The sequence below is a fragment of the Candidatus Polarisedimenticolia bacterium genome, assembly GCA_035764505.1.
Taxonomy (GTDB): domain Bacteria; phylum Acidobacteriota; class Polarisedimenticolia; order Gp22-AA2; family AA152; genus AA152.
Window position 1 is genome coordinate 1 of sequence record DASTZC010000215.1, and the last position, 57,671, is coordinate 57,671.

At 66.4% G+C, this 57,671-nt stretch carries 31 protein-coding genes and 1 tRNA gene (1 of these 32 running past the window's edge); 20 read left to right on the forward strand and 12 right to left on the reverse strand.

Annotated features, from left to right (window positions below):
* The 4 genes from VFW45_14120 to VFW45_14135 form a co-directional block, all read right to left on the reverse strand.
* On the reverse strand, window positions 1-683 hold a 683-nt coding region (locus VFW45_14120), incomplete at its 3' end, for a biotin/lipoyl-binding protein (GenBank protein HEU5181921.1).
* A gap of 72 nt (window positions 684-755) precedes the next feature.
* The gene (locus VFW45_14125) at window positions 756-1,475 is read right to left on the reverse strand and encodes a YIP1 family protein (GenBank protein HEU5181922.1); all 720 of its coding nucleotides are present in this window, start codon (window positions 1,473-1,475) and stop codon (window positions 756-758) included.
* 137 nt (window positions 1,476-1,612) lie between these two features.
* Window positions 1,613-3,664 (reverse strand): Rne/Rng family ribonuclease, encoded by a 2,052-nt coding sequence (locus VFW45_14130; protein HEU5181923.1) that lies wholly within the window; start codon window positions 3,662-3,664, stop codon window positions 1,613-1,615.
* Between the two features lie 256 nt (window positions 3,665-3,920).
* Window positions 3,921-5,096 (reverse strand): M24 family metallopeptidase, encoded by a 1,176-nt coding sequence (locus VFW45_14135; protein HEU5181924.1) that lies wholly within the window; start codon window positions 5,094-5,096, stop codon window positions 3,921-3,923.
* A gap of 148 nt (window positions 5,097-5,244) precedes the next feature.
* On the opposite strand from VFW45_14135, the gene dusB reads away from it, so the two are divergent.
* Both dusB and VFW45_14145 read left to right on the forward strand, forming a co-directional pair.
* On the forward strand, window positions 5,245-6,240 hold the full coding sequence (dusB, locus tag VFW45_14140) for a tRNA dihydrouridine synthase DusB (protein ID HEU5181925.1): 996 nt from the start codon (window positions 5,245-5,247) through the stop codon (window positions 6,238-6,240).
* A gap of 63 nt (window positions 6,241-6,303) precedes the next feature.
* Window positions 6,304-7,086: a TerC family protein gene (locus VFW45_14145; protein ID HEU5181926.1), complete on the forward strand. Its 783-nt coding sequence runs from the start codon at window positions 6,304-6,306 to the stop codon at window positions 7,084-7,086.
* Window positions 7,087-7,128: 42 nt separating this feature from the next.
* Here the strand turns inward: VFW45_14145 and VFW45_14150 are convergent, their stop codons facing one another.
* The gene (locus VFW45_14150) at window positions 7,129-7,704 is read right to left on the reverse strand and encodes a glutathione S-transferase family protein (GenBank protein HEU5181927.1); all 576 of its coding nucleotides are present in this window, start codon (window positions 7,702-7,704) and stop codon (window positions 7,129-7,131) included.
* 166 nt (window positions 7,705-7,870) lie between these two features.
* On the opposite strand from VFW45_14150, the gene VFW45_14155 reads away from it, so the two are divergent.
* Window positions 7,871-8,530 (forward strand): sigma-70 family RNA polymerase sigma factor, encoded by a 660-nt coding sequence (locus VFW45_14155; GenBank protein HEU5181928.1) that lies wholly within the window; start codon window positions 7,871-7,873, stop codon window positions 8,528-8,530.
* A gap of 16 nt (window positions 8,531-8,546) precedes the next feature.
* Here the strand turns inward: VFW45_14155 and VFW45_14160 are convergent, their stop codons facing one another.
* Window positions 8,547-9,173: an alpha/beta fold hydrolase gene (locus VFW45_14160; GenBank protein ID HEU5181929.1), complete on the reverse strand. Its 627-nt coding sequence runs from the start codon at window positions 9,171-9,173 to the stop codon at window positions 8,547-8,549.
* A gap of 1 nt (window position 9,174) precedes the next feature.
* A complete protein-coding gene (gene mutY, locus VFW45_14165; GenBank protein HEU5181930.1) occupies window positions 9,175-10,305 on the reverse strand; it encodes an A/G-specific adenine glycosylase in 1,131 nt (376 codons plus the stop codon).
* On the opposite strand from mutY, the gene VFW45_14170 reads away from it, so the two are divergent.
* From VFW45_14170 to VFW45_14235, 14 genes are all read left to right on the forward strand, one after another.
* Window positions 10,304-11,233, forward strand: a complete 930-nt coding sequence (locus VFW45_14170) for an NAD-dependent epimerase/dehydratase family protein (protein HEU5181931.1) — start codon at window positions 10,304-10,306, stop codon at window positions 11,231-11,233. The two genes, mutY and VFW45_14170, sit on opposite strands and share 2 nt — an antisense overlap.
* A gap of 203 nt (window positions 11,234-11,436) precedes the next feature.
* Window positions 11,437-12,225, forward strand: coding sequence for an enoyl-CoA hydratase/isomerase family protein (locus tag VFW45_14175; GenBank protein HEU5181932.1), 789 nt, complete (start codon window positions 11,437-11,439; stop codon window positions 12,223-12,225).
* 238 nt (window positions 12,226-12,463) lie between these two features.
* Window positions 12,464-13,498, forward strand: a complete 1,035-nt coding sequence (locus VFW45_14180) for a zinc-binding dehydrogenase (protein ID HEU5181933.1) — start codon at window positions 12,464-12,466, stop codon at window positions 13,496-13,498.
* Between the two features lie 26 nt (window positions 13,499-13,524).
* Window positions 13,525-14,301 (forward strand): enoyl-CoA hydratase-related protein, encoded by a 777-nt coding sequence (locus tag VFW45_14185; protein HEU5181934.1) that lies wholly within the window; start codon window positions 13,525-13,527, stop codon window positions 14,299-14,301.
* 40 nt (window positions 14,302-14,341) lie between these two features.
* Window positions 14,342-15,520, forward strand: a complete 1,179-nt coding sequence (locus VFW45_14190; protein HEU5181935.1) for a glycosyltransferase family 39 protein — start codon at window positions 14,342-14,344, stop codon at window positions 15,518-15,520.
* A gap of 126 nt (window positions 15,521-15,646) precedes the next feature.
* On the forward strand, window positions 15,647-17,062 hold the full coding sequence (lpdA, locus tag VFW45_14195) for a dihydrolipoyl dehydrogenase (protein HEU5181936.1): 1,416 nt from the start codon (window positions 15,647-15,649) through the stop codon (window positions 17,060-17,062).
* Window positions 17,062-18,162, forward strand: a complete 1,101-nt coding sequence (locus VFW45_14200) for a thiamine pyrophosphate-dependent dehydrogenase E1 component subunit alpha (protein ID HEU5181937.1) — start codon at window positions 17,062-17,064, stop codon at window positions 18,160-18,162. The genes lpdA and VFW45_14200 overlap by 1 nt, the downstream gene beginning before the upstream one ends.
* On the forward strand, window positions 18,162-19,145 hold the full coding sequence (locus tag VFW45_14205) for an alpha-ketoacid dehydrogenase subunit beta (GenBank protein HEU5181938.1): 984 nt from the start codon (window positions 18,162-18,164) through the stop codon (window positions 19,143-19,145). Before VFW45_14200 ends, VFW45_14205 begins: the two co-directional genes overlap by 1 nt.
* 151 nt (window positions 19,146-19,296) lie before the next feature.
* Window positions 19,297-20,730 (forward strand): dihydrolipoamide acetyltransferase family protein, encoded by a 1,434-nt coding sequence (locus tag VFW45_14210; GenBank protein HEU5181939.1) that lies wholly within the window; start codon window positions 19,297-19,299, stop codon window positions 20,728-20,730.
* A 4-nt stretch (window positions 20,731-20,734) separates the two neighbouring features.
* Entirely contained in the window at window positions 20,735-21,451 is a 717-nt protein-coding gene (gene lipB, locus VFW45_14215) for a lipoyl(octanoyl) transferase LipB (GenBank protein HEU5181940.1), read from the forward strand.
* Window positions 21,438-22,388 carry a lipoyl synthase gene (lipA, locus tag VFW45_14220; GenBank protein ID HEU5181941.1) on the forward strand — a complete coding sequence of 317 codons (951 nt, stop codon included), beginning with the start codon at window positions 21,438-21,440 and terminating at the stop codon, window positions 22,386-22,388. The genes lipB and lipA overlap by 14 nt, the downstream gene beginning before the upstream one ends.
* Complete coding sequence (locus VFW45_14225) at window positions 22,385-23,125, forward strand: high frequency lysogenization protein HflD (GenBank protein ID HEU5181942.1); 741 nt, start codon at window positions 22,385-22,387, stop codon at window positions 23,123-23,125. The genes lipA and VFW45_14225 overlap by 4 nt, the downstream gene beginning before the upstream one ends.
* Window positions 23,126-23,150: 25 nt before the next feature.
* Window positions 23,151-24,365: an MqnA/MqnD/SBP family protein gene (locus tag VFW45_14230; protein ID HEU5181943.1), complete on the forward strand. Its 1,215-nt coding sequence runs from the start codon at window positions 23,151-23,153 to the stop codon at window positions 24,363-24,365.
* Window positions 24,366-24,369: 4 nt separating this feature from the next.
* A complete protein-coding gene (locus VFW45_14235) occupies window positions 24,370-25,398 on the forward strand; it encodes a glycine cleavage T C-terminal barrel domain-containing protein (GenBank protein ID HEU5181944.1) in 1,029 nt (342 codons plus the stop codon).
* A gap of 118 nt (window positions 25,399-25,516) precedes the next feature.
* On the opposite strand, the gene VFW45_14240 is transcribed toward VFW45_14235, so the two are convergent.
* On the reverse strand, window positions 25,517-26,308 hold the full coding sequence (locus tag VFW45_14240; protein ID HEU5181945.1) for a cobalamin-binding protein: 792 nt from the start codon (window positions 26,306-26,308) through the stop codon (window positions 25,517-25,519).
* Between the two features lie 472 nt (window positions 26,309-26,780).
* On the opposite strand from VFW45_14240, the gene VFW45_14245 reads away from it, so the two are divergent.
* Window positions 26,781-36,116, forward strand: a complete 9,336-nt coding sequence (locus VFW45_14245) for a thrombospondin type 3 repeat-containing protein (protein ID HEU5181946.1) — start codon at window positions 26,781-26,783, stop codon at window positions 36,114-36,116.
* A gap of 67 nt (window positions 36,117-36,183) precedes the next feature.
* On the opposite strand, the gene VFW45_14250 is transcribed toward VFW45_14245, so the two are convergent.
* A complete protein-coding gene (locus VFW45_14250) occupies window positions 36,184-36,984 on the reverse strand; it encodes a hypothetical protein (protein ID HEU5181947.1) in 801 nt (266 codons plus the stop codon).
* 383 nt (window positions 36,985-37,367) lie between these two features.
* On the opposite strand from VFW45_14250, the gene VFW45_14255 reads away from it, so the two are divergent.
* A tRNA-Thr gene (locus tag VFW45_14255) sits at window positions 37,368-37,442 on the forward strand.
* A 391-nt stretch (window positions 37,443-37,833) separates the two neighbouring features.
* Window positions 37,834-41,511 carry a kelch repeat-containing protein gene (locus VFW45_14260; protein HEU5181948.1) on the forward strand — a complete coding sequence of 1,226 codons (3,678 nt, stop codon included), beginning with the start codon at window positions 37,834-37,836 and terminating at the stop codon, window positions 41,509-41,511.
* 151 nt (window positions 41,512-41,662) lie between these two features.
* On the opposite strand, the gene VFW45_14265 is transcribed toward VFW45_14260, so the two are convergent.
* The 3 genes from VFW45_14265 to VFW45_14275 all read right to left on the reverse strand — a co-directional run.
* Window positions 41,663-45,262, reverse strand: coding sequence for a TonB-dependent receptor (locus VFW45_14265; GenBank protein ID HEU5181949.1), 3,600 nt, complete (start codon window positions 45,260-45,262; stop codon window positions 41,663-41,665).
* Window positions 45,263-45,514: 252 nt separating this feature from the next.
* The gene (locus tag VFW45_14270) at window positions 45,515-47,206 is read right to left on the reverse strand and encodes an amidase family protein (GenBank protein ID HEU5181950.1); all 1,692 of its coding nucleotides are present in this window, start codon (window positions 47,204-47,206) and stop codon (window positions 45,515-45,517) included.
* Window positions 47,207-47,355: 149 nt separating this feature from the next.
* On the reverse strand, window positions 47,356-57,671 hold the 3' portion of the coding sequence (locus tag VFW45_14275) for a choice-of-anchor D domain-containing protein (GenBank protein HEU5181951.1). It continues 421 nt past the right edge of the window; the window shows 10,316 of its 10,737 coding nt (coding positions 422-10,737); the start codon falls outside the window, past its right edge; its stop codon occupies window positions 47,356-47,358.

The window sequence follows — 57,671 nt, forward strand, 5'->3', positions numbered from 1 at the left end:
TCGGCCTCGATTTCGGAGAGGTCGGCGATGGTCATCAGCACCGTGCCGGGGTTGTTCATCGTGCCGGTGACGACGTTTTCCCCTTCCTCGATATTCATCACGGTGATCAAGCCGGCGAGCGGGGCGTTGAAGGTCACCTGGCTGAGCATATGGCTGGCGCTGCGCAGGTTGGCTTGCAGACCGACGATGTTCTTCTGAGCCGCGTCTTCGCGCGCCGTCTCGACCTGAACGCTGGTGCGCGCCCGGTCGATGTCCTGGTCGGTGGCGAGGTCGTGCTTCTTCAGCTCGACGAGGCGCGACAGGTCGACTTTCGCCTGCTCCAGGCCGGCCTTAGCCTGCGCCGCGGAGGCCTGTCCCGAGGCGATCGAGGCGCGCAAGGCCTGCACCTGCTCCGCCAGGGGGGCCGGGTCGATCTGCAGGAGGAACTGCCCCGCCTGCACCATGTCACCCTCCGCCACAGAGAGCTTGGTCACCTTGCCGATGGTGCTGGCGCTGATGTTGACCTGCTTTTTAGGCTTGATCTTGCCGGAAGCGGTCACCACGGACTTGATGCGTCGCGTGGCGATCTTCTCGGTCTGGACGGTGACTTTCTTCTTGCGATCGTACTTGAGGTTCACCAGGACCAGCGCGCCGACGACGGCAACGCCCACGACCGCGATGAGGATCTTCTTGCCTCGGGACATGTGCTGCTTACCCCCCTCAACACCTTCCTGCCGCGCCGACCCGAGAACGGGCACGGGCGTGGGACCGGAGCTTCACGAAAAAGCCTGGCGTATCCCGGCGACGATCAGAGCGATGACGGTCAACGCCGAGTACAGCGAAATGGCGGCTTTGCGCGTCCCGACACGGCCGATCATGCCGACGCCGATGGCAAGAACGGCCAGCTGCCAGAGCACGAACAGATCGAAAGCCTGCAGGAAGTGATAGACGAAGGAATCCTCCTCGAGGAACGGAGCAAACGCCGCCAGGGACGTCTCGGGCTTGACTCCCCTGAACAACACGATGCCGGTCGCCACTGCTCCCTGTAGAAGGCCGATGAATCCCACGTGCACCCAGGCCGCCAGGGTCTGCTTGTAGGTGATCTCGCCGCCCAGCAGGATGCTGATCAGCAGATACACGATGCCCGCAGCTGCGAACGTGATGATGGGACCGATGATCACGGTCGAGATTGGCACTATCTTCCCCATCATGGCGATCTGGCGATCGACCTGCTCGGGGGAGAGCTGCGCCGCCCTGGGGCTTTTCTGGAATTCCTGCCGCGTCATCTCCTTGCCCGCGTCGCTATTGAAGATGATCCCCTGAATCAGGGCGGCAAACACGCAGACAACGATCAGCGGAGCGACCCAGACGGGCTTGCGGGCGAGGAACTCGAAGACCTTCGCAGGCGCCACGAAGATGTTGATGATGCGCTGGACAAAGCTCATCGATGCGGGAGCTTCGGTCGCGGACAGGGTTCCCCCCACGGCCTCGGACATTGGATTTTCCCCCCCGACGGTCCCCAGGCGGGCGAGGGGAAGAGCCCTCTCCGCCTTCGGACGTCTCTATTTGGAAGATTTACGCAGATGCCTGCTCCCGTGTTTCAGCCGCCGACCGACTGTCACGGACTTTGAGCCTACCCTTCCTCGCCGGAAGGGGCCTCGCCCCCGGAACCACGGGGCCGCTGCGCCCGCTTGCGCCACCAGAGCCTGCGGCCCCCCCGCTTCGCCGGGGCGGGCGACTCTTCGGAAGCGTCCTGGACGGGAGCCGCCTGGGCCGACGCCGGCTCCGAGGAGATCTCCGAGCGCGGCTCGAGAGGCCGCGGAACGAGGACCTCCTCCTCGTCGGGCAGCGCTTCGGCGCGCACGATCAGGGGCCGGCGCTCCGCGCTGGGTCCCTGCTCGGGACGGCGCTCGCCCTCCTCCGCCTGCCCGGCCCCTTCCATCCTCTCTCCCTGCCCCCGGCGCGAGCGACGGCGGCGACGGCGGCGACGACGCTTTTGGCCCTGCTCCCCTTCCTGCGTCGCTTCTGCCGCCTCGGCAGGCGGTGCGGGCTCCGCTCGCTCGGGCTGCGGCGCGGCTTCGGGGGCGGGGGCCGGCTGCGGGCGGCGCCGCTCCTCGTGCCGGTGGCGGCGCGCTTCGCGCCCCTCGCGCTCGCGCGGCCGGACCTCGACGCGCGGCTCTTCCATCGCCGCGGGCGCCCCTTCGCGGGTGGTCAGCTCGATCTCCGACTGGTGCGGCCTCAGGGTCGGCACCGGCGCGATGGTGATGCGCGTCTTGTAGCGGTGCTCCAGACCCGCCAGGTCCTCGCGCTTCTGGTTCAGCAGATAGAAGGCGACGTCGGGAGGCAGGCTGACCTTCATGGCCGACAGGTCGCCGCGCGGCACCCGCGCGTGGATCTTGCGCAGCACCGCCAGCGCCGCCGACTCGGTGGTGCGCACCAGCCCGTGGCCCCCGCAGGTGGGGCAGGCGACGTAGCTGCCGGCGGCCTTCTCGGCCTTCAGTCGCTGGCGCGAGATCTCCAGCAGCCCCAGCTTGGAGATGCGCGTGATGTCGTACTTGGCCTTGTCGCGCTTCATCGCGTCCTTCAGCGAGCGCTCCACCTCGCGCACGTTCTTCTGGGAGCGCATGTCGATGAAGTCGATGACGATCAGGCCGCCGATGTCGCGGATGCGCAGCTGCCGTGCGATCTCCTCCGCCGCCTCGATGTTGGTGGCGGTGGCCAGGTCCTCGATATTCGACTCCCGCTTCGAGCGGGAAGAGTTCACGTCGATGGCGGTGAGCGCCTCGGTGCCGTCGATGACGATCTCGCCCCCCGACTTCAGGGAGACGCGGCGCTTGTAGATCGTCTCGATCTGCTCTTCCAGGTTGTGGCGGGTGAAGATCGGGCGGTCTTCGGTGTAGAGCTTGAGGATCTTCCGCTTGGCGGGCATCACCTCCTGGAAGAAGCTCATCGCCTTCTCGTACATCTCCTTGCTGTCGATGTAGATCTCGGAGATGTCCTGGGTGAAGTAGTCGCGAATCGTCCGGAGCACCAGGTCGCGCTCCTGGTAGACGAGCGACGGCCAGAGCTGCCCGTCCGACGTCTTCTGCACGTTGTCCCAGAGCTTCAGCAGGTACTTGAGGTCGCGGTGCAGCTCGGTGCGCGACACGTCGTAGCCGGCGGTCCGCACGATCACCCCGAAGCCGTCGGGGACCTTCAGCTCCTCCATGATCTTCCGCAGGCGCTCGCGCTGCTCGGCGTCTTCGATCTTGCGGGAGATGCCGGAGCTGTCGGAGCCGGGCATCAGGACCAGGTAGCGGCCCGGTAGGGAGTAGTACGTGGTGAGGCTGGCGGGCTTGGTGGAGAAGCCGTCCTTGATGACCTGGACCAGGATCTTCTGACCCCGCTCCAGCCGGTCGCGGATGTGCTGCCGGTGGCCGCCCCCGTCCTCGCGCCCCTTCAAAATGGGCACGTTCTTGAAGTTGATCTCGTCCATCGGCAGGAAGCCGGGACGGTCGTTGGAGTAGCGCACGAAGGCGGCGTTCAGGGTGGTGTTGATCCCCTCCACGACCCCGTTGTAGGTATTGCCTTTGATGCTCTCCCGATTCAGAGTCTCGATTTCGAAGGTGTCGAGGACACCGTTCTCCACGATCGCCACGCGGGACTCCTCCGCGTGGGTCACGTTGATCAGCATTGCTTTTGACATGGAACTCCCGGGCAACCGGCTCGACACCCCAGAATGCGGAGCGGAGCCGTCCCATCATCTCGTTGAACCGCCCCGCGTACCGACCATCGGTCCGGGGCGAAACTGCAATCCTTCCGTTCGGGGCCGGCTTCCCCAGCGGGGGCGGCCCTCGCCGTCATCTCGTCGTCGGGCGCCGCCCGCGCGGCAGCACCCGTGGCCGCGCAGTATAGCCGATGCACCCGGCGCCCGCTATCGCAGCCGGACGAGCGCGGCTCCCCTAGCGCACCAGAATGGGGGTGATCCGGTCCTGGACGGAGGTGGTCACCTCGGCGCCTTCCTCAGCGACGAAGAGGTTCACCTCGCTGCGGATGCCGTACTCGGGCAGGTAGACCCCGGGCTCGATCGTGCAGCCGGTCCCCGGGATGAGCCGCCGCTCGTCGCGTGTCTCCAGATTGTCCAGGTGCGCGCCGTTGCCGTGCACCTCGTGACCGACGTTGTGCCCGGTTCGATGGATGAAGAAGCGCTCGTAGCCGCGGTCGCGGATGAAAGCGCGCGCCACGTCGTCGACGTCGCAGCCGCGCAGAACCTTGCCGCTCTTGGCCCCGTCCAGGACGTAGCGGATGGCGGCGTCGCGCGCCCCCGACACCGCCTGCCAGACGTCGTCGTAGCGGGTGGGGACCGTCTTCCCCACGAACCCCATCCAGGTGATGTCGGCGAACACCGCCGATTCCGGCTTCTCGCGGCACCAGAGATCCAGCAGCACCAGGTCGCCGCTGCGGATGGCCGCGCTCTTCCCCTCCTCGGGCATGTAATGCGGGTTTCCGGCATTGGCGTTCACCGCCACGATGGGCGGCTCGGCGTGCAGATCGCGATTGCGGAACTGCTCCATCATGAACTGCTGGATCTCGTGCTCGGTCCGGGTGCGGCCGGAATCCACCGAGGAGGCGATCTCGTGGAAGGTGCGGGCGACGATCTCGTCCAGGTGGCGCGCCGAGCGCCGGTGGGACGCCAGCGCCTCGGGGCTCCAGCGCGCCTCGAAGAACTGCACCAGGTCGGCCGAGGTGACCACCTCGGTCCCGCAGGCCCGGATCAGCTCCAGCGTCCCGCCGTCGACCCGCGACACGTAGGGAATCGCTCCGCCCGGCGAGTATTCCATCGCCACCCGCCGCAGTCCCTTCAGGATCGAGCGCAGGTTGTCCTCCAGCTGGCGCCAGCCGACGTAGGCGACCTTGCGCCCCGGAAGGGAGGCGAAGGCGTGGGCCTCGATGGCGCTGTGCAGCCAGATAGGCTCGCCTTTGACGGGAATCAGGGCGAACCAGCGGCGCGTAATCATCTGCCCGCCCGACAGCCCCGCGACCCGCGCCGCGATGGGATTCAGACCGTGAAAGTCGAACAGGAGCCAGCCATCCAGCTCCGCGCTCGACAGCGCCTTCTGGATTTCAGCGAGATTCATGAGAGCCTCCCCGGGGTTTTCACGTGGGTCATTCTAGCATTTCTCCCCCGCCGCGCCGCCGCACCCCGTGCGCCCCTCACGACCGGGGCTGACGCGGGAGGTCGATTCCGCTATAGTGAGTCCCTCTTTCAGCTTTTCGGAGCCTCTCGTGTCTCGACCCTTCTCCGTCGGCGGCGTCAGCGTGAATCCGCCGCTGATCCTGGCCCCCATGGCCGGCATCACCGACCAGTACTTCCGCCGCATCCTCAAGCGCATCGGCGGGGTGGGGGTGGTGTCGATGGAGTTCATCTCCTCGGAAGCGCTGACCCGCGGCAGCGAGCGCACCCGCTCGATGATGCACTATCACCCCGAAGAGCGGCCCCTGGCCATCCAGATCTACGGCTCCGACGCCGGCCGGATGTCGGAGGCCGCCGCCTACGTCGAGGAGATGGGGGCTGACATCGTCGACATCAACATGGGCTGCCCGGCCAACAAGATCCTGAAGGGATGCTCCGGCGCGGCACTGATGGGGGACCTCGGCCTGGCGGAGAGGATCATCCGGGCCTGCCGTGACCGCGTGCGCATCCCTCTGACGGTGAAGTTCCGTCTCGGGCTGGACGACGGGCGCAGCAACTATCTCGAGCTGGGACGCATCTGTGAGGGGAGCGGCGCCGACGCGGTGGCGCTGCACGCCCGCACGGCGCGACAGATGTTCACCGGCCGGGCCGACTGGGGAAGGATCCGCACGCTGAAGCAGACCCTGTCGATACCCGTCAGCGGCAACGGCGATATCGTCACGCCCGACGACGCGCTGGCGATGTGGCGCGAGACCGGCTGCGACGGCGTCATGATCGGGCGCGGCGCGATGCAGAACCCATGGATCTTCCGGCAGACCGCCGCGCGCTTGCGCGGCGAGGAGCCCGCGCCGGTGACCCTGGCCGACCGGCGCGAGATGATCCTCGGGCACTTCCGGCTCCTGCGCGATCAGGAGGATGAGCGCTTCGCCCTGCACAAGATCCGCACTTTCACCGGCTGGTACACGCACGGCCTCCCCAACGGCCGGCAGCTGCGCCAGAAGATCTCGACGCTCCCCACGGTGGAAGCCTTCATCGAGGCGGTCGAGTCGTTCTTCGAAACCTTCCAGGACGCCACCGCCGCCGCCTGACGCTCCCCCCAATCCCCTGCCCCGGCATGGTACGATGCCCGCCCTTTGACTTCGGGAGTCCGCATGGACTGGCTTTCCGATCCCAACGCCTGGGTCGGCTTTCTCACGCTGGCCGGGCTGGAAATCGTCCTCGGGATCGACAACATCGTCTTCATCTCCATCCTGGTGGGGAAGCTGGAGAAGGAGCGCCAGCCGCGGGCCTACCGCGTGGGGCTGGGGCTCGCCCTGATCTCCCGCATCGCGCTGCTCATGTCCCTGTCCTGGGTGATGGGGCTGACGCGGCCGCTGTTCGAGGTGCTGGGACGGGGGTTCACCGGACGCGACATCGTTCTGCTGCTCGGCGGATTGTTCCTGATCGCCAAGAGCACGCTGGAAATCCACGAGCGCCTGGAAGGCGAGGAGGGAGCGCGCTCATCGCGCGTCGCCGCTTCTTACGCCTCGGTGCTGATCCAGATCATGCTTCTCGACATCGTCTTCTCCCTCGACTCCGTGATCACGGCCGTGGGCATGGTGTCGCACGTCACCATCATGATCGCGGCGGTCATCGTCGCGGTCCTGGTGATGATGATCTTCGCCAAACGGATCGGCGATTTCGTCCACCGCCACCCCAGCGTGAAGATGCTGGCGCTCGCTTTCCTTCTTCTGATCGGCGTCGTCCTGATGGCCGACGGCTTCGGCCATCACGTGCCGAAGGGGTACATCTACACCGCGATGGCCTTCTCCCTCTTCGTCGAGCTGCTGAACCTGCGCGCCCGGGGCCGGAGCAAAGTGGGGCATCCCGTCGAGCTGCGCGAGCCCTACATCGAAGGGGCCGCCGGCGCCGCATCGCAGAAGCGGAAGGCCTGAAGCCCCGCACAGATTTCCAAGGGATCCAAGGCGGAAGGAGACTCAGCCCTTCATCCGCGCGTACCAGGCGCGCACCGCCGGATACTCGGGAGGGATTCCGCGGGGGCTGTACAGCTCGACGCGGGAGAGGCAGGCATACAAAGCGATGTCGGCCAGGGTCGGCCGTGCTCCCAGCGCGAACCCGTCGCCCGCCAGCAGCTGGTCCAGCGCCTCGTAGTGATGGGCCAGCTCGGCCTTTATGAGAGCCTTGCCCGCGTCATCGAGCGCCGCGCCTTTGCCGTCGACGCCGCGGCGCTGGCTCCCCACGAGCGGGATCAACGCCTCGTCCACATACTCCTCGATGATCCAGGCCAGGGCGCGGGAGCGGGCGTCATCCGGGAGGAACCTGCCTCCTCCGTAGCTCTTCACCAGGTAGTTCAGGATGCGGGTGGAATCGTGAATGACCGTCTCTCCGTCCACCAGCACCGGCACCTTCTTCTGCCCCGAAATCTCCTCCACCGCCGAGCGGTCCGAGGGGTCGATTTCGACGCTTTCGTAGCGGACCTCCATCCGGCGCAGCGCGGAGCGCACCTTCTCGCAATAGGGGCAGGCTTCGAAATGATAAAGCTTCAAGGACAACGGGGGCCTCTCTTCCCGGACCGGGCGCCGGGCGAATTATCCACAAAGGATTCAAGGGGATCAACCCTCAGCATGGACCGCCCGGGCCACCCTGGGAGGGGGATGAATCCTTTCCTATCCGATAGCATCTGAAGCTCGGGTAAGGAGGATTGAAACGGAGGAGGTCATGCAGCACGAACGCCCTGCCACGAAGCGAGGTAGCCCCCCGGGTGCCCCCGGGGCGGACGTTCGCCGGGAGGAATTCGAAGCCCAGGCCCTGCCGCATCTGCGGGCGATGCACCACCTGGCGCTGCGCCTGACGCGCAACGACAGGGACGCCGAAGATCTCGTCCAGGATACCTACCTGCGTGCCTATCGTTTCTTCCACCGTTTCGAGCCCGGCACCAACATCCGGGCCTGGCTGTTCCGGATCCTGAAGAACCAGTTCCTCAATCGGGTGCAGCAGCACCGGCTCGAGTCGGGCAACGTCGACCTGGACGATATGCTCGCCTCGGGCGCCGCTCCCGAGTCGGCCTTTCCCCACGTGCAGGACCGGAACCCGGAGCAGGAAGTGATGGCTTCGGTCACTTCCTCGGAGGTCGAGGAGGCGCTGGCGGAGCTGCCGGCCGAGTACCGTCCGGTGGTGACGCTCGCCCTGGTGGACGAGAAAAGCTACAAATACATCTCGAAGGCGCTGCGCATCCCCATGGGCACCGTCATGTCGCGGCTGCACCGGGGACGCAGGCTCCTGCAATCGCGGCTCTACGACTACGTCGCGCACCGTCACCTGGTGGGGCGCGATGCCCTCGCCGAAGCCGCCGGCGCCCGCCGCGAAGTCTCGCACTAGCGTCGAGCGACCGCGATCAGTCCGCGAGCACCTCGTAGAGGGTTTCTTCCAGCGTATCGAGAGCCGAAGTGAAGAGGTGATCGGCCCCCGGGACGATCAGCAGCCTGGCACTCTCCCCCAGCTTCTCCACCAGGCGCCGCAGGTCGTCCGTCGATCCATATTCATCCCGATCTCCCTGCACGATCCGGATCGGCTTGGCAATGGCCTGCAGGAAATCGAAGGACCCGAGCGTCAGGGGCAGTCCAATTCCCACCAGCCGGTCGACGCGGCCATCATCGCCGCAGGCCTCCAACCCGACGCGGGCGCCGAAGGAATAGCCGAGCAGCGTGACCGGAAGGCCCGGACATTTCGCCGCCAGAGTCTCGAGGGCCGCCCGCACGTCTTCCTTCTCCCCCACTCCCCCGTCGTAGCCCCCCTCCGAGATCCCGACTCCCCGGAAATTGAACCTCAAGGTAGCGAATCCGCGCCGGTGAAAGGCCTTCGCCGCGCGGTAAATCACCGGCGAGTGCATCGACCCCTGATAAAGAGGATGCGGATGGCACAGCAGCGCCGCCCGCGGGGGAGGCTCGTGCGGGATTCTGAGGATTCCCTCCAGCACCCCGCAGGGGCCCATCATCTTGATCGTCTCGATTCGTGCGGCCATCTCAGGATCGATCCGCACGCCGCCGCGCCGCGGGCGGTTCTATTTCCAGCAGCGCGAGCAGCCTCGCCGTCAGGGAGCCGTGGGGCAGACGCAGGAGGCGATCGCGCGTGAGCCATCGCGCATGGCTCGGCATCCTCCAGCCCGGCGCCGGCTCCGACAGCTGCGCGGCGCGGGCGCTCACGCGGATCCGGCGATAGGTGATCGTCTGGCTCAGCCGGGCAATCTCCTCTTCGGATTCGATCGCCCGCCCCAGCCGCTGCCTGCCGACGCGACGCAATCCGGCGGCGGCGCTCTCTCCCGATTCCAGGAAATCCCCGGGGAATTCCCACAGCCCTTCCATCAATCCGGGACCGGTGCGCCGCACCATGAGATAGGCCCCGCCATGGCGCACGATCGCCACGGCCGATTCGCGCCTCTCCGCGCGACGGCTCTTCCCGGATTGCGGCAGCTCCTCCTCGATTCCCCTGGCCCTGGCCTCGCAGTCACGCGCGAGAGGACAGCGCGCGCAACGGGGCGAAACGGGCGTGCAGATCAGCGCACCCAGCTCCATCAGGGCCTGCGTAATGTCCGAGGGACTGCCGCATCCCAGAAGATCGCGCGCCGCCTGCTCCAGGCGCCGGCGCACCGCCGCGACGGCGGGATCGCCCCGGAGGGCCAACAGGCGCGCCAGCACCCGCTCGGCGTTGCCATCCAGGGCCGGCTCCGGGCGATCGAAAGCGATGCTGGCGATCGCCCCGGCGGTGTAGCTGCCAATCCCGGGGAGGGCGCGCAGCGCATCCATCCGGGAGGGCAGCCGGCCACCGTGCCGGGCGACGATCTCGCGGGCGGCCGCGTGCAAGTGGCGGGCCCGCCGGTAGTAGCCCAGCCCCGACCAGGCCGCCAGCACGTCGGCCTCGCGCGCCTTCGCGAGCGCCCGCACCGTGGGAAAGCGCCGCACGAAGCGCTCGTAATAGGCGATCACCGTCGATACCTGCGTCTGCTGCAGCATCACCTCGGAGATCCAGATGCGGTAGGGATCGCGCGTGCGCCGCCACGGAAGATCACGGCGATGCCGGTGATACCACGCACCGAGCCGGTGCGCCGCCTTCGCCGCCGAAAAAACCTCCGACCTTTTTTGTATAATCCGCGCCATGCGAATCCTCGTGACCGGTGGTGCGGGCTTCATCGGCAGCCACATCGCGGACGCTTACCTGCGGGCGGGACACCGGGTGGCGGTGATCGACAACCTGGCCACCGGGTTCCGCAAGAATCTCCCTGCCAAGGCGCGATTCTATGAAGCCGACCTACGGAACACAACGTTGATCCGCAAGATCGTGCTCAAGGAGAAGCCGGATATCGTCAACCACCACGCCGCCCTCGCGGAGGTGGTGAAATCTGTGCGCGATCCGCTCCCCACCTTCGAGGTCAATGTCTCCGGGACCGCGGGGCTGCTGTTGGCGTGCGGCGAGGCCGGCATCCGCAAGTTCCTGTTCGCCTCCACCGGAGGCGCAATCTACGGCGAGCCGAAGAAGGTCCCCGCGCCCGAGTCGGAGCCTCCCGTTCCCCTGTCGCCCTACGGTCTCTCGAAGTGGCTGGGCGAGGAAGTCATCCGCTTCTACTCGCGGACGTACGGCTTCCCCTACGTGATCTTCCGCTATCCCAACGTCTATGGGCCGCGCCAGAACCCGAAGGGAGAGGCGGGCGTGGTGGCGATCTTCGCCGGGCTGATGCGCTCAGGGCAGCAGCCCATAATCTTCGGGGACGGGACGAAGACGCGCGACTACGTCTATGTCGAGGATTTGGTGCGGGCCAACCTCACGGCGCTGCGCAAAGGAAAGAACGAGACGCTCAACCTGGGATGGGGAAGGAAGGTCAGCGACCTCGACATCTTCAAAACGCTGGCAAGCGCGATGGGCTTCCGCGACAAGGCGAAGCACGCCCCCTACCGCAAGGGCGAGGTCTACCGCATCGCCCTGTCGGCCCGGCGCGCAAGCAAAGTCCTCGGCTGGAAGCCGGCCGTGACCCTCGAGCAGGGAATCCGCCGCTACCTCGACGCCACCTACCCGACGCTGCGCCGCTAGACCGACAAGGCACGGGCCTGGCGCACCCCCTGCTGGCGCGATGCCTCCACTCGCCAGATCCATGCCGGTCGCGATCTTCGCGGCAATTCCGCATACCGCCCGCGCGTCCGGCACCAGCGTTGACGAAGGCCGCCCCGCGCCGGTACGATTTGGCCTCCTCAGTCCGCGAACGCAGTTCGCTGCGCCCGCAAAGAAAGGAAGCGATGCCGGAAACACTGGTGAACTACCGGGTCGACGGCCCCGTCGCTCTGCTGGAGCTCAACGCCCCGCCCGCCAATACCTACAGCTACGAGATGATGCGGCAGCTCGACGACGCCATCCTGCGGGCCCGCTTCGACGACGACGTGCACGTCCTCATCCTGAGGGGGGCCGGCGACAAGTTCTTCTGCGCCGGCGCCGACATCCGCATGCTCTCCGAGATGACGCCGCGCTCCAAGTACTACTTCTGCCTGCACGCCAACGAGACCCTCAACCGGCTGGAGCAGACACCCAAGCTGGTCATCGCGGCGCTGAACGGCCACACTGTCGGCGGCGGACTGGAGGTCGCCCTGGCCGCCGATCTGCGAATCGCCCGGAGCGGCGGCGGCAAAATCGGCGTCCCCGAAGTCGCCCTCGGGGTCCTGCCGGGCACCGGAGGGACGCAGCGGCTCGCGCGGCTGCTCGGCAGGTCCAAGGCCCTGGAGCTGATGATCGCCGGCAAGACCTTCTCCTTCGAGGAAGCCGCGGCACTGGGGCTGGTGAACCAGATCCTGGAGCCGGAAGGATTCGAGCGCGGGATCATCGAGCAGGCGCATCACTACTGCCCTCCCCGCAAGGCCCCGCTGGCGGTGGGCGCCATCAAGCGCGCCGTCCTGTCGGGCATGGAGAGCTCCTTCGCGGAGGGGCTGGCGCTGGAGCGCGAGCTTCAGCAACAGCTCTTCACCAGCGAGGACGCGAAAGAAGGGCTGGCCGCCTACAAGGAAAAACGCTCTCCGGGGTTCAAAGCGCGTTGAGCATCCTTTCCCGGGACGCGCTGCATGACCTCTCCGGTTCCGGACCGGGCCGCTCCCTGGGTGCCGCCGGGCGGGAGCGAATCCTCCGGGAGCTCACCTTGGACTGGATGATCCGCCGCTTCGAAGCGCTCTACCTGCTGGCGGCCGGCAGGCAGATCCGGTCCTTTGACGGCGATCCTGCAGTCTCCTAGTGTAAGCTTCCACCGCTCGATAATTCTCCTTCCACGAGGAACGCATTTTGCGCGCCATCCGGATCCACGAGCACGGCGGATACGAGAAGCTTCTTCTCGAAGAAATTGCCTCGCCTCCCATGCGCGCCGATGAAGCGCGGGTGCGCATCCATGCCGCCGGGCTGAATCATCTCGACCTGTGGGTGCGCCGTGGGATTCCCGGCGTGAAGTATCCGCTGCCGCTCACGCCCGGCTGCGACGGCGCGGGGGTGATCCTGGAGGTGGGCGAAGCGGTGCGCGGCTTCCGCGCGGGCGAGAAGGTAGTCCTGGCGCCGGGCCTGTCCTGCGGGATGTGCGAGGCGTGCGCTGCCGGCAGCGACAACCTGTGCCGCGAGTTCGGCATCCTGGGCGAGCACCGCGACGGGACTTGTGCCGAGGAGATCGTCGTGCCTGCCCGCAACCTGATCCGGATTCCCGAGGGGCTCTCCTTCGAGCAGGCGGCGGCGATTCCCCTGGTCTTCCTGACCGCCTGGCAGATGGTCGTCGACAAGGCGAAGGTGGTACCGGGCGAGACGGTCGTGGTCCTGGGTGCGGGAAGCGGCGTCGGGTCGGCAGCCATCCAGATCGCCAAGCTGCACGGCGCGCACGTCCTGGCGGTTTCCACCGGCGAAGAGAAGCTCGCCAAGGCCAAAACGCTGGGTGCCGACGAGGGAATCGACCTGTCGCGCGCCGAGCTGAAGGACGAAGTGAAGCGCCTGACCTCGCGGCGCGGCGCCGACGTCGTCATCGAGCACGTCGGCAAGGCGACCTGGGATCAGAGCCTGCTCAGCCTGACCTGGGGAGGACGGCTGGTCACCTGCGGCGCCACCACGGGCGCCGAGGTCTCCCTGAATCTCAGGCATCTCTTTTTCAAGAACCTGTCGATACTCGGCTCCACGATGGGGAGCCGCTCGCGTCTGTTCACCATCTTCCGGCACGTGGAATCCGGGCGCTTGAAGCCCGTGGTGGACCGGGTCATGCCGCTCACCGAGGCGCGCCGTGCGCACGAGCTGTTGGAGGAGCACCAAATCTTCGGCAAGATCGTCCTGTCTCCCCGGCCTTAGTCAGAACTCCCTCGCGAGGTTTTCACGTGGCTTTCATCAACATCGGCTTTTCCGTGCAGGACCGCATCGCCACCGTCACCATCGATCGTCCCGATGTGCGCAACGCCGTGGACGAATCGACCGCCGTCGAGATCGAGAGGGCGCTCCAGGAAGCGGAGGACAGCCGCGACGTGGCGGTCCTCGTTTTCACCGGCGGCGGAGAGAAGGTCTTCGTCTCCGGCGCCGACCTCAAGGACCTGCACCATCGCCGCGCCCGCCAGGTGCTGGAAGCCTGCCTGAACCGCCTCTTCTCGCGCATCGACGGCTTCACGAAGCCCACCATCGCCGCGATGAACGGTCATGCGCTGGGCGGCGGGATGGAGATGGCGCTGGCCTGCGATTTTCGCATCGCCGTCGCGGGAGCGAAGCTCGGCTTTCCCGAGGTCGGTCTGGGGATCCTGCCGGGAGCAGGCGGAACGCAGCGTCTGCCAAGGCTGGTGGGGCTCGGTCGCGCCAAGGAGCTGATCCTCACCGGCGACCCGGTCGACGCGGAGCGCGCTCTCGAGCTTGGCCTCGTGCACAAGGTCGTGCCGCGCGAGGAGCTCGCTGCGGCCACCCGGGAGCTGGCCGAGAAGCTCGCCTCGCGCGCCCCCGTCGCCCTGCGTCTCGCCAAGGCAGCGCTCAACCTCTCGGCCCGGGTGCCGCTCGACTCCGGCCTCGCCTTCGAGGTCCTCTCTCAGACCGTCCTGTTCGAGACCAAGGACAAGAAGGAAGGAGTCAGCGCCTTCCTGGAGAAGCGCAAGCCGCGCTTCCAGGGGGAATGACGATGCGGGCGCCGCCCGGAGCACGGCGCCTGACGGCCGCATGAATCGCGCGATCTTGTCGCGATGGCTGCTCGGCGCCGACGCGATGCTTCAGCGCGCCGGGGCTTGGCGCATTGCCCTGCTGGTGGGAATCGCGGCCCTGGCACTGCGCCTCGCCCGCCTCGCCGTTCATCCCGCCGTGCCCGACGGGGACGAGCGCACCTACATGGCGCTGGCCGGGAGCCTGGCACGCCATGGAAGATTCAGCGTCGATGCGCTCGGTCCCCTCGAGGACCACTTCGGCCCGCTCTACCCGTTGCTACAGGCAGCGATCATCCTGCTGGGCGCATCGAGCCTGCACGCGGGGCTGGCGGTTTCGCTCCTCGCGGGGAGCCTCGCTCCTCCTCTCGTCTACCTGCTCGCCCTCCGGCAATGGAAGCAACCGGCGGCGGCCGCAGCGGCAGGCCTCGCGGCGGTCGTTCATCCGGGCATGATCGGCGCTTCCCGCATGATCTACACCGAGGCTCTCACCTCGGCGCTCCTGCTGCTCGCGGTGCTGTCGGTTTTCTCCCGCCGCCGGCCGGGGTTTCTCTGCGGCTTCGCCCTCGGCCTGGCCGCGCTCACGCGACGAGAGTCGGCATTCCTCGTGCCCTTCTTCATGGCGGCGTTGTGGGCGAACCGTACCGAGCCGGGGCCGCCCCCGCGATGGCGCGAGCCGCTTCGCCTCCTGCTCATCTTCCTTCTGGTCTTCGCGCCCTACCTGGTCTATTTGAGGCTCGCTTCGGGACACTGGACCATGAGCGCCAAGGCAAACTACGCATGGATCGTGGGGCGGCTCATGGAGGAGCGGCCGGACGAAGAGATCACGGTCCAGAGAATCCACGATCTCGAGAAGCAATACCCTACTCCTCTCCATTGGTTTCTCGACCGGCCGCTTCAGACGTTCAAGGGATTGGTCCAATCGGCCCTGCTTCATCTGGGTCTCGTGTTCTTTGGAGCGGGCGCCTGGCCCATCGGGATCGTGGCCCTGCTCGGATTGGCCCGCGCGCTTCTGCACCGCAGCATGAAGCTCTGGCCGCCCTCCCCCCTGCTCATCCCCTTCGTTCTGGTGCTGTTCTGGGCACTGGCCGGTCCGACCCTGCGATATTCGAGGGCGCTCGGTCCATTCGTCTGTGGGCTCGTCGCAGGCCTCCCGGCCAGGAATGGCCGGGCGGATGAAGGTTTGAAAACTTCTCCATAAAGATGGTAAATTGCCGCCGGTTTCAGGCCCCGTTTACAGAATATTCCCACCCCTGACAAGGGTTTAGGCAGCCGATCGGCCCTCGGCGCGGCCAACCCTTCTCCTCGGAGGCGAGCAAGCGTGACGATGCCGGCGGAAAGCGGCGGTCGGTTCGACTTGGTGGTCATCGGTGCGGGTCCCGGCGGATACACCGGGGCGATCCGCGCCGCGCAGCTGGGGCTCAAGGCCGCCCTGATCGAGCGCGACTCCGCTCTCGGCGGGACCTGCCTCCTGCGCGGCTGCATCCCCACCAAGGCCCTCCTGCAGAGCGCCGCCTTGCACCACAGCCTGCGGCAGGCCGGAGAGTTCGGCTTCAAAATCGGCGACGTGCTGATCGACTTCTCCGCCATCCAGAAGCGCAAAGCCGGGGTGGTCGAGCGTCTGTCAAAGGGCGTCGCCTTCCTGATGAAGAAGAACAAAATCGAGGTCTTCGAGGGAACGGGGCGCATCGAAGCCCCGGGGCGCGTCTCGGTGAGCTCCCGATCGGGCAAGACGCAGATCCTCGAGGCGAAGAACATCCTGCTGGCCACCGGCTCCGAGGCCAAAGGGCTTCCGGGAATCGAGCCCGACGGCAAGAAGATCCTGACCTCCGACCACATCCTCGAAATCGGCTCCGTCCCCAAGTCGCTGATCATCCTCGGGGCCGGGGCCGTGGGCGTCGAGTTCGCCTCCATCTATTCTTCTTTCATGACGCAGGTGACGCTGATCGAGCTGCTGCCGCGCCTCGTCCCGGCGGAGGACGAGGACGTCTCCAAGGAGCTCGAGCGCTGCTTCCGGAAGCGCGGCATCGCCACGCGCACCGGCGCCAAGGTCTCCAAGGCCGTCCCCTCCTCCAAGGGAGTCGAGGTGACGATCGAGCCGGGGGGCGGCGGCAAAACGGAGTCCATCACGGCCGACATGCTGCTCCTCGGAGTGGGGCGCAAGCCGAAGAGCGACGGGCTCGGGCTGGAAAAGACGAAGGTGGCGGTGGAGAAGGGCTTCGTGAAAGTGGACGATTCCTACCGGACCGCCGAGCCGGGCGTCTGGGCCATCGGCGATCTGGTGGGCAAGGCGCCGTTGGCGCACGTCGCCTCCCACGAGGCGGTGGCGGCCGTCGAGAGGATGGCCGGTCAGGAGCCGCATCCGCTCAACTACGACCAGATTCCCTGGTGCACCTACTGCGATCCCGAGATCGCCCGCATCGGATTGACCGAGAAGCAGGCCGTCGAGAGAGGGCATGCCGTGAAGAACGGCAAGTTCCCCTTCAGCGCCCTGGGACGCGCGCAGATCCTGGGAGAGACGGAAGGATTCGTGAAGATCGTCACCGATCAGAAATATGGCGAGGTCCTCGGGGTGCATATCATCGGCCCGAAGGCCACGGAACTGGTGGCGGAGGGCGCCGCGCTGCTGCGCCTGGAAGCCACCACCGAAGAAATTATCGCAACCATCCACGCCCACCCGACCCTGTCGGAGGCGATGGGCGAGGCGGCCCTCGACGTGCTGGGCCGCACGCTGAACCGCTGATGTCCAAAGCCGCCCGCAAGGAATCGCGACGCAAGCAGCCGCCCGGCGCGCGCACCGCGCCCGAGGCGAGGCCCGCCAAGGGCCTCTCCCCCGACAAGCAGCTGGACATCTATTACTACCTGAAGCTCAACCGCATGGTGGAGGAGCGCCTCTCCGCGCTGTACCGTCAGGGAAAGGTGCAGGGAGGGCTCTACGGCAGCAAGGGACAGGAGGCGATCTCGGTCGGCTCAGCCTACGCTCTGGCGCCCCAGGACGTGCTGGCTCCGATGATTCGCAACCTCGGCGCCATGCTGGTGCGCGGCGTCAAGCCGGTGGAGTTCTTCCTGCAGTACATGCAGAAAGAAGGCAGTCCCTGCAAGGGACGCGACACGTCGCTGCATTTCGGCGGCATCGACCGCGGCTTCGTGCCTCCCATCAGCCCTCTGGGGACCCTGGTGCCGGTGCTCACCGGCGTGGCGCTCGCGGGGCGGATGTTGGGCCGCAAGCTGGTGGCGATGACCTACATCGGCGACGGCGCCACCAGCACGGGCGATTTTCACGAGGGCATGGGAATCGCCTCGGTCATGCGCCTGCCTCTCGTCGTGATCATCGAGAACAACCGCTGGGCCTACTCCACCCCCGTCGCCGCCCAGTCGCTCCTGACCGATCTCGCCGAGAAGGCCCGTGCTTACGGCATTCCCCAGGGAGTAGTCGACGGCAACGACGTCCTGGCGGTGCACGAGGCGACGGAGAGCGCCTTGGATCTGGCGCGCCAGGGCAAAGGGCCGGTGCTCCTGGAAGCCAAGACGATGCGCATGCGCGGCCATTCGGAGCACGACGACGCCTGGTACGTCCCCGAGGAGGAGCGCCGCTTCTGGGAGAAGCGCGATCCGATCGCGCTGTACGAGAAGCGCCTGGTGGACCAGGAAGTCGCGACGCCCGAGGAGCTGGCTGCCATCGTGGAGCGCTGCACCTCGGAGATCGATCGCGACCTTGCCGTCGCCGAGGCGGCCCCCTCCCCGCGTCCCGAGTCGTGCATCGAGGACATCTACGCGCCGCTGGCCGACCCGGGCTCCGAGGAAGCGGCGCCCAAGACACCCGCCTCGGCGAGGAGGAGCTGATGGCCGAGCCGATCACCTATCTCGAGGCGATCCGCCAGGGGCTGTGGGAGGAGATGGAGCGCGACCGCCGCGTCTTCATGTTGGGAGAGGACATCGGTGTCTATGGCGGCGCCTTCAAGGTCACCAAGGGCTTCCTCGAGAAGTTCGGCAAGGAGCGGATCATCGACACGCCGATTGCCGAGTCGGGGATCGTCGGAGCGGCCATCGGCGCCTCGCTCATGGGGCTGCGCCCCGTCGCCGAGATGCAGTTCATCGACTTCATCGCCTGCGCCTTCAACCAGATCACCAACTTCGCCGCCAAGAGCCGCTGGCGCTACGGGGCCGGCGTGCCGATCGTCATTCGCGGCCCCGCGGGGGGCGGCGTGCGCGGCGGACCGTTCCATTCGCAGAATCCCGAGATGTACTTCGTCCACACCCCGGGCCTGAAGGTGGTCGCGCCGGGGACGACCTACGACGCGAAGGGCATGATCAAGGCGGCGGTGCGCGACGAGGATCCGGTCATCTACCTGGAGCACAAGTACCTCTACCGGCTGCCGCGCATCAAGGAAGTCCTTCCGGAGGAGGACTACACTGTCCCGATCGGCAAGGCGGCGGTGCGTCGCGAAGGGACGGACATCTCCCTGATCACCTACGGCTCGATGCAGCTGCACTGCCTGGACGCCGCCGAGGCGCTCGACAAGGAAGGAGTGAGCGCGGAGGTGATTGACCTGCGGACGCTGCTGCCCCTGGATGCCGATGCCATCGAAGCGACTGCGAAAAAGACGGGGAAGGTGCTGATCGTCCACGAGGACACCAGGACGGGGGGAATTGCCGGTGAGGTTACATCGTTGATCAACGAGCGGGCCTTCGAGTATTTGGACGGACCAGTTCTCCGTGTAACCTCCCCTGATGCGCCGGTTCCCTATAGTGCGGCACTTGAGGATTTCTTTCTGCCAAACACTCAGAAGGTGATGGACGCTGCTCGAAAACTGGCAGCCTATTAGATGATGGTCACTTCCCCCGGACAGGGCCACCCTTACAGCCGACGGCTGGAAAGCGGCCCAGAAGGAGCGGCTAGGTGTCACAGATGGAAATAAGTGCAGGGACGGCGCATCCTGGTGCGTGCTTCCTCAGGAGCTTTCTTAAAGGTGGCCCATGAAAGTTGATGTAATCATGCCCCAGATGGGGGAGAGCATTCAGGAGGGGACGGTCGTCAAGTGGCTGAAGAAGCCGGGCGACAAAGTGAAGCGGGACGAGCCGATCCTGGAGATCTCCACCGACAAGGTGGATGCGGAGATCCCCTCCCCCGCGGCCGGCGTCCTATCGGAAATCAAGATCAACGAGGGCAAGACAGTCGAAATCAAGACGGTCCTCGGGACGATCGAAACGGAGGGCACCGCGGCGGCGGGCGCTCAGCCTCCAAAGGCCGAAGCGCAGCAGGCCGCGGAGGCTCCGCCGAAGGCCGAAGCGCAGGCTGATGGAGCGCCGTCGGCCAAGAGCCGGCCGTCCGGCGACGGGAAGGGCGACGGCAAGGAAGCTCCTGCAGCCGCGAAAGAGCGCAAAGAAGAAAAGCGCGCGGCACCGGAGGAATCCGAGGAGGAGGAAGAAGAGACTCCGCGGGAAGGCCAGGCCGAATCGCCTCGTCCGGCCCCCTCGGCCGCCCCCCTCCGCGCCGTGCAGGGAAGCCGCGAGGAGAGGCTGCGTACCCGTTCCTCCCCTCTGGTGCGCCGCATCGCCCAGGAGCACAACCTCGACATCTCGTCGATGTCGGGAAGCGGCATTTCGGGCCGGGTCACGAAGAAGGACATCCTGGCCGCCATGGAATCGGGCGGCGCCGCTGCGGCCGCCCCGGCCGCCGCGCGCCCCGCGCCTTCGATCGCCTTCAAGTCGGGAGAGCGCACCAAGGTCGAGCCTCTGTCGGTGATGCGCCGCAAGATCGCCGAGCACATGGTGGCGAGCAAGCGGACCTCCGCCCACGTCCATTCCTACTTCGAGGTCGATTACACGGCGGTGGATCGCATCCGCAAGGAGAAGAAAGACGAGTTCCTGGATCGGCACGGCGTCAAGCTGACCTATCTTCCCTTCATCCTTCTCGCCACCGTCGAGGCCCTCAAGGCCTTCCCGGTCCTGAACGCCTCGATGGACGGCGAGAACCTGATCTACAAGAAGGACATCAACCTTGGCGTGGCGGTCGCTCTGGATTGGGGGCTGATCGTGCCGGTCATCAAGAACGCCGAGGAGCGCAACCTGGCGGGGCTCGCGAAGGCGACGGTGGACCTGGCGGAGCGGGCGCGCGCCAAAAAGCTGCAGCCCGACGAGGTCCAGGGCGGCACCTTCACCATCACCAACCCCGGCGTCTTCGGCAGCCTGTTCGGCGCCCCGATCATCAATCAGCCGCAGCTCGCGATCCTCGGCGTGGGGACGATCGAGAAGCGCCTGAAGGTGACGCAGGACGACGCCATCGCCGTGCGCACGATGGGGTATCTGTCGATTGGCTTCGATCACCGAATCATCGACGGCGCGGTCGCCGACCAGTTCGTCTCCCACATCAAGAAGACGCTGGAAAGCTTCGACCCGCGCCTGGTTTGAGACGATGCATCCCGTTCTAATCATCGGCACTCCGGAAAAGCAAGCCTCGGGCGCGGTGCGCCCGCTGGCGGTCCGCTGGCTGGGGACGGTCCCCTATGCGGAGGGGGTCCTCCTGCAGGAAGACCTGGTGCGCGCCCGGCAGCAGGGCAAGGCTCCCGACACGCTCCTGCTGCTCGAGCATCCTCCCGTGGTGACCCTGGGGCGCAGCGCCGATCCGGCACACCTGCGCTTTCCGGAGGACGAGCTGCGCCGCCAGGGCGTGGAGATCTTCGAGGCGGGGCGCGGCGGCGACGTCACCTTCCACGGCCCAGGGCAGCTCGTGGGCTACCCGATCCTGCTCCTCCCTCCCCCGCTGCGCGACCTGCACGGCATGCTGCGGCGGGTAGAGACGGCCCTCATTGCCGTGGCGGCCGACTTCGGCATCGAGGCGCGCCGCGAGGAGGGGCTGACCGGGGTCTGGGTGGGGCGCGCCAAGCTGGCGGCGATCGGCATGCGCGTCTCCCGCTGGGTCACCTCGCACGGCTTCGCCCTGAACGTTGCCGAGGACCTGAAGGGCTTCGATCTGATCGTCCCGTGCGGCATCCGCGATCGCGGCGTCACGTCGCTCTCGCGCCTGCTCGGCCGGCCGGTGAGCCCGCAGGAGGTGATCCCGTCGGTGGCCTCCCATTTCGGCCGCGCCTTCGGTCTGGCGGCGGCAGAGGTCCAGCATGTCGGAGGTTGAGGGCGCCGCCAAGCGCCCGCCCACGCGGCGCCGCTTCGTGGCCCCGGAGCCGCCCCCGGGGGCGGCGCGCTCTCCCAAGCCCGCCTGGCTGAAGATCCGCATCCGGACCAACGAGAATTACCAGAGCGTGCGGCGCACCATGGGCTCGCTGAGCCTGCACACGGTGTGCGAGGAAGCGCATTGCCCCAACATCTATGAATGCTGGGGCGAGAAGACGGCCACCTTCATGATCCTGGGCGACGTCTGCACCCGCCGCTGCGGCTTCTGCGCCGTGATGACCGGGACGCCCGGCCGCGTCGATCCCCTTGAGCCGGCGCACCTGGCGGAGGCGGTGGAGAAGATGGGGCTGGCTCATGCCGTGATCACCTCGGTGGACCGGGACGACCTCCCGGATGGCGGCGCGGCCCATTTCGCCGCGGTCATCGGCGCCATTCGCGCGCGTGTCCCGGGCTGCGCGGTCGAGGTCCTCACCCCCGATTTCCGCGGTGCTCCCGGGGCGCTCGACATCGTGCTGTCGGCCGCTCCCGAGGTCTTCGCGCACAACATCGAGACGGTGCCGCGCCTCTATCGGACGGTGCGCCCCGGATCGATCTACGCCCATTCCCTGGAGCTCCTGCGGCGCGCCAAGAGCGCCGGCGCCGCGCTCACCAAGTCGGGCTTCATGCTGGGCCTCGGCGAGACACGGCCGGAGATCGGCGAAGTGCTCGCCGATCTGCGGGCCGCGGGCGTCGACATCGTGACCATCGGACAGTACCTGCAGCCCACGACCGGACACCTCCCGGTGGAGCGTTACGTACCGCCGGCGGAATTCGAGGAGATCCGCGAGGAAGCCGCGCCGCTCGGGTTCCGCCACGTGGAGGCCGGCCCCCTGGTGCGCTCCTCGTACCATGCGTCGCGCCAGGCCAAGGCTTCGCGCCACGACGAGGCGGCGCCGTGAGAGAGGCGGTGCTCCCGATCCTGCTCGGCTTCCTGCTCGGGCTGAAGCATGCCTTCGAGCCGGATCACCTGGCGGCGGTCGCGGCGCTGCGGGGCCGGAGCCGATCGAAAGAGCAGCCGCGCCCGGTGGAGATCGCCTTCCGCTGGGGAGCGGGCCACGCGGCTTCGCTGCTGCTGGCCGGAGCAGCCGTGATCTTCCTGGGGTGGCGAATCCCGGCGCGCCTCGAGTCGATCCTGGAGCTGGCGGTCGCGGCCCTGCTGATTTTCTTCGGGGCGCGGATCCTGTCGCGACTGACGCGCCGGGATGAGGCCCACGTCCACTGGCACGAGCACGACGGCTGGCTCCATGCACACCTCCACTTCCACGCCCGCGAAGCAAAACACGGCCAAGCCGCGCACGACGAGCCGGCGCACCGCCACCGGCACCTCGAGCCGCTCCTGCGGCCGGGACGGAGCCCTTTCTGGGTCGGCATGCTGCACGGCCTGTCGGGCACGGGCGCGGCCACGCTTCTGGTCCTGGCCGCCTCGCCCACCCCTTCCGCGGCGCTGCTCGCCCTGGCGCTGTTCGCGGCCGGGACGCTGTCCGGCATGGCCGCCTTGAGCTGGATCCTCGGGTTCCCGCTGCAGGCTGCGGAGAGGCGCTCGCGGCGCATCCATCTCGGATTGCAGGCGGCCTCGGGAGCGGCGAGCCTGCTGGTGGGCCTGGCGCTGGCGGGCCGGATTCTCATCAACTTCTGATTCGATCCGAGGGGAGACGAGAGCTTTGAGCCAGCAGCGGCCGGTCCTGGGAGTCACCGACGATTTGATGTTCCGCTCGCGCATCGAGGCGGTCCTGCGCGCCGCCGGGATTCCGTCGGCCTTCACCAGCGGCGAGCGTCTCACCGAGGTGGCGGCCGAGCTCCTTCCGCGCCTGATCCTGATCGACTACTCGCGATGCGGGGAGGCGGGGCTGCAGGCGATCCAGGCTCTCAAGGCGGCCGCCGTGACGGCCGGCGTGCCGGTGGTCGCCTATGGGTCGCACATGGACCTGGCGGGACGCGACAAGGCGAGAGCGGCCGGCGCCGACGAGGTGCTTGCCAATTCGCAGATCGCCTCGGATCTCCCGGGGATCGTCCGCCGCCACGCAGGCTCCGCCCTGCAGAGCCTGACGCTGCGGCTGGGGCACAGCCCCGATCCCGACGACGCCTTCATGTTCTACCCGCTGGCCTCCGAAAAGCTCGATACCGCCGACCTGCGCTTCGAGCAGGTGCTGAAGGACATCGAGACGCTGAACCGGATGGCGCTGGACGGCGACATCGAGATTACCGCGGCCTCGGTGCATGCCTATGGTCATCTATCCGCGCGCTACGCCATCCTGCCGTGCGGCGGCAGCTTCGGCGACGGCTACGGCCCGCTCCTTGTCGGCCGGCGGCCCTCCATGGCGGGCGATCTGCGGGGGGCCTCCATCGCCGTACCGGGGACCCTCACCAGCGCCTATCTCGCCTTGCGCCTGTTCGCGGGAGAGGTCACCACCCGCACCGTCCCGTTCGATGCCATCCCGGATCACGTGCTCTCGGGCAAGAGCGATTTCGGGCTGCTGATCCATGAAGGCCAGCTCACCTATCGCGCCTTGGGATTGCACCCGATCGCCGATCTGGGGGCCTGGTGGAAGGAAGAGACCGGCCTGCCGCTGCCGCTCGGGGTCAACCTGGTCCGCAAGGACCTCGGCGCGGCGCGCTGCCGCCAGGTGGCGCGCATCCTCAGGGAGGCAATCGACTTTTCCCTGGCGCACCGGGACGAGGCGCTCACCTACGCCATGCGGTTCGGGCGGGGGCTCGAGCGCGGTCTGACCGACCGGTTCGTCGGAATGTACGTGAACGATCTCACCCGCGAGGCCGGATCCTCGGGTCGGAAGGCGATCGCGCTGTTCCTGGAAAAAGGGCATGCCTCCGGGCTTCTGCCCCAGCGGGTCGTCCCGGAATTCGTCGACTACGAGTAGCCCGGTGATTCCCGCCGCGCGCCGATCCGCCCCAGGGCCCGAGGGCCCTGGCCGCACCGCCGGCCCGGAGCGCGCCCTCCTCTCCTGGCTCCCCGCCCCGGCTGCCGTCCGTCTGGAAGGCAAGGATCGGATCGACTTTCTCCATCGCCTCACCACCAACGATCTCCTGAGCGCCGCGCCGGGGCAGGGACGCTACACCGTCTTCCTCAACACGCGGGGCCGCGTGATGGATCTCGTCCTGGCGCTCGTTCTCGATGAGGCGGTCCTGCTCATCCCTTCCCCGGGAAACGCGGAGCCCATTCGAGCGCTCCTGGACGGCTACCTGTTCCGCGAAGAGGTGACGCTGCGGTGCGACGAGGATTTGGCAGGCGGTCTTCTTTTCGGCGGCGGCGCGCGGGCTGTCCTCGAGCGGGCCACGGGGGACCCATTGCCCGGCGGAGACATCGGAGATCATCGGCCCTGCCGAATCGCCGGAGTCGACGGACGTGTCGCCCGCATCCTTCCGATGCAAGGGGACACCTTCCGCCTGGTCTTCGATAGAAACGCACTCGGGGCGGTGGAAGGCGCGCTGCTGAACGGTGGGGGCGCGCCCGCATCGGAAAGCGATCTGGAGAGCTTCCGGGTGGAGGCGATGCTTCCGGCCCTTGGACGCGAGCTGAGCGAGGAGTTCAATCCCTGGGAAGTTTCCCTGGATCGCGCGATCAATCTGCAGAAGGGGTGCTACCTGGGACAGGAGGTGGTGGCCCGGCTGCACACCTACCGCAAGGTGCAGCGCCGTCTCGTCGGATTAGAGCTGAGCGGCGGGATCCCCCGGCTGCCGGCTCCTCTCTTCGATGGCGAGCAGAATGCCGGAATCATCACCAGCGCGGCGCCCGCGCCCGATGGCAACCGCTGGCTCGCGCTGGGGGTGGTGCGCGCCGCGCTCTGCAAGCCGGGTCAGGAGCTGCGCTCCGAACCTTCCGATGCGCCGATAACCTGCCGCGTGCGCGCCGACGCGCCACCCCTCGCCGAATCTTTCGCGGGACCTTCCTAGAGTCAACCGACGAAAAGCGCCCTGATCCTGAGCTCGGGCAGGGGCACCCTTGCACGCGGCGGCCACAGAACCGCCGCGCGTGAAGGGCCGGCACTTGTACTTGGGGAGGGTGGTTACCTCAGCCCAGCGAGGCCTCGGCGAGGATGGAGTGCAGGCGATCCAGCCCGTCGGTCAGCGCCGCCGGACCAGGCTGCAGGATCAAGGCTGATTTGATTTCGTAGAGCTTGTCGCGCCGCACCGCCGGCACACAGTCCCAACCCGGCCGCGAGCGGATCGTGTCGAAGCGGACCTTGCGGCCGCACCAGGAGCCGATGATCACCTCCGGCTCGCGCCGGATGACTTCCTCGAAGCTGACGATCCTTCCCTTCGCTCCCTGCTCGCCGCGCAGCTCCGGGAAGATCTCCTCGCCGCCGGCAATCTCCACCAGCTCGCTGACCCAGCGTATCCCGGAGATGAGCGGGTCGGGCCACTCCTCGAAGAAGACTCGCGGGCGCCGCAGCAGCGCCGCTCCCTTTTCCCGCACATCCTCGATCCGGTCCTCCAGCTGCGTGGCGAGCGACTCGGCATCTTCCTCCCTTCCGACCATCCCGCCGAGCATCCGGATCATGCGCAGAATCTCCTCGACGCTGCGCTGATTGAATGCCACGACCCAGACTCCCCGGCGCACCAGATCACGGGCAATGTCGGCCTGCAGATCGGAGAAGGTCAGGACCAGATCGGGCTTCAACTCCTGGATTCTCTCCAGGTTGGCCTGAATGAAAGCCGAAACCTTCGGTTTCTTGCGGGCCTCCGGCGGGCGGACGGTATATCCCGAGACTCCCACCACCAGATCACCGGCGCCAATCCGGTAGAGGACCTCGGTCGTTTCCTCGGTCAGGCAGACGATTCTGGATGGATACCTCGTTCCCAATGGCGGCTCCTGGAGAATCGATGCGTCGGTTTCTCTTGCGGTCTCGACGCAAGCCTTTGAAACCCGTGTGCTTAGAGGACAGCTGGCCGGCCATGACGGTCCTGCCCCGCTTTTCAAGCCTCTCCGGCGAGTCCCTGCGCTGCCGGGTCAAGACCGCGTCCATTACAGCTTCCAGCTTGCCCGCAAACCTTTATTTGATCCTTCCAACCCGCGGAAAAGGCTTGCAAAGAAGGCGGTTCATCGTATCATTACGCACACTGATAAGGGCTCGATGCCGCCGAATCCGCCGATTCCCCAGCGGGAAGGAGTGGAACAGGCGGTTTGTCTAATTCTCTCTCGGGGGTCACCCAGGCAACGGCGTTCCCGGATTTCTGTCTCGCCAGAGGGGGGGCTCAGACAGCCGGTACGACGCGCTCGCGTCGTGACCCACGCGCCTGCCACCGGCTCCGGCGGGATCCAAATGGAGGCAGGCTTGAGTTCAACTCTCTCCGTCCGCTCCAGCAGCAAGTTCCTCCTTCTCGTTGTCGCGCTTCTTCCCCTTCTGACCGTTGCTTCCCTTCACAGCTGGGCCGTCAAGCCGGCGATCCACTCCGACGTGGAGCTGGGAGACAAGCGTGACATCGACCAGGAAGCGCTCAATTTCTTCAAGCGCACCCAGCCCAAGCTGCACGACCGTCCGTTCGGGTTGAATCCCTTTGGGGAGAGCTTCACGCCGAAGCTTCCTCCGCCCAACGCGCGCCAGGGTCTCATCGAGACCTCGGCCGGATTCGTCGATCTGAAGAAGTCGGGAAACGTCGACTTCCTCCCCGCCGCCTTCCGCGGCCGCAAGGAGCCGCGCGCCGGCTCGGGCAAGGACGTCCTGCTGGTGCAGATATCCGAGGCGGCGCTGCAGAGAGACGGCGTCGAGGGAATCGAAGAGCAGCTGCGGGAGCACGGGATCGCGGTGGTGAGCAGCGTCCCGGATCGCGGCTGGGTGCTGGTGGGCGGGGCCGAGGCGCTGTCCGCGATTCGCAAGGCCCCCTTCGTGGAGGCCTCGATCGTCTATCCGGCCGGCTTCAAGGTCGATCCGAAGCTGGGAACCACGCCGCTGCTGTCGCGGCTGCGCGCCATGTCGCGCGAGCTCGAGCTGGTGGCGCAGATCTGGCCCGGCTTCTCGGCGGATGAAGTGGCGAAAGAAGCGGGAGCGATCCTGGGCGCCGATCTGGTCGCGGTGCGCGGCATCAGCGACGGGACGCTGGCCCTACGCAGCAAGCCGGAGAAGGTCGCCGCCCTGGCGGAGATCCCCGGCATCCGGTCCATCCAGGAAGATCTCGAGTTCCTCCTCTCCGCGGCCGAGGTGCATACCACGGCACAGGTGGGCGAGGTCGAGCACACCGGCGGGGCGACGCCGTACTGGGACATGGGAGTCGACGGGGGCGGGCTGGGCCTGGGCTCGGCCGTGCCGCCGCAGATCTTCGCCATCACCGACTCCGGCGTCAGCACCGACGCCGTCTCCTTCGCCCACAGCAACGTCGCCCTGACGCTGGCCCAGATCGTCGGCCTCATCAACGGCGGCACGCACCGCAAGGTGGTCGCCTACCAGCTGATCGGAAGCCACTCCCCCGGCGCGACGCTCGGGGAGACCTGCGACGGGCTGCTTTCGGGGTCCAACAGCCACGGCAACGTGGTGGCGGGCATCATCGGGGGCAACGGCTCGGCCCTCGGCGCCTTCGCCACGGTCACTCCGCTGCCCGGCTACGTGCGCACCAACGTCAACATGGACGGGATCGCGCGCGGCTCGCGCGTGGTGGTTCAGGACGCCGGGGCCGATCCCGAGTGCCCGATCGCCGAGCTGGTGGAGCACGGCGGCAACATCAACCCGATCAACCTGACCGACCGGATGGTGGCCGCGCGCGACGCGGGCGCCCGCCTGCACGTCATGCCCTTCGCCGTCCCCAACTTCTCCACCCAGACCAGCAGCGGCAGCCTGGGCATCTACACGGCGGAAGCCAGCGCCGTCGACACCTTCCTGGCCAACAACCTCGACTACCAGGTGTTCAGCCCGGTCGGCAACGCCGGCGCTGACCTGATCAACGGGCGCGACCAGATTCCCGACCTGTTCGACGGCGTCTCCAGCGCCGGGAGCGATCCGCAGTGCGGCCTCGGCAACTGCCGGCCGCTGCAGATCTCGCCTCCCGCCACCGCCAAGAACTCGGTGACGGCCGGAGCGGTCTGCGAGGACGTGCAGACGATGTTCGGCGACTTCAACGAGGAAGAGAACGTCACCAACTACACCTCCAAGGGGCCGGCCACCGCCGCATCGCTGCGCACCGCGCCGATCCTGACGGGGGTGGGCAACGACAGGACCCCCACCGGCGGCGGGCCGCTCACCTATGGGATGGCGGCTTTCCGCTCCACCGACAACAATCAGGAAGGGACGGTGGAAGCGGCCCTCGACCAGCACAACCGCGGTACCTCCTTCGCCGCCGCCACGCTGACGGGCCAGGCATCGCTGGCACGCGACTATTTCGCCCAGGGCTTCTATCCGACCGGCACGCGCGTCGACACCGACAGGGTCCCGAACATCTCGGGAGCGCTGGTCAAGGCGCTGCTGGTGGCCTCCGCCAACTTCTCCGAGGAGCTCATCGGATTGACCTCCGGTGCGCAGGGCCTGGACGGCAGCGACGTCCTGGCCGACACGACGCGCGCCACCGTCGTTCCCATCGCGGGCAACATCGGCAACAACCGGCAGGGATTCGGGCGCGCCATCGTCTCTCAGGTGCTGCCGATCGTGAACTGGCCCAATCTGCCGATCGGCGAGCCCGACACCCCCGAGTACCCGGCGCCCGGCCTGGTCGTGTGGGACCGCATCGGCACCAACGAGCAGACCATCAACAACACCTCCCGCATCGAGATTGACCATCAGTTCCGCGTCACTTCCAACGTGGGGCAGGTGCGCGCCGCCCTGGCCTGGGCCGATCCGCCGGGCGAGCTGCTGGTGAACGACCTCGACCTGGAGCTGGTCTCCCCGTCCGGGAAGATTTACGACGGCAACAACTACAACCCCCTGAACTCGGTGGTGGGACAGTGGAGCCTGAGCCGGCTCAACGGCTCGCTCGACATCTCGGATGAGCGCAACCCGGTTGAGGCGATCCACCTTTCCAGCGATCCTGATCGCAACGTGGCGACCAATGACAACCAGCTCGAGGTCGGCATCTGGACCGTGAAGGTCTTCCGCGGCTCCGGCGGCGCCACGCCCGGCCAGATCACCGCCAACATCAGCCAGGCCGAGGACGCCAACGCCAATTTCCACCTCGACTCGAACGTCTGCAACAACAAGAGCGTCAACAAAGGAGCCCCCTGCACCGGCAACGGCGACTGCACCGGAGCGGATCCGGGGCGCGCCTGCGGCGAGGACATGGATGCCGACGGCATCCTCGATACCGGAGGCCAGACTTACGGGCTGGCCATCTCCGGCCCGGTGGTGACCGTCCCCGGCGTCTTCAACCCGCCGGCGCACGCCAATTACCCGCAGAGCTACGTCCGCTTCGACAAGGCGGGCTACACCTGCTCCGATTCGGCCGGGCTGCGGCTGATGGACGTCGACGCCAGCGCGACGGGCCTCGGCTCCTCCGTCACCATCCGGGTTAAGAACGCGGTCGGGACCGTGGTCGATACCGAGACCAACCTCTCCTTCACCGACATCGGCAACCAGAACTTCTCGTCGATCAACCTGCCCGTGCGGCGCATCAGCGGAGGCACCGGCGCCACCAACAACGGCATCCTGGAAGCCGACAGCGGCTACAAGCTCGAGGTGACGGCCACCGACACGCCGCGCGACGCCATCGCCATCGCGCCGGTGAATTGCCAGCCCGACCTCCTCGCCGGGATTTTCGGCAACCCGGGAGGGCGCAACGCGGCGGATCTGATCTTCGGCGGCTGCGACAACGATCAGTTCCTCGACGCCGGCGAGACGGTGACCTACTCGATCGCCGTGGTGAACAACTCGATCCTCAACGAGTACACCGGGGTGATCGCCAGCCTGTCGGTGTTTCGAGCCGACGGCGTCACCCCCTCCACCAAGGTCACCGTCCTCGACTCGCCGAAGGACATCGGCCGGATGCCCGCGGGCCAGCCGGTCGGCATCAGCTTCTCGCTGAAGGTGGCGACCGACGTGACGACCGAAGGGAACAAGGTGGTCCTCAAGCTGGCGCTTAGCCAGGGGACCGGCGGGACGCTGCTGTCCCAGGCCAATTTCTCCTTCACGCACGCCGTGGCCTCCAATCTGGAGGCGTTCCACTATTCCACTGACTTCCCCGCCGGCAGCGGCAGCCCCGTGGCGCGCGACCTGAACCGCAGCCTGGTGATCGAGCCGAACGACCGTCCCGGGCTGACGCTGGGTGCCGTGGACGAGACGGTGACCTTCTCGTCGCTGTTCTTCACCGACCCGTCTACCGCGAAGATCAACAACCAGATCCAGGCCGGCGACGAGGCCTATCCGGTCGGCGGAGTCTTCATCCCGTCGGCCGACGCCAACAGCAACGGGGTGCTGGACCGCGGCATCCTGGCCACCGGCAGTCCTTCCGCCGGCGACCTGATCCCGTGGGATTTCGATCGCAACAACGGCGGCTGGTACACGGCGCGCGATCCCCAGTCCAACATCGGCACCTCTCCGGCGACGCTGCCCATCTGGCATTACGTCACCAGCGGGCGCTGCGGCTTCCAGACGCAGAGCAAGGCCAATTGCGTCCTGGCCAACGGCACGCCGGGCAACGACCCCGACGGCGGCGGGCCGTCTCCCTGCGCCGCCATTCCCGCGGGGCTGGGCGGCTTCACCCCCGGCATGTGGCACACGGGCAACGGCACCGCATCTGCCGACGTCACCGACTGCGGCAATTACGGCATCGCCTTCAACGCGGCGACCGCGACGCGGGCCGAGGCCCTCTACGACGTGATGTTCAGCCCGGTCATCCAGAAGGTCCACCAGGGCCTCGACGCCAACGGCTTCCCCTTCACCGTCGAATTCCAGCGCCTCGGCTACAACGCCACGGTGCAGTTCGACGCCGAGGCCACCCTGTTCACCGACATCGATAACAATGTCGACAAGGACTATCCCAACGTCCTGATGGGCGAGCCGCTGCGCGGCGACGGCCTCAGCTACTACCTGAGCAGCCTGCTCGGTCCGGTGGACCCCTACTACACGCAGACCAATTACAACCAGGTCACCTTCGGCCCCACGACCGATCCGGACAACTCGCTGGCGGGCGCGCCTCCGACGCTGACCGGAGATGAGACCGGCTTCCCAGGCATCGACAGCGGCAGCCTCAATCCCTACGCCGTCAAGCCGAAGATCCCGGTGGCGCCGACCAACCTGCGCCCCTTCCCGGGCCCCAACGAGGTGCATGCCGGGACCGACACGGTGGCGGGCCCCTCGCGCAACGTCGACATCGGCCTGGTCGGCTATGAGAACACCGGTCTGCAGTTCTACGTTCCGGGCGACTCCGGGAACCGCTTCCAGATCGGCCTGGGCTTCCTCACCTTCGAGGGGTCCGGCGGCGCTTCCGTGGGTGATTACGGCGCCGGCATCGACGACGTGGTCTTCGAATGGGACGAGGTACACCCGCTCGCCGAAACGACCCCCTCCTGCAACCTGATCGGCGGCGCCTGCAGCGGCGGCTCGGCCAACGGCCAGCGCTGCGCCACCAACGCCCAGTGTCCAGGCGGCACCTGCATCCAGACGCCCGGACAGATTGCCGCCGGACTGCCCTGCGCCACCCTGTCGGTCGACCGCACCAACCTGTACGACTGCGACGAGGCGCTGCAGGTGGTCATCAACGATCCCAAGGTCAACTCCGACCCGGCGCGCGGCACTCCGACCACCATCGACACGGTCCAGTTCCGCGCCTTCTCCAACGCCGATCCCTTCCCCGGCGAGGTGGGGGTGGCGACCGAGACCGGCATCAACACCGGTATCTTCAAGGGGACCATCACCGTGTCGGGAACTTTCAACTCCCCCGGCACCGTCTTCGTCGTTCCCTCCAGCGAGCAGAACATCTTCGCCGCCTATGAAGACCCGCTGTGCGACTCGAACCACAACGGCGTCTTCGGGCAGTCCAGCTTCCTCAACCTGGACGGCGACGGCATCGACGCCGCGCAGGGCCGCGACGGCATCTGCGGCACCGCCGACGACGTTCCCGCGCAGTTCGGGGCCGACGGCAAGTGCGGCGCCCAGAAGCACTGCAGCAACAACCCGGCGCTGGTCTGCTCCGTCAACGCCGACTGCGGCGCCGGCACCTGCAATGCCGCCACCATCGACGACACCGGCGACAACTGCGCCACCGTCTACAACCCGACGCAGCTCGACGGGGACGGGGACAAGGTCGGCGACATCTGCGACAACTGCCCGTTCCTGTCCAACGCCGATCAGGTCGACATCGACGCCGACGGCGTGGGCGATCGCTGCGACTGGGACGACGTCGACTTCGACGGCGTGGCCAACGAGGTGGACAACTGCCCCGATGTCTACAATCCGGGCCAGGAGAGCACCGGCGGAGGGACGGTCGGCACCGCCTGCAACAACAACAGCGACATCGACGGTGACGGCATCGCCGACAAGGTCGACAACTGCGTCAATGTGAGCAACGCCACCCAGGCGAACTCCGACCGGCTCGACCCCATCACCAGCGCGATAGTGGACAAGCTGGGCGACGCCTGCGACGGCGATTGCAGCGGCACCTGCACCGGCGGGACGCGCGCCGGGCTCGGCTGCTACCTGAACTTCGACTGCCCCGGCGGCGCCTGCACCACCTCCCGCACCTGCTCCGCCTGGAACGACGACGTCGACAAGGATGCGGTGCGCGACACCTTCGACAACTGCCCCGTCGCCTCCAACCCGACCACGCTGCCGGGCAGCAATCCCCCGGTCCAGGCCGACGGGAACTTCAACGGTCTGGGGGACGTTTGCGATCCCTCGGGGAACTTCGACGAGAGCCGCAACGGCATCCCGGACGACGTGGAGAACGGCCCCTTCTTCGCCCTGGCGGTCTCCTGCAACAAGGTGCCGCTGGGCGACCTGGTGGTTCTGAAGACGCTGGTGCGCGACCTGCCGGAGGTGTCGCAGTGCGGCGCCGCCGGCAACCAGCCCTGCGGCGACAACGACGTCTTCGCCGACCCCGGCGAGATGGTGCGCGTGCGGCTGGTGCTGCAGAACATCTCGAACCTGAACCTGACGGGGGTCACGCTGTCGCTTTCGACGGGCGATCCCGACATCACCTGCATCACCGACACGACGATCCGGATCCCGTCGCTGGCGGCGGGAGCCACGCTGGATACGCGCAACCTGGGGACCTGCGCCGGCGGCATCAAGGCCGGACAGCGCTGCTCGAGCAACTCCGAGTGCCCCGGATCGACCTGCACCGCCTTCGGGGCGGACGGCGATTACTTCGAGATGGTCATCTCGCCCACGGTGAACACGACCGACGTGACCAACCCGGCGCGAGGCAACCTGACGCTGACCCTCAACTCGGACCAGGCGGGAGGCACCGAGCGCACCATCCCGATTTCCTTCATCGAGGATCTGGACCTGCCGGGCGGCGCTCCGCCGGCCTACACGCCGGCGAAGTGCACGGTGGACAGCACGACCCCGGGGGCCACCTGTGCCACCGATGCCAACTGCCAGGACGGAGTGCACCCGAACGGGAAGTGCCTGCCCGGTCTCATCTATGAAGGGTTCGAGACGACCACCGGGTTCCCCGGCACGATCGGCTTCCTGATGAACAGCGGCTCGGGCCCGAACCTGATCGCCGGCAAGCCCTGCTTCGGCTTCGTGGAAGTTCTGGGCCGGACCCCGGCCTCGGGCTGCCAGATCGATCCCGACAACGACAACGACTGGCACATCCATGGCCTGTCCTCGCCCGACTCGGGCAAGGCATTCCAGGGCGATCAGTCAGGCCACTGGGGGCTGCACACCAATACCACCAGCCGGGCCGGCGATACGGTGCACTTCCGACAGGTCGCGGCTTTCGTCACCAACCCGATCAACCTGACGCTCAGTCCGGGCGTCGACGATTTGTTCATGTCCTTCTACCAGATCGTCGATCTGCTGGACGACAACCGGGTCAACTTCGCGCCCGGTCAGGCCGGCGATTATGTCGACGTGCAGATTCAGGTCGACACCAATCCCGCCCCCGCGACCGACAGCTTCGGGCGCTGGATGAAGCTGGAGCCGTTCCAGAACGTCTACGACCACACTTCCCAGGTCTTCTCCTGGTTCGGCTACTGCGAGTTCACCCCGGCCGACGCCGCTGAGTCGACCAATCCCACCGTGTTCGGCGAGACGATGTGCTTCCCCGACGGCGTCTGGTCGCACTCCGGGAACGTTCTGGGGGCGAACACCTTCGACATCTTCCAGGCCCAGGGACCGGGCTCGCTGGGCAGCCGCGGCGACGGCGTCTGGGTGCAGAGCAAGTTCAACCTGGCGCTGTACATGGGCCAGCGCGTCCGCATCCGCTGGATCGGGCAGGTCTGGGAGTTCGCCAACGGCTGGGAGTCCTACCTGCAGCCGCCCGGAAGCTCGCCTCCCTTCGACGTGGGTCTCAACGACGACGGCTGGTGGATCGACGGCGTCCAGATCACCGGCGCCATCACCTCGCAGTTCTCGCCGGTGCTCGAGCCGACCAGCCTGCCGCTGGGAAGCCAGTGCCCGGCCCTCAACAGCCCGGCCAACTGCAACGAAGCGCTCGGGACCAGCAACGGCATCACTCCCAAGCTCGTCCTGATCGACAGCGACGGCGACGGGGCCCTGGTGCCCGGCGAGGCCTTCCGCCTGGATGCTCTCGGCACCGACAACCCCGGCGGCTGCAAGAGCGGCATCCTGCAGTTCCAGTTCCTCAAGGACGGCGTGGTGGTGCAGGACTGGTCCACCACGACCTCCTACGTCTCATCGTTCAGCGGGCTGGCGCAGTACACCGCCAAAGCGCGCTGCGGCACCGACTTCTCCTGCACCTCGGCGGCCTTCGACCTGAACGGTGTCTTGGCGGGAGGCACCTCGGCGTTGCAGGGGATCTGTCCGGCCATCCCCTTCCCCGTCACCCTGCCGGATCTGATCCTGTCGGGGACCGCTCCGACGGTGATCGCCGTCCCGAACCTGCTCGATCAGCCGACTGGGGAGACCACCTGCTCGCCGCCGGTGCCTCCCTCGCTGCAGTACACGATCGGTCCGATGCTCCCCTCCACCTACGGGCACAACCTGCTGCGCACCGACGCCGTCGGGCGCCTGGTGGGCAACGGCACCTGCGTCACCGGTCCGGTGATCGGCCAGAATTGCTTCACAAACTCCGAATGCAGCCTCCCGGGCAACCCGGGCACCTGCTCCGGAGGCGGCACCGGCGTGCTCCAGAAGTTCAAGGAGTTCCAGGGCGCGGGCGGAAACTGCGCCGACCCGAACACCTCATCGTGCAACATCGATGTGACGCCTCTGAACATCTGCGAGCCGGCCTCGCTCGTCCATCCACCCCACCCGGTGGAATTCCTCGATTCCACCACACCGGGCTTCTTCTGCCAGGGCGAGGAGCAGACGATCAACATGCCCTGCACCACCGATGCCCAGTGCAAGCCGCTTCAGACCTCGCGCGGCATCTGCGCGGCCGGCCTCTACTACTACCTGGCGGCGGCCTTCACCAACGCCGGGGCCGGCGGCACGCTGACGCACAATCAGTTCAACGGCCAGCCGGCGCTGCTGCACACGGCGCGGACCGATGCGGGGCCAATCAACATCCCGTACACGTTCGGGCCCTACATCGATCCGGCGTCCGCCCTGAACTGCCCGTAAGCGGAGCGATCCACAGAGAGGGCGGGGTCTTCGGACCCCGCCTTTTTTTTGGCGCTCTGCCTGCTGTTCAGGTAGAGGGGACGGCTGCGGCCCCCCCCTTCTCCTTGATGGCCATCGGCTCCGCGCGATTGCCTGAATCTCTCCGGCGTCCGGGCAGTCCGGCGAGAAGCTGCTCGCCGCGGCGCACCGAGGGAGCGACGGGCTGCTTCGGAATGCGGAAAGCCGCCCCCGCTTCGAGAAGCTTGGCATCGATGGAGGCAGGCTGGATCAGATGTCCCGCCGTATCGCGCGGACTCTCCACGCTCCAGAAGATGAAGCGGACATGGAGTCCGCCCGCCAGGGCCGTCGGACCGCCGGGGCTCATGTCGGGCTTTTTCCGGTACGAGACCCGCGCGAGCCCGGGATGGGGATCCGCGATGACGGGGAGAACCAGGATGGATTGGATCCGGAAGGCCCCCTCCGTGCATCGCCCGACGAACATCTGCTTGCTGAGCGGCTTTCCGGCTGCATCGGCGAACTGCACCCACAGGTAGGCATTGCTCACGGGCGGCTTGCTCACGGGCGGCACCGGAGTCTCCTCCGGCGGGTGGGCGTCTTCCAGCCCATCTCCAAGACCATAGCTTCCCGTTTCGAAGCTGCTGAAGTACAGCCCCAGGTCGAGGCCCGGCAGCTGGACGCTCCCGGTCGTCCTGATGGTCGTATGGTGCGGCTCGCAGGCCAGCATGAGAATGTCGGCTCTTACGAGCACCGGGACCGGGAAGATCCTGGGCTGCTCTATCTGCCGCTCTACGGTTATCGCTTCGCTAAAGCCAGGACCGAGCACGAGAAGCGCGGCCATTACGGTGGGAATCCGGAAACCAGGGCGCATCCTTAATCCTCCTCCTCGCCTCCCCCGTGGAAGTGTGTTGAGCCTTTGGGGGGGGGTACTCAACCGGTCCTGCGAGTCCTGATTCGGAACGGCTTCGCCCCATGGAGCGTGGTGGGCGAAACTCGCAGTCTGCTAGGTTAAGCAGCCATGCGCAGGGAAACGATGGAGGAAAGACCCGAATCGCTGGCTCGCCGTGGTGGGTGGACGGACGCAGGTGGTTCATCGGAGCGTGCTGATGCGAGGGATCAACCTACGGTGGATCCGCGCTCGAGCAGCCGATCGGCAGTTGACTCGAATTCGGCACAGCGGCTAATCTAAAGCCCCTTCGGAGCAGGCTCGAAACTCGCGACGAGTTCGAGCGGCCGGCATCGGCCGCTCGGCGGGCCGGCGTAGCTCAGCGGTAGAGCAACTGATTCGTAATCAGTAGGTCGCCGGTTCAATCCCGGCCGCCGGCTCCATCCCTCGGGTCGTTCTTCCTGCGGTTTCCGGCCTGTTGATCCTCCAGCCGATCGCAACCGCCGGGAAATCCCTCGAAGGGGCTCCCCTTCACTCGGTGATTTCCTGGTGCCGCCGCGCCGGCTTCCGCCGGCAACCGCGTGCACCTCGGATGCGCCCGAGCCTTGCAGATATCTGCAACGCTTTGCAGGATCAATTCTCCCCCCGTCCAGATCCAGGTCACCAGGAAAGCTGACTCATCCTTCGTGATTCGAGCGTTTAGCGGCACGTGTCGACGAGCACGGCGGCGAAATGCCCCGTGGCATGGTCATTGCCTTTCTCCCCCACTGCTCTCTGCCTTGCGCAATTGGAAACACCTGGATAACCGGTCCGGTGACCGAAGGAGAAAAGGTAATGACGAAAGGTCGGCTTTCGTTGGTCATTTTCCTGCTGATCGTGGTGGTCGCGGTCTTTCCGGCGCGCAGCATCATTACGCGCGGTCCGAGCGGGAGCTGGACTCTGCTCTCAACGTCCGCTGACGTCCGGCCGGACGCCAGCGCGGCGTTGATGGATGATGGGCGGGTCCTGATCGCGGGCGGCATGAACGGGGAAGAACCGAGCGCGGCGGCGCAGGTCTTCACCTCCGACGGCGAGTTTGTCGCGGTCGCTTCGATGTCCCACGCGCGCGGCGGCCATCAGGCGGTGAAGCTCGCGGGCGGAGCGGTCCTCATCGCGGGCGGTGTCGGCTGGGGCGGAAACCCGCATGGCAGCGCCGAAATCTACGATCCGGCTTCGGATTCCTGGACCTCCACCGAGCCCATGGTTTCGCCGCGCACCGAGTTCAGCGCCACCCTGCTGAAAGACGGGCGGGTGCTTCTCGCCGGCGGGAACAACGGGGGCGCGATTCTGTCTTCGATGGAGATCTTCGATCCCCAGACGCAGGCTTTCTCGAGCTCGGCGGCGGCGCTGGGCACGCCGCGCCGCGGCCACAGCGCCACCCTCCTGATGGATGGCCGGGTCCTGATTGCCGGCGGCTCGGACGGTTCATCGGTCCTGTCCACGACCGAAGTCTACGACCCCGCCACCGATTCGATGGCGCAGGGACCCAGCCTGGCTGCCGCGAGAATGGAGCACTCCGCGAGCCGGCTGCTGGATGGCTCGGTCCTCCTGGCCGGCGGCTCCGACGGCTCCGCCGACCTTGCTTCGGCCGAGATCGTGGATGCCCACGCTTTCGCCGATTCGACCCCGACCGCCGGCATGGCCGCCGCGCGCCGCGGCCATCGCTCCGTAGTGCTCCCCGATAACGGCTCGGTCCTGATTCTGGGCGGCGCCTCGGGATCTGATGCGATCGCGGAGGTCTTCCGCCCCGCGAGCGGCACGTTCGTCGCCACCTCGGCGCAGCACGCGGCCCATTCGGGCGGAATTGCGAGCGCCTTGTCGCAGGAAGGCGTTGCTTTGTCGGCGGGTGGCGGATCCACCGAGGTCTACTCTTTCGCAACCGTCAAGACCGACAAGGAAGACTACGCGCCAGGCACGATCGTCACCATCACCGGCTCCGGCTGGGAGCCGGGCGAGACGGTCGGCATCACGCTGCACGAGGTGCCGGAGCTCCATGAGGAGCTGGCGTGGAGCACCACGGCCGACGAGACGGGAGCGATTCACGACACCACTTTCTCCCCCGAGTGGCAGCATCAGGGGGTGCGCTTCTATCTGGTGGCCTCAGGCAGCGTCTCCGAGGCCATGAACACCTTCACCGACGGGACGCCGACGCGCATCACCTCCTCCTCGATGAGTCCCAGCTCGGGCGCCTGCCGCTCCACGATCACCGCGAGCGCTACCCTGGAGTTCAAGACGGGCCCGAACAACTCTCCTTTCGCCGGGCTTGCGGGCAAGCCCGTGACCTTTACCCTGGGAACGGAGAGCGCCACCGGGATCACCGGCTCCAACGGCGTGGCATCCGTGAGCCTGACGGTCGCGCCCGGTGCCGCTTCCCTGCGGGCGGAGTTCGCGGGGGACGCCACCTTCAACGACACCGCCACGACCATTGCGTTCAGCGTCACGGGAGTTTGCAACAATGACAGCACGGCGCCGGTCATCACCCCGAACGTCACCGGATTGCTGGGGACGAACGGCTGGTACGTGAGCAATGTGAGCGTCGGATGGAGCGTCAGCGATCCGGAATCGAGCGTGACCAACATGTCCGGATGCGGCGCCAGCAGTGTCAGCGCCGACACCAACGGCGTTACCTTCACCTGCATCGCGACCAGCGCCGGCGGAACGGGCTCCCGGTCGGTCACCATCAAGCGCGATGCGACGGCCCCCAGCGCCTCGCTGGCGGTCACCTCCGGGACGCTCGGTGCCAACGGCTGGTACACGAGCGATGTCACCCTCGCCACCTCGGGCAGCGATTCGATGAGCGGTCCGGTGAGCTGCACGCCGCTCCAGCAGCAGACGACCGATACTGCGGGGACCACGTTTTTCGGCTCCTGCACGAACGGAGCCGGGCTGATCTCGCCGGCAACGCCGCTGACGATCAAGGTGGACAAGACGGGTCCGAACGCGGTGATCGCCGTGACGGACGGCACGGCCGGCGCCAACGGCTGGTACGTCAGCGACGTCACCATCGGCACGTCGGGCAGTGATTCGGTCAGCGGTCCGGTCACCTGCACCGCCGACCAGCACCAGAGCGACGAGACGGACGGAACCACCTTCAATGGCTCGTGCACCAATGCTGCGGGACAGAGCATGGACGCGGCCCCTCTGACCGTGAAGGTCGACAAGACCGGTCCGAGCGCTCAGATGGCCGTTACCTCCGGCACGGCCGGCTCCAACGGCTGGTACACGAGCGACGTAACCATCGGCACCTCGGGCAGCGATTCGGTCAGCGGACCGGTCACCTGCACGGGCGACCAGCATCAGAACGACGAGACGACCGGCGCCATCTTCAGCGGCTCCTGCACCAACGACGCCGGGCTCAGCACCGACGCCGCGCCGCTGAGCGTCAAGGTCGACAAGACCGGCCCGAGCGCTCAGATGGCCGTTACTTCCGGCACGGCCGGCTCCAACGGCTGGTACACGAGCGACGTAACGATCGGCACGTCGGGCAGCGACGAGGTCAGCGGACCCGTCACCTGCACGGGCGACCAGCACCAAAACGATGAAACGACCGGCGCCAGCTTCAGCGGCTCCTGCACGAACGACGCCGGCCTGATCACCGGCGCCACCCTGACCGTCAAAGTCGACAAGACCGGCCCGAGCGCTCAGCTCGGCGTCATCTCCGGCACGCCCGGTTCCAACGGCTGGTACATCAGCGACGTCACCATCGGTGCCTACGGCTCCGACTCGATCAGCGGCCCGGTCAGCTGCACCGGGGATCAATACCAGACCAGCGACACCACCGGCGCCACCTTCAACGGCTCCTGCACCAACCAGGCCGGCCTCAGCACCAGCGCCGCGCCGAAGACCATCAAGCTGGACAAGACCGCCCCGGTGATCTCCATCACCTCTCCGGGATCGGGCGGCTACGTCCTGAACTCCGTGGTCGCATCGCAATTCTCCTGCAGCGACGCGACTTCCGGCGTCAGCACCTGCTCCGGATCGCTGGCCAATGGCGCCAGCCTCGATACCGCCAGCATCGGCTCCAAGTCGGTGACGGTCACGAGCACGGACCTCGCAGGCAACCAGGCGACTCTGACGAAGTCCTACAACGTCCAGTTCGCCAGCCTGGGCGCCTGTCTCGATTCGACCGGGCACACGATCCTCCAGCCCATCAACGCCGACGGGACCAGCGTCTTCAAGCAGAAGAGCACCGTCCCGGCGAAATTCCGGGTGTGCGATGCCAACGGGGTTTCCGTCGGGTCGTCCGGTGTGGTGAGCAGCTTCCGGCTGATCCAGAAGACCTACGGGACGGCCACGGACGTGGACGAGGCGGTCCTCTCCACCACCCCGGACACCGATTTCCGTTGGGATCCGACGGGCAGGCAGTGGATCTTCAACATGTCGACGAAGATGATGATCGCGAATACCACCTACGTCTACCGCGTCACCCTCGCCGACAACACGACGATCGATTTCGCCTTCGGATTGAGGTAATTCCGGAGAGAGGGAAAAGTCCCGGCGCGGCGGCTTCCAGGCCGCCCGCCGGGATTTCTTTTTCCTGTGACCATAGCAACCATTCGGAAGGGCCCGTGGCCGCGATGGCAGGTTGATGGTCAGGCCGAGTCTGTCGTGTGGGGGCCGATTCTCAGAAGTAGACCTGGAACCCGAACTGAAAGCGGCGGCCGAAATCGCGCGTGGCGATGGAACGCTCGACCGTGTGGACGATCTCGCCGAACTGCAGCCATTCCACCTGGTAAACCCGCAGGTCGTCGGTGTTCAGCAGGTTATAGATTTCCAGGAAACCGGACGCCGATGCCTTGCCGAGGACGAAGTTCTTCTGCACCCGCACGTTGAACAGATAAGACGCCGGGTTGCGATGGATGTTGCGTCCCTCCCGCACCAGAGCGCCGGTGCCGTTCTGGTCGATGTGCCCGTACACCACCCTGCCCTGGGCGAAGCCGGCGTCGTCCAGCGCGCGGCCGTTGAAGACCTCCGAATAGGGCAGTCCCGACGACCACTGGGCGCTGCCGCCGATCCGCCAATCCCCAGGCAGATAGGCAATGGCATTGAGCTTCACCACGTGCCGCTGGTCGTAGCTCAAGTAGCCGTGCTCGTACTCGACGAGCGAGGGATCGTCGCCGCTTTCGGAGAGATAGCTCTCCGCGTCCCCGGTCGCCTCGGACCAGGTGTAGCTGCCCTCGAGCTGCCATTTCCGGCTGAGCCGCCGCACCAGCTCCAGCTCCCATCCGCGGTACTCCTGGGCATTGCTGTTTCCGAGGTGGAAGATGCGATTGAAAAAGAAGTTGTGCACGTAGAGATCGGGTAGCCCGTCAGGAATGGGCAGGCACTGGTTCCGCACGGGGACGTCACCGCCGCTTCCGCAGACAACCTGTCCGAGGGCATCTCGTGGCATTCCGGTGACGGGATCGATCGTCTGATAGTGGTTGATGTCGACATCCTGCAGCTGGTCCCGGTAATCCCGGCGGATATAGGTGAGGCGCAACGACACTTCCGGAGCAATCTCCCGCTCGAACCCCAGCGTCATCTCGTCGCTGTAAGGGGTGGACAAATCGCGGTCCACCGAGGTGATCGAGGCCGGGGAGTTGGAGATGACCGGGCCGATCTGGCGGTCAGGCTTCCCGGTCTGGCTGTTCACGCCGTCGAAATCGAAGCTGTAGTAGCGCGACAGCTGGTCGGGCCCCTGCTCCAGAGCGATCGACTGCAGGAAGAGCTTGTCGTAGTAGCGTCCCCACGACATGAACCCTTTCGTCTTGCCGTCTCCCCAGGGATCCCAGGAGACGCTCAGCCGGGGCGCGAGGTTATGGTTCTCCAGCTCCACCGTCTCGGGCCGGCGGGGATTGATGCCGCTGGCCAGGAAGTCAGCCGCCGTGGGAGCCCTCCCCAGGAGCTTTTCGAGAAACGGCGAGAGCAGCTCCCGGCTCAGCTGATGCCGGGCGAGACGCTTCGGGGCAGCCGCTTTCAGCCCGGAGTAGATCTGGGAGATGCGCAGGTTGGGTGTGACTCCCTGACACTGTGCGAGAGGGTCCCCACAGAGGCCGGCGGTGCCCACCTGATCGTAGGGATTCGTGTCCGAGCCGGCGGCGAGCAGCAGCCCATCGTAGGCGCGGCGCTCCTCGGCGGGATCGAACGGCGTGTAGCCGGAGGAAGTGAGACGCTCGACGTCCAGCCGCAGCCCCAACCCGATCGAAAGATTGGGGACCGGCTTGTAGCTGTCCTGGAAGTAGACCCCGAAGTTATCCCCGTCCGCCGTCGGGTTGCCGCTCACGGGAATGGCGAAGAACCCGAAGAAGCCTCTTGGGGTCTGGCTCGGGGTGTGCCTGGTCGCAACCCGGGTCTGCAGCCCCTGTGCGAACAGGGTTGGCCTTATTTCGGTGTAGCCGGCATAGCTCTCCTGCTCGTAGACCAGGCCCATTCGAAGGTCGTGGGTCCCGAACAGATCTCCCACATAGGCCGAGGAGTCCTCCCTCAGCGTCAGGCGTGAGCGGTGGTCGTCGTGGCTGTAGGGATAGGGTCCGGAGGTACGTCCGTAGGAATCCTGTAGGTAGTCGCGGTCGGGGGCCTGGGGACGGCGATATTCCCCCGCCTCCGGAAGGCCGTTACCGTTGACGTCGTTCCAGAAGGGGAAAGGGGTTTGCCCCGAATCGGCCACGACATCCAGCAGCCCATTCGCGTTGGCGTCCTCCGTGTCGAAGACACCGTTGCCGGCGGTGCCGGCGGCCACCGGCCGCGAGGCGCCCAGACAGTAGCCGAAGGCCGACTGGGCGCAGGGCAGATTGAGGCCCGTGTCCTCATCCGGATCCACGGTGCCGTCGCGGTCGAGATCTATTTCCCGGTCGATCGAGCCGTTGCAGTTGAGGTCCTCGTGCTCCCGCCCCTCACACCCGAATTGCGTGGTGCGGCGGCCGTCCGCGTCCAGGTCGTATTGAGCGTCGGGGCGGCTCGCGAAGAGCTCCTCGTGGATGTCGTACGCACCATCGAAGTCATAGTCCTCCCCGGGGTCCCGCTCGTTTGCCTCCAGGATGCCATTCTGGTTGTAATCGATGAACAGCGTCCCGTTGCCGTTGGTGTCGGCGTCGATCGTGGGGACGACCTGGAAACGATTGTCGAACCAGGAGGCCGAGGTCTCGAAGATGAGGGTCGACTTGGGCAGCGCCGAGTGCTTGAGGGTGTAGGTCGGTCCGCCGCGGCGGAAGGTGTAACCCGATTCGACGGCGGTAAAGCTCCCCAGACCCTGGTCCTCGTCCTGGGTCCTATCGAAGATCACCGAGAGCGCCAGCTTCTGTGCCGCCGTCGCCTGCCAGGTCAGCTTGCCGAACTCGCGAAGCCCCGTGGTGCGCGTCACGTAGGATTGCGTCACCGCGTTCACCGGCGTCTCTTCCTGGATGTACTCGCTGGCCAGGTAGTACCAGAGACGATCGCGGACGAAGGCGCCGGAGAGCGACAGGTACGGCTTGATATCGGTGAACGACATCTCGCGCACGCTCGAGCCGCCGCCTAGCCCACTGAGGTCCGGCGGATCGACCCCGGCGCCATCGCCGTCGACGCGATGGCTGCGAACGAAGAGCTTGAAGGTCCCCTGGAACTCGTTGCCGCCGGATTTCGTCACGATGTTCGCGAAGCCGCCCTGCGCCCGGCTGAATTCCGCCGGCGCGCCCGCGGTGATCACCTCGACCTCCTGGATCGACTCGATGTTGAGCTGCTGGCCGAAGTAGCCGGTGAACGGATCCGTCGTGCTGACGCCGTCAACCAGCGTGATGACGTCCGTGGAGCGCGCCCCATGGATGTTCGGATTGCCGGTCTTGTCGACGTCGGTCACGCCGGGGGCGAGCGTGAGCAGCTCCTGATAGTCGCGCCCAAACACCGGCAGCTCCCCGATGAAGCTCGAGGAGAAGGTGGTGGAGGTGGTGACGCTTTCGGTGTCCACCGTGTCGGAGCGCCCGGCCACACGAATGCGCTGCTGCAGCTCCGAAGAGGGTCGCAGCTGCATGTCCTGGTTAAAGGTCTTCCCGGCGGTGAGCGTCAGATCGGTGAATTCGATGGGCGCGTAGCCGGGGAGGGAGGCGCGCAGCCGGTACCCCCTTCCCGACGGGAGCGAGGTTATCCGGTAGCGTCCCGCGGAGTCTGTGGTAGTCCCGCGCTCGCCGGTGGCCAGGCTGGCATTGCTGACCACCACGGTGACCCCGGGAAGCGGCGCGCGATTCTCATCGACGATGAGACCTTCCATCGCCGCCCAGTCGGAGGCAACGGCCGGATCTGGGCTACCCACCAGACAGAGCAGGAGCGTAAGGCCGAATCCCCGGCAAATCGTTCGGGCGAGCATGCCCCCGACTTTCGTGACGATGACTTTAGGTGACTCCATGAATCTAAATGACTTATACGACGTGACCCGCAGGCTGTCAAGGAGTTTATGCAGAGCAGATGCGCCCCGCGGGCGCGCGGGAGGTGTCCGGCGGCTACGGCTTGCACGGCCACGAGACTACGGAGCGAAAGGAGGCGGGACGCGCCGTTTCGTGGCCTGCTCGAAGGCATAGGCCAGCTCGATGAGACGCGGCTCGCTGCAGGCCTTCCCGGCGAAGCTGACTCCATAGGGTGACGGCTTCGCTTCCACGCCCGCGGGGAAGGGAGGCGTTGGCGCATTGGGAACGAACCCCAGCGGAACGATCACCGTCGGGTAGCCCGGCATCGCCGATACCCAGCAGCCGCTCGAGGACGGGAAGAGGAGCGCATCCAGCTTCTCCCGGTCCATCACGCTGTCGATTCCTTCCTTGGCGGTGAGCCGCAGGTTTTTCGCCAGGTCGGCCTCGTAACGCGGCCGATCGGTTTCCACGTTCATCTCGTCGGAGATGTCGAGCTGCGCCTGCCCGTACTTGATGGCGCCGCCCCTCTGGTGCGCCACGTTCCACAGCCGCAGCTCGGTCAGCGTCTTCACGGGGGCCGCCGCTCCGAGAGAGGCCAGCCACTTGTTGAAATCCCGCTTCATGCCGTACTTGAGGACGACGGAGCAATCGGCATCCTTCCCCTTCGCCTCGTCGTACCCGCCGCACGGACCCCACTTCAGGAGATTGTCGCCCGCCTCGGGGGCCAGGATGCTCGGCAGGTCGGCCGGGTCGATGATGACCGCCCCTTCCCGCTTCAGGACGGCGATGGCTTCGTCCATCAGCTTCGCCTGATCGGGGTTGAGCCCTCCGTCGGGCTCCTTCTCCCCGGGAATGGCAACCTTGTTATAGAAGAAGGCCCGGGGGATGCCGATGCGCGCCCCCTTCAAGCCGGCCCGGTTCAGGAAACGCCTGTAATCACCCGGGCGCCCGCACGCCGTATCCACGGGATCCTGGGGATCGGGACTCTTCCCCTCCAGGACGCCGAGAAGAATGGCAGCGTCGGTCACGGTCTTCGCCATCGGCCCGGCCGTGTCCTGATCGGCCGTGATGGGAATGACGCCGTAGCGGCTGATGCGGCCAACCGTCGGCTTGATGCCCACGAGCATCGTGTAGCTGGAAGGTGTGAGGATCGACCCGGAAGTTTCCGTGCCGACGCTGGCGGCCCAGAGATTCGCCGTGGTACCGATGCCCGAGCTCGAGCCGGCCACGGTGAGAATGGGGCGCCCGTCCGCCGTCGCCTCCCGCGGGTCCCTGCGCGGGTCATAGGGGTTCATGCCGTAGCCGCTCACGGCGTTGTAGTTGCCGGGCATGCCGCTCGCGACGAAATTGGCCAGCTCCGTCATCTGCGTCTTGGCCAGGATGATCGCACCCGCCTCACGCAGGTTCTTCACGAGAGTCGCTTCATAAGGCGGCACGAATCCATCGAAGGCCAGCGCGCCACCGGTGGTGGGCAGATCGGTGGTCTGGATGTTGTCTTTTATGGCAATCGGAATGCCGTGCAGCGGTCCGCGCAGATGCTTCTCCTTACGCTCCCGGTCCCGCGCGTCGGCCTCCTCCAGCGCCTTCGGATTGATCGTGATGGCGGCATGCAGCTTGTCCTCGTAGGTCGCGATCCGCACCAGATATTGCTGCACGAGCTGCCGGGACGTGACGCGGTTGGCCTCCAAAGCCGCCTGCATCTCCGGGATGCCGGCTTCGACGACGCTGAACGAAGCGGCCGGCGGCTTCGAAGCCGCCAGGACGCTTCCAACGAGTGTCACGACACAGAAGACCATCAAGAGCCGACGCAACGCAGCCTCCTCATTATGAGATGGCACCCGATGATGGGTCGCATCCGGTACGCGGAGCGGGAGCGGCCGGGATCATACTCTCGATCGCCGGAAACCGCCGCCCTATTGGGAGAGCTAGGAATATCAGCGGGTTCAGAGGCCGGCTGGAGCTAATTGGTGAGATGGTGCGGCACGGTGACGATGACGGTCTTCCGGGTGCGATTCCCCGCTGCGTCGACGGCTTCGTAAACGAGCGTATAGGTGCGGCCGGGGCCGGAAGCCGAGCGCTCGGCGCGCAGCTGGACTTCCCGGTCAGGAGTCCCCAGGTCGGCTCCTGAGATGTCCCCCGTGGTGTTTCCGTCGCTGCCTCCCGGCGCATCGTCCGGCTCGGAGCTGCTCGCAGAGAGCAGGGTTATCGCAGGCGCCGCAGTACAGGCATCAGAGGACTGCAGGGCCAAGCTCACCGGGACCATTCGGTGATCAGGTTTCCAGAGCACCGAAGGGCTGGCCGCGCCTTCGAGCCTGGGCGCCACCGTATCGCGAACCGTGACGGCAGCGACGCAAGTGGCGACGTTCCCGGAGCTGTCGGTCGCTTCGAACGTCAGCGCGCTTTCGCCGATGGGGAAGGTGCCGCTCGCGTCAACACCACCTCCCCTGCTGTTCCGGACGACAACGCCGGCATCACACGCATCGGCTACGGTCGCCATCAGGGAAACGACGGCCCCGGCGGGAGAGGAGCATTCGTGCGGACTCGTGCTCGGACAGGCAAGAACCGGCGGGGTCGTATCCTCGACCGTCACGGACAGGGAGGCAACATCCGACTCCCCGGCTTCGTCCGTGACCTTGAGTTGCAAATCATGGGTTCCCAACGGAAGCGTGACCTGCAAGGAAGCTCCGGTACCTAGCAAGACCTGACCGCCGCTCCCATAGCCGCGGTACCACTCGTAGGAAACAATACCCTCCCCGGCCGACCCGCCGGAATCACTCGAGCCCGAGCCATCGAGCAGGACCGAGGCTCCCTGCGGACCCTCGCATTCGACACGGGGTGCGGCAAGGGCTCGCGCCGTGGGAGGTGCACTGAAGGCCACGCGCGTCTCTCCCTGGTAGACAAACGGAATCATCGCCGAGACCGGCACCGTCGCGCCGTCGGAAATTTCGAGGGTCAAGTGGTACAAGGCGCCCGTCTCGAGCGCCGCGCCCAGTTCCATGGGAGGCGAAGGCCACGAGTCGAACGGCAGGACCGTGTGGCCGCCAGTGCGTGAGCGCACATGAGCCGAATACTCGTCAAAGCCCGTTAGCATGAACTCGAAACGGACGGCCGGGTTGTCGACGCGCCGGATACAGAAATCGAGCGGCAGCGGAAGACCGGCAATCCGCAACATCGCATCGAATGGCCCGACTGGGTCCGAGCAGGTCCCGGGAGCTATCTCGAAATCGCTCAGCGCATCGGAGCAGCCGAGCGCCGGATCGAGATCAAAAAGGATCGGCTCCCCAAAGCTGATGTTTCCATAGCCGATGCCCTCCCCCGCCACGCCGTCGGGAAGCAGCGCTTTTCGGCACCCTTCAGGGTCGATGAAGACGTCGGGAACCGCCTCGTCGACGAAGCTGGCAGGCACTACATCGATGTGCCCGGACAGCGGGTCTCCCTGCGGATCGCCGGCCGTCGCGCGCACCCAAAGAGTGCCATCGCCGTTCTGGCGCACGCCGCCGAGGACCAGCGTGGGTTGACAGGCATCGCCAGAGCCGTCGCTGTTGAAATCCTCCTGGCCGGGATTCGACGTTGACGGACAGTTGTCGCAGGCGTTCCCTAGACCATCGGAATCGGTATCCTCCTGCAACGGGTCGGCGGTGGCCGCGCAGAGATCGCAAGCATCACCGATTCCGTCCGCATCACCGTCCGATTGTCCTGGGTTGGCCAACCCCTGACAGTTGTCGCAGGCGTCGCCGGCCCCATCGCCATCGTCGTCCTGCTGGTCGGCGTTGCCTACCGAGGGGCAGTTGTCCGCCAGCGCGCAGAGACCGTCCAGGTCCTGATCGTTTTCAGGATCTTGCGGGCAGGCATCGCATGGGTCCCCCAATCCATCCGCGTCTCCATCTTCCTGCGCAGGGTTGTAAAGAGCCGGGCAATTGTCGAGAGAGCAGACATTGCCGGAGAATCCCGGATCACCATAAAGGTCTTGATCGATGTCGGTACAGAGATCGCATAGGTCGCCGAGACCGTCTACGTCGGCATCCTCCTGGCCCGGGTTGTAGTTGAACTGACAGTTGTCGGCACTGTCCCGGACGTCATCCTCGTCGTAGTCGGAGTAGACCTCGAGCGATGCCGGCACGATCACCCTGGGCCGCAATGGATCATCACTCTCGATCGCCAGGCTGAGCGCACGCGTCCCGACCGGGAGGCCGGTCGAGTCGAAGCCGACCTCGACCTCCAGCGAACCTCCCGGAGGAATCGTCGCCTGCCGGGGGGAGACGGCAACAAATAAGGGGCGGGTCGACCATCGGCCCATTCCAGTCCCCAGATCTCCCTGAATGAAATAGATGCCGGCCGACGGCCCCGGAAGCCAGCTCAATGCACCATCTCCAACGTTGAACCAGGGGATGGAAACGGTACGCCAGAACCCTTGGTCGATGTCGAAGATGTACAGGCTGTTCCCTGAATCTGGCCCATAGGCGCAGTACAGTCGGCCGATCGGATCGATGGCACTGCCGAGGACCGCTGTGGCGGGGAGTAATGGAAGCTTCCGCCAGGTATTGCTTGCAACCATATACACGCCAAAGCCGGTCCCTCCATTGCCCTGTTGCCCGTAGAGGCGCCCGTCGAAATAACGTAATCCCCCCCATCGGCCGAACGTGAAGGGAGCGGCCCTAAGGGAAAGCACGGCTCCCGTATCCGGCTCGAAGCGGAAAAGCGCGGTGCCCAGCGCGAGATAGAGATAGCGAACCCCGTCACTGGCTATGACTCCGGTCCCCGCGCTGACGGGACTGCTACGCTTCGACCAGCTGTCAGTGGCGATGGTGTAGATGCCCATTTCCGAGTTCCCCGTGTAAACGGTGTAAATCTTCCCTCCCAGGAGGGCCGCCCCCCCGTTATTTCGCGCTGCAATGGGCGAAGGCGCCAGCGCCTGCCATGCCCCCGAGGCGGCGTCGTATCGGTAGAACTCATTTCCTTCGTCCTCCTGGCCGTACAGGGTGAGCCGATCCGCATCCTCGGTGACGCAAGTCAGAGGCTTCGGGCTGGACGGGAGGGGCTCGAATTCACCAAGCGAGAGCTCACCCGTGGAAGCATCCGAAGAGCCGGGGATGACAAGAGCTGTCTGCGCTTCGGAAGTAGATGCCGCCGCCTGGTGGGCTGGCGGTTCCGGCGAGACGACAACCTGCAGCTGAACGTGCAGGTCGCTGTCTCCCGTGTTCTCCAGAGTAAGGCGCCTGGTTTCGCGCCGCGCTGAGGGAAGCGCTGCGCTCAAGGACGCGGGGGAGACGGCCAGCACCGGAGGCAAGGACGCGAGGCCTGCCACAGGGATGGCAATGGACGGCTCGTCAGGATCGTCGGACTGGACCATGAGAGTACCGGTTCTGGTCCCCGTTTCAGTAGGGTCGAAAACCACGTTGACTACGAGACTGCCTTCCGGCTCCAGTGCATCCGGCGTCCCCAGCCCGGCGTGCGAGATGGTGAAGTCTCCGTCAATCTCGAACCCGATCTGCAGCCGAGCCGTGCCAGTGTTGCTGACTTTCACCGGCAACGTCTTTGGATATCCAAGAAAGGTGGTGCCGAAATCGAGGGTGGAACGATCGAGCTCGACCGCCGGGACGCCGGTGACGGCCATGAGCGCGGGGACGGTGAGAAGCGGCAGCGCCGGATCGTTGCTCAATACACGGATCTCTCCCCGGTACTCACCGGCCGTGAGACGCGACGCGTCTAAATCGGCGCGTACAGGGACCGAGCTCCCCGCCGGGACGATGCCCGATGAGGGGACCAGCGACACCCACGGAATTGATCCCCGCAGGAATTCGAGCGCCAGACCATCGTGAAGGTAGGGGGCATTGAAAGCCACCGTCAGGCCGTCGTCCCCTGCCGGGTTCTGGATTCCCACCGTGCAGCCATTGAGGGGACCGCTCAGGCTCAGGTACTGATAAAGGACGCGCCCGTCCGGATAGAGAATGATCTGGAACGTGAGCGACGTGGAAGCTCTCAGAAGGCTTGCTTCGGTGTACTGGACCACGAAGCGTCCGGCGTCGTTCAGGTACCTGACCCTTCCCGGCGAAGCCAGGACGAGATCGTCCCAGAGACCCGCCAGAAGATTGCGGGGAGCGCCCGGAGTCGGAAGGGGCTGGTTGGTAGGCGCCGATCCCGTGCTCGAGAAGGTGAGGAAGCCGTTGGTGGATACTCTGACCGACTCAAAGGAGTTTCCATAGAACGGGAACGAGAAGCCGAGCGGGATAGGCTCACTGAGCTGATCATCGCCGAGGATGGGAATGGGCGTGCCGGAATCCCGGATGTCGGTCCAGGAAAAGGCCGGCCCGAACCGTGCGTCGGAGTCGCTCCAGCGATAACCGAATCCATCGGGACCTCCGGCGCCCAGGATTCCAGCCCGGGTGTCGGCCTCGTCTTTGCCGAATTCCTGCGAGACGTGGGAGGCGACGTTACCCCCCGCCACGGCGAAGCTCGAGGACCAGAGAAGATCGCTGGCCCCGGGGTTTGTCACGGTCAGAATCTGTGAGGCGGCGGTGCCGGCCGGAACTGACGCTTCCAGGGAACTCGGAGTCACCCGCGCCATCGGTGGGTCCATGCCGACGCCGATCAGCGGAACGATCATCGCCGGATGCTCTGAATCATTGCTGGCGATCGTGAGGGATCCGGAGCGCGTCCCGGTGAGGGTCGGACGGAACGCGATGTCGAAGGGCCGGGAAGCGCCGCTTGGAAGCTCCAGGGGAAGCGACAGACCGCTGGTCGAGAAATCCCCCTCGGAGGTCAGGGCGTCGATGCGGAGCGTTCCACTTCCCGCGTTGCGCACGCTCAAAGGAAGATGGCCCGTATACGGGACGTACGTGGGCCCGAAGTCGAGGGAAGGGGGGGAAACTTCAATCCGCGGAACCCCTGCGACCTCGAGCGTCGCCGGAACAAGGAGGTTCTGGTGAAAAGGATCGTTGCTCTTCACCACGAGGTCGGCACGATAGGTTCCCTCCGGGAGGCCTTGCGTGCCGAAGCGAGCTTGAATCGGCTGCTCGCTGCCGGGGCCTACGGATCCTGAAGTCGGCTCGAGCCTCAAAAAACGGCCACAACCCGATTCCACTTCCAGCGCGATGCCGAGCGGTTGGTCCAGTCCGGTGGCCAGGTGGTGCACGGCCCCCGTCGCCAAATCCAAGGAAAGCAGATTGGAGAGATATTGCGTCACGAAGGCCTTTTCTCCCAGGGGATCCAGGACCACCGAAGCTCCGTAGCGAAAGCCGGGGCCGACGCGACTCACGGCGCGGGTAGCCAGGTCCACCCGGTAGAGCCCACTCTGGAAGTCCATGACGTACGCCGTCGTCTCATCCGGACTGAGGGCCACGTCGTAGGCAAGTCCGAAGTTCTCGGCAATGGTCGTGACCATTCCTGTGAAAAGATCAATCCTGGAAAGCTTCCCGGAGCCGATCCCCGCGCTGATTCCGGTCATATATGCTGCAGTCCCCAGCCGGTTCAGGGCGACCCCCGTGGGCGCAGGAAGGTCCGTCGCCACGGGGTGGATTGTCCCGTCGGCCAAGTCGACGGCCATCAGCCGATGGCTATTGAACTCGCCGATGTACGCCACGCCTCGGGCAGCATCCAGGGCGAGGCCGTACGGCTGCCGCAGTCCGGTGGCGATGAGGGTGATGGCACCTGAGGAGGCGTCGATGGCGGAAAGGGATCCGCTATCGTGGCTCACGACGAGGAGCCTGTGGGCGGCGCGGTCGAAGACGACGCCTATCGGCGTGTTGAGCCCGCCCGCCAGCGTCACCAAGTCGCCCGTGCCCAGATCGATCGTCCTCAGGTTCCCGGCTACGAATTCGGTGATGTAGGCGAATTCCGCATCGCACGGCGCCCCGTCGGAAGTCCGCGGAACCACGACCGTAGAGTAATCGAGGCGACCTCTTCCGGTGTTCGAGAGCAGCAGGCTCTGGGTCTCTTCCTCTCCCGATCGGAGCACGGCTCCCAGCGCCTCGGGGCGGATGCCGGCTACCGGAGCAGGAACGCCTTGGCCGGAAAGCGGGATCTCCACGAGCGGCTCGTCCGGATCGTTGCTGGAAAACCTTAAGACCGCCGCGAATCCCCCCTCGTTCTGCGGGTTGAAAGTGATCCGCACCGGGGCTGACGCGCCCGGCGCCAGCTCCAGAGAGCTCGACGAAGACAAGAACTCCGCGCCGGTGGAGGCTATCGAAAAGACCTGCAACGGCTCGGTACCGCGGTTCTTGACGGTCAGGCCGAGCGTCCTGCGGGCGCCAACGATGACGTCGTGGAAGTCGAGCCGATCGGCCGGATCCCGCTCGCCCCCGAACTGCAGCCTTGCGGTGTGGGAGTTCTCAAAGCAAACGCCGACGGACGGAGCGTTTCTTATTTCGACCTCGATGTTCCCATCCGCCGCCAGCGCGGCCAGGAAATCGGGGTCGAGCCGGAAGGTTCGCGTGCCGTCGGCGGCGCAGTCCCTGCCGGTCGGGCCCACCGTGCCGAGCAGCGTCCCCTCGGCGAAGACGCTCGCCTCTTCGGGCAGGTAGCCGAAGTCTCCCTCGACCGTGACGAAGAGCCTGCCCTCCCCGTTCGGATGCACCGGAACCGGGAACGAGTGGGTGGTCACGGCCCCCGCGTCGAAGAAGGTCTTCTTGGACTGGAGCTCCAAAAGCTCCCCGAAAATGTCCAGATCCGGCCCGTCGCTCACCGTCATGACCGCCGGCACCGCAGTTACGGGGGCGACGGGATCGTTGGTCCGGATCTCCACCACCCCTGGATAGGTCCCGGCCCTCGCGCCCGAGGCGTCGAAGCGAACCTGCACATTCTCCGCCCCGCCCGGCGGAATCGACCCTGAGCGCGGGGCCGTGTCCAGCCAATTCGGCGCGCGGCCCTCGGCATAGCGGATTATGTTGGCGAGCAGCCCGCGGGCCGGATGGTCGTGCTCATAGAAGAACTCGAGAGAGGCGCCCACCGCGATGACGATGCCTGATCCGAAGCGGTATTCGACCAGGTTTATTCGGCCGTTCCCGTCCCGGAGGAGCGGCCGCGCCCCTGGAGGGATCGAGCTGAAAACCGATTGTCCCTCGTCGACACCAGAAAAAAAGCCGGGAATCCCGACCAGCATCGGATGGAGCGGATCCAGGACGAAGTTCCCGACGCTTTCCGCAAATTCGATTCCCATGCCTCCCGGAAGCTGGACGATCGCGGGAGATCCCAATGCATATCCCCATCCCGCGGCATGGAACTCCAGGGTTCCTCCACGATCCACGAAGTCATTCAACCGCTCCATCTGGGAGGCGAGCGCGTCGTAGAACGCATCGGATTGATCGCTGGCAACGAGGACCATCCGATAGCGATCGAGGTCCGTCGTCGCAAGCTGCTCCCCCAGGATCATGTCGTAGAGGATTCCGTTGCTTTCGAGCACGGTTTGGTTCGAGAAGGTCTTCCATGGATTGCTGCTTTGCACGAGCAGGACGCTCGGCCGGGCGGATGCGGGCGTGGCAGGCTCGACCGACGTCGCCTGTGCATCGTCACCTGTTGCATCGACCGGAAGGCTGTCGGATCGGGGGAACACCTCGAAATCGAGGACGCCCTCGCCGGTGTTGCGGATCGTGACGTTTTGTACGGCTGCCGCCCCCGTGAGGAGGGTCTGCGAGACCGAGAGCGGCAAGATTCCAGCCCGGGCCTCGGCCAGGCCGACCCCTTGAAGCGCAATGGCGAGCTCCGGCGTGTCCGGATCATCGCTGCGGATTGAAAGCGTCGCTGCCCTCGGACCCGGCGATCCGGGAAGAAATGTAATCGACAGATCCTTCCGCTCGCGCGGCGCGAGCGTGAATGCCTCGCCGGGGGCCCTGAATTCCGGATTGTCGATCTCGATCGCGTGGATATTCAGCCGCTCGGTGCCGTTGTTCCTGAGCGTCACGACCCTGGGCACTGACCGTCCGATCAGCAGGGATCCAAAATCAACCGAGACCCGTGAGGCAGTCAGATCCGGCTTGCCGCTCAGGCCCAGGTGCACCGCGACCTTCGGTCGAGGACGGGAGGGGTCATTGGTGTGAAACACGATCTCGGCGTCGTACTCTCCCGCCGGGACACCCTGGGGATCGAGCCTGACTGCCAGGTCGAGGCTCCCCCCGGGCGGTACGAGTCCGGTGGTCGGCCTCACGGACAGCCAGGGGACGGTATTGCGGCTGAACAGCAGGGCATTGCGCAGGAGTCTCGGCATGTCTCCCGACCAGTACCCTGACCCGAAATAAGCGTTGACCGCCACGACCTGATGCGAGTTGGCCACCGCGAAAGGCATCCCGTCCGCCCAACCGGCGATCCATTCCGCCCCGGGTGCCAGGGCGATGCCGGCCAGGTATGCCGAAGCCGTGGCGACCCCGTCCATGATCGGGTGCGACGCGTCCCAGTCCTTCAGGGCAGAAGGTCCGGTCACCCCGCCACGGCCGACCACCGGCACATAGCCTTCCGATAGCAGCCGTCCTGTAACCTCCCATCCGGGCACGAAAGCGGCGCTCGACAGGACGACCCCACCGCCCGCGTCGACGTAATCCGCCAGCACGTCCCCGACGCCTTCCGGATCCAACATGAGCAGATTGATGGCGACCAGAACGGCATCGTATTGCGAGAGCTTCTCAAGGCTGGGCGCCACGTCCGCGATATCGATCACGTCCACGACGCCGAATTCCGGAAACTGCCTCAGGCTGGCCTGGATTTCCGAAACATCGACCTGGCTCTGGAGTATGGCGATGCGCACGGTTCCCGAGGCAACCGAGGAATCGGAGAGCAGCCCGGATCTCGTCGGCACGTGCAATGGTGGACCAAGTTCCGCCTCGTAAGGCCCGCTTGCCGGGGGCGCGGGCGGTTCCAGCGCCGCCATCTCGCTCCAGGAGCCGGCAAGAATCCCCTGCGGCGCGCTGGGAACTTTGGCTCCCGTCATCTCCAGGTCGAACCGGAGGTCGTTGACCCCTGAGTTGTGCACCGTCACGAGCTCGGTGGCCGAGCCTTCCGAGTCAAGGGCCTTGCTGATTGAATCCTGAGAGACCTCGAATGCAGGCGGTCCCCCCGTCCGTCCACTGGTTACGTTCGAGAGCGCTCCGACATTTCCCGATTCATCCCTGGCCTTCACCGCGACGTAGTACAGCGTGTCGAAGGCGAGACCTTCGACGACAACCTGCTCCAGAGAGCCAGGCGGAACCGGCCTCGAGGGGCCGGATGCGCGCCGGGCAGCGGCGAAATTGGCGGTGTCGATCGGATCTGTCGAGTAGCGGACGTCGTAGGAGCTCACGGTTCCCGATTCGCCGTCGTCTCCGGTGGCCGTCCAGTTCAATGTCAGGCTGGTCCCCGTGGATAAAGTGGTTCGCAGGTCCAGGACCGTTCCGGGTGCCGTGGAGTCCTTGGTCCCCAGAGGACGGCGGGCATTCAGCCTGCCACCCTTCGAGACCTTCGTGGCGAGCGCCGCGATCGGGTCGACCGAGGAGAGCAACCTTGCTTTGAGATCGGCAAGACCGAGGTCGGGATCCACCGCCCGGACGAGCGCCGCGACTCCCGCCACGTGAGGCGTCGCCATCGAGGTGCCGCTCGCGAGGCCGTACTTACCCCCGGGCAGCGTGCTCAGGATGTCCACGCCTGGCGCGGCCAGATGCACGGTGCTGGGCCCGTAGTTGGAGAAGGCAGCGAGACGATCTTCGGAGTCGGTGGCCGCCACCGTGATGATGCCTTCCGAGGCATAACTCGCGGGGTATTGTGGATGGATGTCGGTGTTGACACCGTCGTTTCCGGCGGCGGCGACGAAGAGGATTCCGCCCTCCGCCGCCGCGTTGATGGCGTCAAGCAGCGTCTGGGAGAAGCCCCCACCGCCCCAGGAATTGCTCAGGACGTCGGCGCCCATCGACTTGGCATATTCCACCGCGCGGACCGCGTCTGAATCTGTACCCGAGCCTCCGCTGCCCAGGAACTTGAGGGCCATCAGGCTCACGTGCCAGTTCACCCCAACCACTCCCAGAGAGTTGTCTCCGATCGCTCCGATCGTCCCGGCGACGTGGGTGCCATGGAAGTTGTCGTCCATGGGATCGCCGTCATCGTTGGCGAAGTCATAGCCGTGCACATCGTCGACGTAGCCGTTGTTGTCGTCATCGAGGCCGTTGCCGGCGATCTCCCCCGGGTTCGTCCAGATGTTCGCCGCCAGATCGGGATGGGTGTAGTCGATGCCGGTGTCGATGACGGCCACGACGACCCTCCGATCGCCCGTCGTGATGTTCCAGGCCGATTCAGCGTCGATGTCGGCGCCGGGCGTTCCCC

What these genes read in the sequence shown, in the direction of transcription:
- VFW45_14160 (HEU5181929.1), bottom strand. Translation starts at nt 9,173, where the DNA reads ATGGCCGCACGAATCGAGACGATCAAGATGATGGGCCCCTGCGGGGTG.
- VFW45_14130 (HEU5181923.1), bottom strand. Translation starts at nt 3,664, where the DNA reads ATGTCAAAAGCAATGCTGATCAACGTGACCCACGCGGAGGAGTCCCGC.
- VFW45_14205 (HEU5181938.1), top strand. Translation starts at nt 18,162, where the DNA reads ATGGCCGAGCCGATCACCTATCTCGAGGCGATCCGCCAGGGGCTGTGG.
- VFW45_14170 (HEU5181931.1), top strand. Translation starts at nt 10,304, where the DNA reads ATGCGAATCCTCGTGACCGGTGGTGCGGGCTTCATCGGCAGCCACATC.
- VFW45_14265 (HEU5181949.1), bottom strand. Translation starts at nt 45,262, where the DNA reads ATGGAAGGTCTCATCGTCGATGAGAATCGCGCGCCGCTTCCCGGGGTC.
- lipB (HEU5181940.1), top strand. Translation starts at nt 20,735, where the DNA reads ATGCATCCCGTTCTAATCATCGGCACTCCGGAAAAGCAAGCCTCGGGC.
- VFW45_14155 (HEU5181928.1), top strand. Translation starts at nt 7,871, where the DNA reads ATGCAGCACGAACGCCCTGCCACGAAGCGAGGTAGCCCCCCGGGTGCC.
- VFW45_14125 (HEU5181922.1), bottom strand. Translation starts at nt 1,475, where the DNA reads ATGTCCGAGGCCGTGGGGGGAACCCTGTCCGCGACCGAAGCTCCCGCA.
- VFW45_14210 (HEU5181939.1), top strand. Translation starts at nt 19,297, where the DNA reads ATGAAAGTTGATGTAATCATGCCCCAGATGGGGGAGAGCATTCAGGAG.
- VFW45_14190 (HEU5181935.1), top strand. Translation starts at nt 14,342, where the DNA reads ATGAATCGCGCGATCTTGTCGCGATGGCTGCTCGGCGCCGACGCGATG.
- lpdA (HEU5181936.1), top strand. Translation starts at nt 15,647, where the DNA reads ATGCCGGCGGAAAGCGGCGGTCGGTTCGACTTGGTGGTCATCGGTGCG.
- VFW45_14135 (HEU5181924.1), bottom strand. Translation starts at nt 5,096, where the DNA reads ATGAATCTCGCTGAAATCCAGAAGGCGCTGTCGAGCGCGGAGCTGGAT.
- VFW45_14260 (HEU5181948.1), top strand. Translation starts at nt 37,834, where the DNA reads ATGACGAAAGGTCGGCTTTCGTTGGTCATTTTCCTGCTGATCGTGGTG.
- mutY (HEU5181930.1), bottom strand. Translation starts at nt 10,305, where the DNA reads ATGGCGCGGATTATACAAAAAAGGTCGGAGGTTTTTTCGGCGGCGAAG.
- VFW45_14175 (HEU5181932.1), top strand. Translation starts at nt 11,437, where the DNA reads ATGCCGGAAACACTGGTGAACTACCGGGTCGACGGCCCCGTCGCTCTG.
- lipA (HEU5181941.1), top strand. Translation starts at nt 21,438, where the DNA reads ATGTCGGAGGTTGAGGGCGCCGCCAAGCGCCCGCCCACGCGGCGCCGC.
- VFW45_14200 (HEU5181937.1), top strand. Translation starts at nt 17,062, where the DNA reads ATGTCCAAAGCCGCCCGCAAGGAATCGCGACGCAAGCAGCCGCCCGGC.
- VFW45_14250 (HEU5181947.1), bottom strand. Translation starts at nt 36,984, where the DNA reads ATGCGCCCTGGTTTCCGGATTCCCACCGTAATGGCCGCGCTTCTCGTG.
- VFW45_14145 (HEU5181926.1), top strand. Translation starts at nt 6,304, where the DNA reads ATGGACTGGCTTTCCGATCCCAACGCCTGGGTCGGCTTTCTCACGCTG.